This is a genomic window from Pseudoroseicyclus sp. H15, from assembly GCF_054353345.1.
Genome location: NZ_JBTHJE010000003.1, coordinates 165570 through 223240, shown reverse-complemented (window position 1 = coordinate 223240; position 57671 = coordinate 165570). Strand labels below are relative to the sequence as shown.

Here is a 57671-nt window from a genome sequence, read left to right as displayed (position 1 = left end):
CCTGCATGGCTGCCGCGCTGCTGTCACGCCCCCTTTGGGCGCTCAGAGCCGGTAAGCGGCCTTGGCGAGGCCGTAGGTCAGCTCGTAGGCAAGCTCATGCGCCTCGTCCTCGCCCAGCCGGCCAGTGGCAACGAGACCGGCGAGATAGGCGCAATCGACCCGCCGGGCGACATCGTGCCGGGCGGGGATGGAGAGATAGGCGCGCGTGTCGTCGTTGAAGCCGACTGTGTTGTAGAAACCCGCCGTCTCGGTCGTGTTCTGGCGGAAGCGCATCATTCCCTCGGGGCTGTCGTAGAACCACCAGGGCGGCCCGAGCTTGAGCGCGGGATAAACGCCAGCCAGCGGCGCCAGCTCGCGCGACTGGGTGCTCTCGTCCAGCATGAAGACGATGATGGTCAGGCGCGGGTCGAGCCCGTGGGCGTTCAGCAACGGCTTGAGGTCGCCGACGAAGTCGATCCGGCCAGGGATGTCGAAGCCCTTGTCGGTGCCGAAGGTCTGCAGGATCTGTGGCGAGTGGCTGCGGCGGGAGCCGGCGTGGATCTGCAGTACCAGACCATCGTCGAGGCTCATGCGCGCCATTTCGGTGAGCATCTGGCCGCGGAACGCTTCTTTCTCGGCGGCACTCGCCCGTCCTGTACGGACGGTCTCGTAAAGCGCGGCGGACTCGGCCTCGCCAAGGTTCTCGGTATGCGCCGTGGGATGGCCATGGTCGCTGGCCGTCGCGCCGCCGACCTCGATGAAATAGGCGCGGCGGTTGCGATGCGCGGCGAGATAGCCGGCCCAGGTGCCCACATCCTCGCCGGTGATCTCACCGAAGCGGGCAAGGTTGTCGGCGAAGCCCGGCACGTCGGGGTCGACCACCGCATCGGGGCGATAGGCTGTCAGCACCCGCCCGCCCCAGCCGCTTTCGCGGATGGCACGGTGGTGGCGCAGATCATCGAGCGGGCCTTCGGTGGTGGCGATGGCCTCGATATTGAAGCGCTCGAAGAGGGCGCGGGGGCGGAAGCCTTCGGTCTTCAGCGCCGCGTCGATGTGGTCGTAGAAGGCATCGGCGGTGTCCGGGCCGAAGGGCTCCTCCAGCCCGAAGACATTCTCGAACGAGTAATCCAGCCAGAGCCGCGAGGGGGTGCCGCGCAGCAGGTGGTAATGCTGAGAGAAGCATCGCCAGATCTTGCGCCCGTCGGTTTCCACCGCGCCGCCATCGGCGCGTGGCACGCCCAGATCTTCCAGCCGCACGCCCTGGCTGAAGAGCATGCGGAAGACGTAGTGGTCGGGCTTCACGAAGAGCGTCGCCGGGTCGGGGAAAGGTTGGTTCTCGGCGAACCAGGCCGGATCGGTATGGCCATGTGGCGACAGGATCGGCAGGCCGGAGATGCGCTCGTAGAGGGCGCGGGCGATGCGGCGGCTGCGCTCGTCCACCGGGAACAGCCGGTCAGGGTCCAGCTTGGGCATGCGCTCTCCTGCGGCTTCTGGCGGGGCTAAGGTGCGGAACTGATAGGGCAGCACATTTGGCCGGTCAATTCGCGGCCCCCTGGCGGCAGTGCCCGGCTTAACAAAGGTTTGCCCGGCCAGGGCGGGGCTTGAAGCCACACCTGCGCGCTCCATGTGATGCGCCGGTGAGCGGCTCCATTGCACATGCGCGGTGCATTTGCGATGAGGCGCCATCATCAGGGGCGGCGGGCGCCGCCCCGGCGACCGGGCCCCTCTGGCAAGCGCCTCGCGGCACGCTTGTGATGTCGGCGCAGACCCTGAAAACTGCCGCAGGCCAGAGGCCGCCCAAGGCGGGCCCCTGTCCGAAAAGGGGAAGACCATGCCCGCCAGCGGCACGCCCGAGAAATCGCATCTCGCCTATTTCAAATGGGCCTTCATCATCACCGGCATAGGCCTCATCCTTGGGCTTGTCGTCGGTTGGATCTACGGCGGCACCCTCTCTGCCGCCCTGTCATTCTTCTTCATCACCGCCGTGCTGGCCGTGCTGGAGATTTCGCTCTCCTTCGACAATGCAATCGTCAATGCCCGCAAGCTCAAGACGATGGACGAGAAGTGGCGCCGCCGCTTTCTGACCTGGGGCATCATCATCGCAGTCTTCGGGATGCGCATCATCTTTCCGCTGCTCATCATCGTCGTCGCGGCGAAGGTGGGCCCGTGGGAGGCGCTGCGCCTCGCCGCGACGCGGCCCGATGAATATTCGCACCTCATGCACGAGGCGCATCTGCCCATCGCGGCCTTCGGCGGCACCTTCCTGATGATGGTCTCGCTCAACTACTTCTTCGACAGCGAGAAAGAGGTGCACTGGATCCGGCGGATCGAGCGCCGCCTCGCCGGGGCGGCCAACATCCGCGGGCTGGAGGCGGCGGTCGTGCTGCTGCTTGCGGTCATCGCCTCGATCCTGCTGCCGGCCGAAGAGGGGCGGCAGTTCATCATCGCGGCAACTTACGGGCTGCTGACCTTCCTCATCGTCGATGCAGGCGGGGCCATCATGGATGGTGGCCTCAGGAAGGGCCCGAAGACGGCCGCGGCCGGCGGGCTGGGAGCGTTCCTCTACCTTGAGGTGCTCGATGCCTCGTTCTCGTTCGACGGGGTGATCGGGGCCTTCGCACTCAGCCACAACATCTTCATCATCGCCATCGGCCTTGGCATTGGTGCGATGTATGTGCGCTCGATGACCGTCATGCTGGTCGAGCACGGCACGCTCAACCAGTACCGCTTTCTCGAGCATGGCGCGTTCTACGCGATCTTCGTGCTGTCGGTGATCATGTATGCCCAGGCTTTCGTGCAGATCCCCGAGGTCATTACCGGCTTCATTGGCGTGGCGCTGATCGGGGCCGCTCTCTGGTCGTCGATCAAGGGCAGCCGGGCCAAGGGCGACTGAACGCCCTGCCCTCAGGCCGGTGCCCCCGGGTGCCGGCCGAGCGCCGGGCTGATGAGCAGAACGCAAAGGAGGATCGTGCTGGGCGCGACCAGCCGGTTCATCTGCGCGGTCAGATCCGGCCCGATCTCCCACCAGGCCCAGAAGAAGCTCACCAGCCAGATGGCCGTGACGGCCCAGACGGCGCCGATGCGGCCCGTTCTCACGAGCGTGCCTGCCCAGATCAGCGCGAGGCCGGCGGGGGCGTGGTAATAGCTGCCGCCAAGGGCGATCAGCCACACTCCCCCGATCAGAAGCAGGATTCCAAAGGCGGTGATCGCCCAACCGAGGAGAAACAAGCCAGGCACTTGGCGCGACGGGGTAACGTACACGAGAGAATCCTTTAGCCTTTCGTGAACAACTCTGCGGGCGCCCCGTCGTTCCCGTGGCGAGAAACTTTCGGCCCGGCCCGGCGTTGCCTTCGCAATATTCCGCCGAAACGCGGCCGGCGGCCCCGCCGCCCCGCCGCCCAGCAGGAAGGGACGTCATGGCCTCACGCGCGATATGGAAAGGCCAGCTCCGACTGTCGCTCGTAGCGATTCCCGTCGAGCTGCATTCGGCGCGCGACAGTGGCGCCAGCATCTCCTTCCGGCAGATCCACAAACCTTCGGGCAAGCCGGTTCGCTACGAGAAGGTCGTTCAGGGCGTCGGGCCGGTCGAAAGCTCCGACATCATGAAGGGCTACGAGACCGAGAGCGGCGATTACGTGCTGCTCGACCCGGCCGAAATCGACGCCATCAAGCTGGAGACGAAGAAGACGCTGGAGCTTGTGCAATTCGTCGATCAGGGCGAGATCGCCCCCATCTGGTTCGACAAGCCCTATTACGTCGTCCCGACCGAGGAGCTGGCGGAGGATGCCTACCGCGTCGTCCGCGATGCCTTGAGGAAATCAAAAAAGACCGGCCTCGGCCAGCTCACCATGCGCGGCAAGGAATACCTCTGCGCCCTGCGCCCCTGCGGCGACGGGCTGCTGCTGGAGACGCTTCATTACGAGAGCGAGATCCGCAAGGCGGACCCGCTGTTCTCTGGCATCGAAGACGATGCCAGCGATGACGAGCTGCTCGAAGTCGCCACCCAGCTGATCGAGCGCAAGAGCGCGCCCTTTCATGCCGACCATTTCGAAGATCACTACGCCAAGGCCCTTCGCGAGCTGATCGACCGGAAGGTGAAGAACAAGAAGACTCCGCGCGCCAAGGGCGGCGAGGACAAGCCAGAAGAGAGCAACGTCGTCGACCTGATGGATGCCCTGAAGAAGAGCCTGAAGGACAGCGGCGGCAGCAAGGGCGGCAGCAAATCCCCCGGCTCGCGGGCCAAATCCTCTGGCACCCGCAAGAAAGCCTCCTGAGGGTGAGCGGGCGCCATGGGAACGCTTGAGACCTACGCCAAGAAGCGCAACTTCTCGGTGACGCCAGAGCCTAAAGCCGAGCTGGTAGAGGCGGGCGCCGACCAGCCCGCCTTCGTCGTTCAGAAGCACGATGCTACCCGGCTGCACTACGATTTCCGGCTGGAGTGGGGCGGTGTGCTCTGGTCCTGGGCCGTCACGCGCGGCCCGTCCGGCGACCCCAGCGAGAAGCGGCTCGCGGTGCGCACCGAGGATCACCCGGTTGCCTATGGCAGCTTCGAGGGCACGATCCCCGAGGGCGAATACGGCGCTGGCACCGTCATGCTTTGGGACAATGGCTGGTGGGAGCCTCTTCATGACCCGGAGAAGGGCCTGAAGGAGGGCAAGCTGCACTTCTGCCTGCACGGCGCGCGGATGCAGGGCGGCTGGGCGCTGGTAAAGATGCGCGGCAACCGCGCGGGCGACGGCAAGCGCGAGAACTGGCTGCTCATCAAAGAGAAGGACGAGCATGTCAGCCGCACGGCGGACGCGCTGCTCAACAAGCACAAGACCTCAGTTACCACCGGCCGAACGATGCGTGCCATCGCGGCGGGCAAACCCGTGGCCGCGAAGGAGGAGGAGCATTCCAAACCCCTGCCCCGGTTCCGAAAGGTTCAGCTGGCGACGCTGGAGGATGCCCCGCCGGAGGGTGAGGACTGGCAGCACGAGGCCAAGTTCGACGGCTACCGCTGCCTCATGGCCATCGGGAAGGGCGGCGTGAAGCTCTACACCCGCAACGGCAAGGACTGGACGGAGCGTTTCGGCGATCTCTGCGAGCCGGCGGCCGCCATTCCCTGCGGCGCCGCGCTGATCGACGGCGAGGTCATCGCGGGCGGCGGCGGCGGTGATTTCGGCGCCCTGCAGAAGGCGCTGAAAGAGGGCGGGAAGCTCATGTTTTACGCCTTCGACCTGCTTCATCTCGATGGCGACGACCTGACCGACGCCCCCCTCTCGAAACGGCGCGCCGCGCTGGAAGGCCTGCTCAGCCCCCTGCCCCCGCGCGGGCCCATCCGCCTCAGCCCCGTGCTGGAAGGCGACGGTGCGGCGGCGCTGGCCGCGATGTGCGAGGCGGGCGGCGAGGGCATCGTTTCAAAGCGCATCGATGCGCCCTATCGCGGCACCCGCACCAAGGGCTGGATCAAGGCTAAGTGCATCCAGCGCGCCGAGCTGGTCATCGTTGGCTGGGCCCCGTCGGACAAGCGCGGGCGGGCGTTCGCGTCGCTGCTCCTCGGCTCCTACGAGAACGGCGAGCTCGTCTATCGCGGCCGCGTCGGCACCGGGTTCGACGGCGAGACGCAGGAGGCGCTGATGGCCGCCATGCGCCCCCTCTCCGGCAAGACGCCGCCCATCGAAGGCGAGCTGCCGCCCGAGACCAGGGGCGCCAAGTGGATCACGCCCAAGCTCGTCGCCGAGATCGCCTATACCGAATTCACCGAAGAGGGCCGCGTGCGGCACGGCGTGTTCCATGGCCTGCGCGAGGACAAGCCGGCCGCCCAGGTCAGCGCCAGCCGGGAGGCCACGATGAGCGACGACAGCGAAGAGAAAGTTGGCGGCGTGCGCATCTCCTCCGCCGGGCGGCAGGTCTTCCCCGACGCCGGAGTGACCAAGGGCGACATCGCCCGCCATTACGAGAAGGTGGCGGACAGGATGCTGGGCTATGCCGGCGACCGCCCCGTCAGCCTGCTGCGCCTGCCCGACGGGCTGGGCGGCCAGCAGTTCTTCCAGAAGCATGCGGGCAAGGGCTTCCCCAGCGGCGTGAAGGATCTGCCGATCAAGGAGAAGGACGGCAGCACTGAGGACTACATCTATGTCTCCACCGCCGCCGGCCTGATCGGCGCCGCCCAGATGGGCACCGTTGAGTTCCACATCTGGGGCGCAAAGCGCGACAACCTCGAAAAGCCCGACCGGCTGGTCTTCGACCTCGACCCCGACGAGGGACTCGGCTTCGAGGCGGTTAAGGCGGCCAGCTTCGAGCTGCGGGAGGGGCTGAAGGAGATCGGCCTGCCGAGCGTGCCCATGGTCTCCGGCGGCAAGGGCGTGCATGTCATCATCCCGCTTCGCCGCACCGCCACATGGGAAACGGTGAAAGCCTTCAGCCGGGCTTTCGCCACTATCCTCGCCGAGCGGCACCCCGATCGCTACGTCGCCACCATGTCGAAGGCCAAGCGCAAGGGCCGCATCTTCATCGACTGGCTGCGCAACGAGCGTGGCTCGACCGCCATTGCCCCCTATTCGCTGCGCGCCCGGCCCGGCGCGCCGGTCGCCGTGCCGGTGACGTGGGAAGAGCTGGACAAACTCGATGCGCCGAACACCTTCCACCCGAGCGACATGAAGGCGCGGCTCTCGCAGCCCTGCCCCCTGTCAAAGGTGACGGCGAAGAGCATCTCGGCCGAGGTGGTGGAAGCGATGGAGCGCTGGGCGGGCGGAGACAGCGAGGAATGAGAATACCGCCCCGAGGAATGGCGAGTCGAATAGCAAAAGGCCCCCTGCGAAATTGAAACTTTTATCGCGAAATTTCTGCACCAGCGTCTATAAGGCGCGAACCTTGGAAGGCCGCTGTGACTCGGTTGGGTTTACGCGAAGGAGGAGCGCCGCAACTTTATGCCGAAACTGCCGCCGATAGTTGGGATCGGCGCCTCCGCCGGTGGGTTGGAAGCGCTGCAGAATTTCGTGCATGCCGTGCCGAACGATTCCGGCATCGCCTATGTGGTCGTTCAGCACCTCGCGCGCGACCAGCCCTCGATGATGGACAAGCTGCTTGGCGCCCATACGCCCGTGCCGGTCAGCCGGATCGAGGATGGCGGCGCCATCGAGCCCGACCACATATATGTCATTCCGCCGGGCGCCTTCCTGCAGATCGAGGATGGCCACTTCAACCTCACCGACAATTCCGTCGAAGAGGGTGTGCGCACCCCGATCGACAAGTTCTTCACCTCGCTCGCCGAAACGGCGGGCCGTCATGCCTTTGGCATCGTGCTCTCGGGAACCGGCTCTGACGGTACGATGGGCGTGCGGGCGATCAAGTCGGCCGGCGGCGTCGCCATCGTGCAGGAAAGCAAGTCCGCCCGCTTCCCCGGCATGCCCGACAGCGCAGCAGCGACCGGGCTGGTGGATTTCGTGCTGCGACCGGACGACATGCCACAGAAGGTGCTGGAGATCGTCGACCATCGCCGCCAGATCGAGCGCGGCACGGGCCGCGAAGTGATGCTGGAGGAGATTGAGGCGCGCCTGTCCGACATCCTTGAATGCCTCAATTCGGAATCGGGCCATTCCTTCTCGGGCTACAAGCCCGGCACATTGATCCGCCGCGTGGCGCGCCGGATGACGCTGCTGCGGCAAAGCACCGTCGATGGCTATATCGCCACGCTGAAAGACCGGCAGGACGAGCGAAATCACCTGACGCAGGACTTTCTGATCGGGGTGACGCAGTTCTTCCGCGACCCCGAAAGCTACCTGGTCGTGCGGCGCGAGGCCCTGCTCGCCCTGCTGAAGACCGACAGTTCCAGCTTCCGCATCTGGGTGCCCGGCTGCTCGACGGGGGAAGAGGCCTATTCGCTGGCCATCCTCATCAACGAGCTGATGGAGGAGCAGGGCGACACGCGGCCCTGGAAGATCTTCGGCACCGATATCGACCTCGATGCCCTGCGCCACGCCCGCGCCGGCCGCTATGCCGATTCCGCCGTCGAGGTTCTCTCCGAAGAACGGCGCGAGAAGTTTTTCGCGCGAGAAGAATCTCATTGGGTCGTCCGCCAGGGCCTGCGCGAGATGTGCGTGTTCGCCCCGCACAACCTGATACAAGACCCGCCCTTCTCGAAGCTCGATCTGGTCTCGTGCCGGAACGTGATGATCTACCTCAACGCCGACAGCCAGGAATCGCTGCTGCCGCGCTTTCACTATGCGCTTAATCCTGGCGGCTTCCTCTGGCTTGGGCCTTCGGAAACGCTTGGCCGCAACGAGCGCTACTTCAACACGATCGACCGCACCGCCCGGCTCTTCTCGCGCGATGACAGCCACACCCCCAGCTTCTCGGCCCTCTCGGCGCGGCCCGCCAAGATCAGCACCGAGAGTGAGGTGGCCCGTGTCTTCGTCGAATCCGGCGGCCTGCCCCGGTCCAACAACAGCATCGAGCTGCAGGCCGAGCAGGCCTTTCTCGCCACTGCCGCGCCGCCCTTCGCGGCGATCAACCGGCAGAACGAGGTCGTCTACCAATCCGAAGCGATGACGCGCTTCGTGCGCCCCGCCCGCGGCGCCGTCAGCAGCATGATCGACGATTACCTCGCGCCCGAGCTGCGCCTGCCGGTGCATTCCATCGTCTCGCAAACGCGCGAGAGCGGCGAAGGCAGCGAAGTGCAGAACATCGTCGCCGAAGTGGGCGGACACACTAGGCTCTTCGATCTGTCGGTGCAGCCCTTTGGCGATAAGGAGGACCTGATCCTTCTGACGATCCACGAGGTGCGCCAGCGCGACCTCTCACAGATCGAGACGAACGGCATGCGCGGCGCGCAGGTCGAGAATTACGAGCGCGAGCTGCTGCTGACGCGTAAGCGACTCTCCACCGTCCAGCACGAATACGAGAGCGCCGAGCAGGAGCTGCGGGCTACCAACGAAGAGCTGCTGTCGATGAACGAGGAGCTGCAAAGCTCCAACGAAGAGCTGGAGACCAGCCGCGAAGAGCTGCAATCGATCAACGAAGAGCTGGAGACGATCAATGCAGAGCTCAGCGAGAACAACCGCCAGCTCGCCCGCGCCAACAGCGACTTGAAGAACCTGCTGGAAAGCACCGATATCGCGACGCTTTTCATCGATCAGAACGATTGCGTGCGCCTGTTCACGCCCGAGCTGTCGCGCCTGTTCGGCGTGCAGGAGCGCGACATCGGCCGCTCGATCCACGATCTGGCGACCAAGGTGGATTACCCGCAATTGCGCGAGGATGCCGCCCAGGTGCAGCGCAGCCTGCAGCCCACCGAGCGCGAGCTGCGGGTGCCGGCGACGGGTGAGACCTTCCAGAGCCGCGTGCGCCCCTATCGCACGGTCGACAACCGGCTCGACGGCGTCGTCATCACCTTCGTCGACATCACCTCGCGCAAGAAGCACGAACGCCAGCTCGAAGAGAATGCCCGCGTGCTGCGCGAGCAGTATGCCGAGCTTGAGCGGCTGTACGACACCACGCCCGTCGGCCTCTGCCTGCTAGACCGCGACCTGCGCTGGCTGCGGATCAACCCGATGCTGGCCGAAATCAACGGCTTCTCGCCCAACGAGCATATCGGCCGCAAGCAGGAGGATCTGATCCCCGAGGTGCACGCGGGCATCGCCGATATCCAGCGCCAGGTGCTGCAAACCGGCAAGCCGGTGCTTGGCGTGACGGTGCGGGGCGAGACCAAATCGAACCCCGGCGACATGCGCGAGTGGATCGACGATTTCTACCCGGTAATGGCCGACGGAAAGGTCTTCGCCGTGGGCTGCGTCGTGCGCGATGTCACCCAGCAAAGGTCGCTGGAAAGACAGGTCTTCGAGAACGAAGCGCGGATGCGCCGGATCTTCGACCAGGCGCCCATCGCCATCTCGATGCACGAGGGCCCCAACTTCGTGACGACCTATTCCAACGCCCGCAGCGACAAAGAGCTGGGCGGGCGCCAGATCCTCGACCTGCCGCTCGCCGAAGCTCTGCCTGAGCTGGCAGGCGGCTCTCTGCTGAAGCGGATGAAGCATGTCTACGAGACCGGCGAGCCCAGCTCGCTGGATCAGCACGATTCCGTCACGACCGTCCGGGCCAAGAATGGTCAGCGCGTGATCTTCAACAACGTGCTGGAGCCTTGGATCGGCCCGGATGGAAAGGTGATGGGCGTCGTTTCCTTTTCGCTCGACATCACCGACCAGGTGCTCTCGCAGGAGCGTGACGAGGCGCACCGCGCCCGGCTGCAGCGCCTGCAGGACAGCCTCAACGCCTATGTCGCCCTCCTCTCGGCCGATGGCACCCTCTTGGAGGTGAACGCCGCTGCGCTCGAGCGGGGCGGTGTGACCCGCGCCGAGGTCGTCGGCCAGAAGTTCTGGAACACCTTCTGGTGGGCCTACAGCGCAGAGGCCCAGGCGCAGGTGAAGCGTGCCATCGCCCTGGCCGCCACCGGCGAGAATGTACGCCAGGATGCGACAGTCCGGATCGAGGGCGGCGGCAAGATCATCATCGATTTCCAGCTCGTGCCCGTCACCGACGAGACCGGCGAGGTGATCGAGATCGTGGCCTCTGCCATCGACATCACCGAGCGCGAGCGGGCCATCGAGCGCAAGGATGTGCTGCTGGCCGAGCTTGAGCACCGGGTGAAGAACATCCTCGCGACGGTGCAGAGCATCGCCCGCTTCACCGCGCGCATGTCGACAACGAAAGACCAGATGGCGAGCAGCCTGCTGGCGCGGCTGGGTGCGATCTCGCGAACCCACGATTCGCTCACCGCCGGCGACTGGGGCGGCCAGACCCTCAGCGAGCTCGCCACGGCCGAGGTGGCGCCTTACGTGGGCGAAGACGGCAGCCGCTTCCACTATACGGGCGACGACCTGCACCTGCAGCCGAAGATCGCGCTGTCGCTGGGGCTGGCCTTGCATGAGCTGGCCACCAACGCCGCCAAATACGGCGCCTTCTCCACGCCCGAGGGCAGCGTCGAGCTGGCCGTCGAGGCCGAAGATGGCCAGTACCGCCGCATCGAATGGCGCGAAACCAACGGGCCCAGCGTGGCAGAGCCCGACCATCAGGGCTTCGGCTCTTTCCTCATCGGAACGCTATTGAAACGGGAACTCAAAGCCGAGATCCGCGTTCAATACGAAATCGATGGCCTGAGATGCGTCATCCTGAACGAAGAGGGCGCTAAAAATTCCGGCGATCGACAGCGATAATGATGGTGCAGCGGCGGCCGGGAGCGATCTTCCTGCCGCCTCACGTATTTTGGTGGTGGAAGACGAGATCCTCATCGGCATGGATCTTGTCATGACGTTGGAGGAATGGGGCTACGTGGCAGACGGCCCGCATGCCAACCCCAGCGACGCCATCGGCGCCATAGAGAGCTTCGCGCCGGATGTTGCCATTCTCGATGTGAACCTCGGCAATGGCGCCACCTCGATGCCCATCGCCGAGAAGCTGCAAGAGCGCGGCACTCCCTACCTCTTCGTCACCGGCTACAACAGCGCCCGCTACGCAGCCTCATCCAGCATCGAGGCCGCCCCGAACCTGCGCAAGCCGGTGAACGAGGCTCAGCTGCGCGCCAAGCTCAAGGAAATACTGGCCGGCAACAACGAGAGCTGAGGCCAGCCTCACGCCCCCGGCAGGTCGCCATCGCCCCCGTACCAGGGCTGAGGCGTACCGCTGGCTTTGCAGATCTCGCGCAGTGCCGCCTGCAGCCCCTCCTCCAGCGTCGGGTGATAAAACGGCTTCTCCAGCAGCTCCGACGCTGTCTTGCCGTCGGCAATCGCCCAGGCGAGCAGATGGGCGAGGTGCTCGCCCCCCGGCGCGCAGATCGTGGCGCCAGTGAGCCGCCCGCTCTTCGCCTCGGCATGGATATGCACCAGCCCCGCAGCCTGACCCATCGCGCGGGCCCTGCCCTGCGTGCTGTAGTCGGCGCGCCCGGTGACGATGCCGGCCTCGTCCTCCTCCGGGATAACGCCAACCTGCGCCGCCTCGGGCCGCGTATAGGTGACGGCCATCTGAACCTTGCGCTCAGAGCGTTCGATGTTTGGAAAGACAGCCGCATTGTGCCCGGCGATGGTGCCCTCGTCGGAGGCCTCGTGCAGCACCGGGCGGCTGACGGAGGCATCGCCGGCGAGAAAGATCGCGGCCTCGCCGCATTGCATGGTGGCCGGGTCGAAGAGGGGAGTGCCGTGGTCGTCCAGCTCCAGCCCCGTGGTGTCGAGCTGCAGCCTCTCGAGGTTCGGGGGCCGGCCCGCAGCGACGAGCAGCTGGCTGACCTCAACTTCGCCGCCCTCCCAGCTCAGCCGCACACCGGCGTCGCAGGGTTCGGCCTTGGGCGTGGTGCCCAGATGTATGGGAAAGCCCATAGCGGCCTTCAGCACGTCGGTGGCCTCAGGCGGCATGGCGGCGAGCTTGTCCGCCGCGTCGAAGAGCGTCACCGCCACCCCCAGCCGGCTTAGCGCCTGCGCCAGCTCAAGCCCCAGCGGGCCGGCGCCGATGACGCCGAGCGAGGCGGGCAGATCGGGCATGTCGAAGATGGTCTCACTGGTGAGCACCCTCTCCTTCACGGCATCGAAGGCGGAGGGCACGGCGGGCGAGGCCCCCGTCGCGATGACTATCGCGCGGGCCTGCACCCTGTTGCCGTTGTCCAGCGCCAACTCGTTAGGCCCTGTGAAATGCGCGCGAGCGCGGATCTTCGCCTCGTCGGGCAGCTCCGCGATGTTGTCGCGCACGCCACCCGCGAACTCGTCGCGCAGCGCCTGAACCCTCGCCATCACCGCTTTGCCATCCACCTGCGGCACGGCGTTCACGCCGAAGGTCGACGCCCCCCGCACCGCAGCCGCCGCATCCCCCGCCGCGATAAGCAGCTTCGAGGGCATGCAGCCGGCATACGCGCAGGTGGTGCCGCGAAACTCCGGGTCGATCAGCAGGGCCCAGGCACCGGCTGAGCGGGCGGCGCGGAAGGCGGCCAGCCCCGCCGTGCCCGCCCCGATGATCGCCACATCCGCTTCATGCCGTGCCATGCCTGTCTCCCCTGAGCTTGAGTGAAGGCAACGGCGGCCTGGGCGGGGCGGTTCCTCACATCATGGGAATGCCGCCCGTCACCGCGATGGTGGCGCCGATGGTGTAGCTGGCGCGGTCATCGGCCAGCATCACATAGGCGCTCGCCAGCTCCGCCGGCTGGGCCGGGCGCTTCATGGGGCTCTGCTCGCCGAAATGCGCCACGCTGTCCGCCGGCAGGGTCGCGGGGATCAGCGGCGTCCAGACGGGGCCGGGGGCGACGCAATTCACCCGGATGCCGCGCTCGGCCAGCATCTGGGCGAGACCGTTGGTGAAGTTCTGGATCGCGCCCTTGGTGGTCGCATAGGCCAGCAGCCCCGGGTTGGGCTTGTCGGAATTGATCGAGGCGGTGTTGATGATGCTGCCGCCTTTGCCCATCACCGGCGCCGCCGCCTTGGCGAGATAGAACATCGCGTGGATGTTGATGGCGAATGTATTCTCCCACTCCTCGTCCGACAGATCCTCGAACTCCGAGACATGCGCCTGGTGCGCGGCGTTGTTCACCAGGATGTCCAGCCGCCCGAAGGCCTCCATCGTCTCGCGCACGAGGGCGCGGCAATGGTCGGCCTCGGCGATGTTGCCGGGCACGATGTAGCAGCGGCGCCCGGCCTCTTCGACCAGCCGGCGCGTCTCGGCGGCCTCGTCGTCCTCATTGAGGTAGGAGATCAAAACGTCCGCCCCCTCGCGGGCATAGGCCAGCGCCACAGCCCGCCCGATGCCGCTGTCGCCGCCGGTGATGAGCGCGGCCTTGCCTTCGAGCCGGCCCGAGCCGGTGTAGCTCTCTTCGCCGTGGTCTGGGCGCGGCTGCATCTTCTCGGTGGTGCCGGGCATGTCCTGCTTCTGTTCGGGGAAGGGCGGCGTCGGATAATCGGTCATCGGGGCTCTCCTCGTCTGGATGTCGCCAGCAAAACGGCCCCGCCCGGCTGCCCGTTCCCCGCGCGCGCCTAACAATTGAGGGTTTGATTTGCGGGCCCCCGGTGCCACGCTCCCCTCAGGCGGCTGTCGAGGAGGACATATGGCCGCCGGGATTATGGGAGGAGAAATCCATGCTTTCACATGCAAGGCACGGGGCGGCGCTGGCTGTCTCGGCCCTGGCGCTCATGGGCGGCCAGGCTTTCGCGCAGGATCAAAGCGCCGCAGAGGCGCTCATCGCCGAGGTGGCCGCGGCCATGGGCGGTGCCGAGCGCCTGCAATCGCTGGACAATATGGTGATGACGGGCTTCGGCCAGCGCGTCTACCAGAACGGCGGCGGCTTTCTGACCGGCGAAGAGCACGTGCCGCCGAAATGGCAGAGCGTCTCCGACGCACAGCGCAGCTGGGATCTGGCCGGCGGCCGCGCGCTGAACCAGGAGAGGCGGGCCTACCAGTTCCCGTTCGCGGGCGAGTTCGGCCTCAACTGGGCGCGCACCAACGAGCTGCAGACCGGCAACGCGATGCTCGACCACCCGCTCCCCGCCGTGCTCGCCGCGCTGGACGAGGGCACCGAGCTTGGCCCCGTGAGTGTGGAGGACGGCCTCTCCATCGTGCAGTTCACGCCCGAGGGCGGCATGCCGCTCTGGATGGCGGTGAACCCGGCGGACGATCTGCCGGCGTGGCTGCGCTACACCGGCCCGAGCGCGACGCTGGGTGAGGTGGCCCACACCGTCTACTTCACCGGCTACCTGCCAGTCGATGGCGTGCAGCTGCCCACCGGCATCATGGCCGAGATGGACTGGCGCGATCAGGTGGAGCTGATGTTCCAGGTCGACAGCTACCGGCTGGACGTGCCCGAGGCCGAGATGCCCGCCTTCCCCGAGCCGCCCGCCACCGCCTCTGCCGCGCCCGAAGCCCCGCAGGCGGACGTGACCGAGGTCGCACCGGGCGTTTGGGACCTGCGCGTCAACGGGCCCTTCGGCGGCGCGGGCGGCGCAGTGATCGAGTTCGCCGACCACCTCGTCATGTTCGAGGCCTATGGCAGCGAGGCCGACACGTTGGCCCGCATCGACGCCGCCAACGAGCTGGTGGAGGGCAAGGAGGTGACGCATGTCATCGTCAGCCACCACCATTTCGACCATACGGGCGGGCTGCGCGCCGCCGTCTCGCGCGGGCTGATCGTGGTGGCGGAGCGAGGCAACCGCGAGATCTTCGAAGAGATGGTCTCACGCCCTGCCCCCAACTTTCCCGACGCGCAGGCCCGCGAGATGCGACCGCTGGAGTTCATGCCGGTCGACGAGCATCTGGTGCTGGAGGACGAGACGCGCCGGCTCGATGTCTACCACACGATCGGTCACTACCACATGGCCGACGGCGTCTTCGGCTGGCTGCCAGAGGAGCGCATCCTGATGGAGGGCGACTTCGGCGACCTCTCGTGGCAGTACCATTTCTGGGCCAGCGCAGCGATGGCGAACGTCGAGGCCTACGGGCTCGACCCGGCCACCAACATGCCCGTGCATGGCAGCGTGACGAGCTGGGACGAGGCGCAGGCAGCCATCGCCGAGCAGGTCGCCGCGGCGCAGGCCTTCTGCGAGCGCACGCGCAGCGCCGGCGTCTATCAGAACGGCTGTCCCGTGCAGTCAGACAACACGGGCGCTCTGCCCCTGCCCGGCGCCGACTGAAACAGCAGCGGGCGGCCCCTGTGGCCGCCCGCTCGCCTCATTCGAACGCGATCCGCACCGGCGCGTGGCGCTGCGGCTCGGGGGGCCAGAAGCAGCGGGTCTCCTGCACCACCTCTTCCAGCTCCTGCGGCCCGGCATCGATGGCGAGCGCCACTGTCAGCCGCTTGCCGCCGTGCTCGCGCTGATAGGCGCAGATGCCAGGGGGCGCCGGGTGGCGCTTGTATCCGCCGGAGAGGAAGACATCCGGGTGCTCCCGCCGCAGGCAGAGCAGCGCCCGCGTCAGGCTGAGCTTGTCGCGGTCGAGCTTGCGGGGCAGCACCGAGGGGTCGCTCAGCGCCTTCTGCCGCAGCTCGAAATCCACCGCGCGGCGGTTGTCGGGGTCGGTCAGCGCGTGGCTGGCGATCTCGCAGCCCTGGTAGATGTCAGGGATGCCCGGCACGGTGAGCTTCAGCGCCGTCTGCACCAGCGACAGCCTGTCGGCCGAGGTGATGATGGCATCCACCTCCCGCGCGTGATGCGGGAAATGGGCGGCGAGGCGGCGCACGAAGCTCTGCGCGGCCTCTTCGAGCTCGAGGTCAGGCGCTGTCCAGAAGCTTTCGCTCTTGGCCTCGCGGAGGGCCTTCACCACGTGGTCGGCCAGCCGCTGCGCCATGTCGCCATCGCCCGGCTCCATGGCGAGGAAGGTCTGGCTGACATACCAGACGAGGTTCGCGTTCAGCCGCTTCGGCGCGAAGCCCTGGCAGATGCGGAACCAGCCCTCGTAGCATTCCGGCTCGAAGGTGATGGCGGCGATGCGCGTGCGGGCATCCTCGCTACGCTTGGTGTCGTGGCTGGAGGTCAGCGACAGGCCATGCGGCATGTGATCGGCGCGCCGCTCCATCGCGCGGTGAAAGCCCTCGATGCCGAGGGGGTCGTCATCGGGCTCGCCCCCCACCTCGTTGGCCGAGAGCAGGCGCACCTCGCGGAAGAAGGCGGTGTCTTCGGCGCTCTTGGCGACGGCGGCGCCGGTCACCTGCTGCAGCCGCAGCCGCAGCCGCGCCGTCTCGGGCACCGCCCGCGTAAGCACATCGGCGAGGAAGGGCAGCGCGCCGGGGTCGAGCAGCCGCTCGGCGGCGCGCTCGGCGGTGTTGATCACCAGTGCCTTGTCGGCCTCGAAGATGCGCCCCTCGGTCATGTAGCTGCGGTAGCGCGGGAAGGCGGCGATGAACTCCAGCAGGGCGTTGCGCAGCGTTTCGGGGCCAAACTCGCGGCCGCGGGGATCGTTCGCCGCGACTTCGGCGAACATATGCTGCAACGTCCAGAGCTCGGCGCCCAGATCCTGCGTCATCACCTGCTTGCGGGCGCGGTAGATCACCTCGTCGACGGAATCGGTACGCCCCGTCGCCTCGCGGTAATCCTCCTCGATCCGATCCAGCCCCTCGCGGTTGGTCAGCAGGCGCGACAGGGCGCGGGCGACGACGTAGCCCGTCGTCCCCTCAACCGGCCAGCTTTCAGGCAGGCGCTCGGGGCCGGAGAGGATCTTCTCCACCCAGATCGGCGTGTCGGGCACGCGGGCGCGCAGCTTGTCGAGATAGGCGGCGGGGTCGTTGAGCCCGTCGATATGGTCGATGCGGATGCCGGTGACGATGCCCTCCTCCACCAGCTGGAAGAGCAGGCGGTGCACATCCTCGAACACCTCGTCCTCCTCCACCCGCACGCCGACAAGGCCGGTGACGGCGAAGAAGCGGCGATGGCTGAGGATGTCGTTCTCGGTGCGCCAGTGCACGAGCTGCCAGGGCTGCTCGTCGTGCAGGGCGCGGAGGGCATCGGCATCGCCACTGCGGGCGGCCTCCAGCGAGGCGGTCTCGGCCAGCGGCACCTGCAGGCCGCCGGTGTCGAGCACCGGGCCGTCGGGGCTGTCCTGCACCGAGAGCGAGCCCAGCACGTCTTCGAACGGCGCCGGCAACCACGGCAGGCGGATGCGGCCGGCGGCGGGGTCGAGATCGAAATGGCCGGCGTAGCGGCTGCTCGCGCCGTGGCGCAGCACGTCGCGCAGCCAGGGCGTGTCGACGGAAAAGGCCATGTGGTTGGGCACGATGTCCAGCACCAGCCCGAGGCCCTTCTCCTTTAGCGCAGCAGATAGGCGGCGCAGGCCCTCGATGCCGCCAAGATCGGGGTCGATCTCCCCGGGGTCGGTGACGTCATAGCCGTGGGTCGAGCCGGGCGTCGCCGTGAACAGGGGCGAGGCGTAGAGATCCGAGATACCAAGCTCGGCCATGTAGGGCACGAGGCTGGCGGCGCGGTCAAAATCCATTCCCTGACGGAATTGCAGGCGGTAGGTCGCTGTGGGCAGTCTCATTGTGCAATCGCCAGATAATGGGCGGCAGAGCGCGGCGCGCCCGGCTCGCCGGTGCGGTGGATTTCGTCGCCGGTTGCCGGCGGCAGCTGTTGGGCGCTGTCGGAAAAGTTCGCGCGAAGCTGCAGCAGCGCGCCGTCCAGGTGCCAATCGACGGCCAGCACGCCGCCCTCTGCCGCGATAAGCTTGCCGGAATGGCCTGCCGCCCCGGCCAGGCGCGGCACGATATGGCGGGCGCGCAGGTCGAGCAGCGTCTTGAACCGCTCGGCATAGCCCCGGCCCTCCGCCGACTCTCGGCGGGCGGGATCGAGCTTGCAGGCGAGGAAGGTCGCCTCGTCAATCGGGTCGGGGACCGTCTCGCCAGAGAAGGACTGGAAGGCCGCGAATTCCTCTGCCCGGCCCTTGCGCACCATCTCGTCCAGCTCGCCGCCGAAATGGGCGAAGAAGGTGAAGGGCCGCGTCTCGCCGTATTCCTCGCCCATGAAGACCAGCGGGATATGCGGCGAGAGCAGCAGGATCGCTGTGAGCGCGGCCAGCGTGTCTTCATCCGTCAGGCTGATGAGCCGTTCGCCCAGCGCGCGGTTGCCTGTCTGGTCGTGGTTCTGCAGGAAATCGACGAAAGCCGTCGGCGGCAGATGGGCGGAGGGTTTGCCGCGCCCGCCCTCGCCCTGAAAGGCGAAGCCCTCGGCCAGCGCGCGGCCCAGATGGCGCAGCGGGTCATCGGCGAAGTCGCCGTAGTAGCCCTCGCTTTCACCGCTGGCGAGCACATGTGCCGCGTTGTGGAAATCGTCGTTCCATTCGCCGCTGTGATGCGTGATGCGCCCGTCCGCCGCCCGCTCGTGCAGATGGGTGACGTTGCGGTTGTCTTCCGTCGTCAGGTGGATCTGGCGAGTGCCGGTGCTGGCGCGCAGCTCTTCGGCCAGCTCGATCAGCAGCTCGGGCGAGCTGGGATCAACGATCTGGTCGATGGCATCGAGGCGCAGCCCGTCGAAGCCGAACTCGCGCACCCAGTAGAGCGCGTTCTCGATGAAGAAGCGGCGCACGGGCGCCTGCGTGTAATCGATGCCGGCGCCCCAGGGCGTGTGGCGGGATGCGTCGAAGAAGTCAGCGGCATAGGCGTGCAGGTAATTCCCGTCAGGCCCGAAGTGGTTGTAGACGACATCGAGAAGCACCATCAGCCCGCGCTCATGCGCAGCATCGATCAGCGCGGCGAGATCATCGGGCGAGCCGTAGGTGTTGTGCGGGCAATAGGGCAGCACGCCGTCATAGCCCCAGCCGCGATCTCCGCCGAATTGCGCCAGAGGCAGCAGCTCGATGGCGGTGATGCCGAGGGCGGCGAGACGGTCGAGCTCGCCGATGGCAGCGCGGTAGGTGCCGGCCTCGGTGAAGGTGCCGAGATGCAGCTCGTATATCACCGCCTCTTCCCAAGCCCGGCCCGCCCAGGGAGCGGGCGTACGCGGCGCTGTCAGCAGCGAGGGACCGTGGACGTCACCCTTCTGCCGGCGGGCGGCAGGGTCCGGCACGGTGGTGCCATCCGGCAGCACATAAGCGTAGGCATCGCCCTCCACCGCGTCGGCGGTGAGGGTGAACCACCCCTCCCCCTCTGCCGGCATCGGATGATCCGTGTCGTACAGGCGCAGGGCCAGGCGCTCGCAGCCCGGCGCCCAGAGGCGGAAGCGCCACTGGCCGGGGCCTGCGGGGATGGCGCCCCAGCTATAGTCGCTGGCGTCAGCCACGGGTTTCGGTCTCCAGCAGCACGAAGGAGCGGGCGTTGAGATGCAGCGTCTCTCCTACCATCTCCAGCTCTGCATAGGCGTCGGCGAGACCGGTTTCGGTATCCACAAGCCGGCGCCACTGCCGGTCGGAGTCTCCCGGCAGGGTATAGGCGATGTCGGTGTCGGAGGCGTTGAGCGCCATGAAGAGGAAACTGCCGCCCTCGTGCAGCAGCAGCCCCACAGCCCGCGCCTCGCCATTTCCCCAATCGCCGTCGTTCATCTCTTCGCCGTCGGGGCGCATCCATTTGGCGAAGCGCCCCTGGCGGGCATCCTTGCCGGCATGGAGGTATCGCTCCGCCAGGAACAGCCCGCGCGAGGCCCGGATCTCCAGCAGCGAGCGGGTGAATTCCTCGAAGGCGAGGTTGTTCTCGCTCGGCGACCAGTCGAGCCAGTTCATCTCGCCCGGCTGGCAATAGGTGTTGTTGTTGCCGTGCTGCGTGCGGCCGCGCTCGTCGCCCATCAGGATCATCGGCGTGCCCTGGCTGAAAAGCATCGTCGCCATCAGGTTGCGGCGCTGCTTGTCGCGAAGGGCGTTGATCTCGGGGTCGTCCGTCGGCCCCTCGACGCCGCAGTTCCACGAGACGTTGTTGGAATTGCCGTCGCGGCCCTCCTCACCGTTCTCCTCGTTGTGCTTCTCGTTGTACGAGACGAGGTCCATCAGCGTGAAACCGTCATGGGCGGTGACGAAGTTGACGCTGGTCCAGGGCCGCCGGCCGGCCTTCTGGAACGTATCGGCAGAGCCGAGAAGGCTGCTCGCCATGTCCGGCAGCTTGCCGGCATCGCCCTTCCAATAGGCGCGGGTCGTGTCGCGATACTTGTCATTCCACTCCGCCCAGCCGGGGGGGAAGTTGCCCACCTGATAGCCGTTGGGGCCGGTGTCCCACGGCTCGGCGATCAGCTTCACCCCGGCGAGGATGGGGTCTTGCCGCACCGCCTCCAGGAAGATCGCATGTTCGGAGTAATTGTCGCGGTCGCGGCCGAGCGTGGTGGCGAGGTCGAAGCGGAAGCCGTCGACATGGCATTCCTCAACCCAGTAGCGCAGGCTGTCCATCACCATCTGCAGCACGCGGGAGTTGCGCAGGTTCAGCGAGTTGCCGGTGCCGGTGGTGTCGAAGTAATAGCGCGGGTCGTCGGCGAGCGTGTAGTAGCTGGCGTTGTCGATGCCACGGAAGCTCAGCGTCGGGCCCATCTGGTTGCCCTCGGCGGTGTGGTTATAGACCACATCCATGATGACCTCGATTTCCGCCTCATGCAGGCGGCGAACCATCAGCTTGAACTCGTGCAGCGAGCCATTGTCCGTCAGGTAGCGCGGCGCCGGCGCGAAGAAGCCGAGCGTCGAATAACCCCACCAGTTCACCAGCCCTTTGTCGACGAGATGTCCCTCGTCATAAAACGCCTGGATCGGCAGCAGCTCGATGGCGGTGACGCCGAGATTGACGAGGTGGTCGATCACCCGCGGATCGGCCAGCCCTTCGAAGGTACCGCGGAGCTGCGGGTCGATGTCCTGCCGCCCCATGGTGAGGCCGCCGACATGCGCCTCGTAGATCACCGTCTGCGCCCAGGGCACATCGGGGCGGTAGTCGTTGCCCCAGGTATGGGCGTTATCGACGACCACGCATTTCGGCATGACGAAGGCAGAATCCCTGCGGTCGAAGGACAGATCCGCCTGATGGCCGCTCATCCGGTAGCCGAAAAGCGCCGGGTGCCAGCGGATATTGCCGTAATGCTGCAGGGCATACGGGTCCATCAGCAGCTTGTTGGGGTTGAAGCGATGCCCCGCCTCGGGCGCGTAGGGCCCGTGCACCCGGTAGCCGTAAAGCTGGCCGGGCCGCACGTCGGGCAGATAGCCGTGCCAGACCTGGTGGGTGTATTCCGGCAGCTCGATCCGTTCGATCTCGCGCCGCCCACGGCTGTCGAACAGGCAAAGCTCGACCTTTTCGGCATGGGCCGAGAACAGGGCAAAGTTGGTGCCCGTCCCGTCCCATGTGGCGCCAAGCGGCACGTCGGAGCCGGCCAGAACAGGCCGCCCCGTGACCACGGAAGGAGAATTCATGCAGGTTTACTCCGGAGAGAGGAACAGCGTGCCAAGCGGTGGCAGGGTCAGCGACGCCGAAGCCGGCAGCCCGTGCAGCTCTTCTGTAACGGCGGTGACGGCCCCACCGTTCCCTGCGCCCGAACCACCATATGTTGGTGCGTCCGAATTGAGACGCTCCACCCAGCGGCCCGCCTGCGGCATGCCCAGCCGATAGCCCTCGCGGGTGACCGGCGCCATGTTGCAGATGACGACCACAGGCTTGGTGCCGTCTTCGCCGTAGCGGACGAAAGAGAACACGTTGTTCTCGGAATCCCCGCCCTCGATCCAGCGGAAGCCTTCCGGCACGCAGTCGCGCTGATGCAGCGCCGGCTCGTCGCGGTAGAGGTGGTTGAGGTCACGCACCAGCTTGCGCAGGCCGTCGTGGTGGCCGTCTTCCAGCAGGTGCCAGTCGAGGCTCTGGTCGTGGTTCCATTCACGCTCCTGCCCGAACTCGCCGCCCATGAAGAGCAGCTTCTTGCCCGGGTGGCCCCACATGAAGCCGTAATAGGCGCGAAGGTTCGCGAACTTCTGCCAGCGGTCGCCCGGCATCTTGCCCAGCATCGAACCCTTGCCGTGGACGACCTCGTCATGGCTCAGCGGCAGCACGAAGTTCTCGGAGAAGGCATAGACCAGCCCGAAGGTCATCTTGTGGTGGTGATACTTCCGATGGATCGGGTCTTGCTGCATGTACTCCAGCGTGTCGTGCATCCAGCCCATGTTCCACTTGAAGTCGAACCCGAGCCCGCCGTCATTCACGGGGCGCGAGACGCCCGGCCAGGCGGTGCTCTCTTCGGCGATGGTCATCGAACCCGGCGCATAGCTGCGCGCCACCTCGTTGACGCCCTTCAGGAAGTCGATGGCATCGAGGTTTTCGCGCCCGCCGTAGCGGTTGGGCACCCATTCGCCGTCGTTGCGCGAGTAATCGAGGTAGAGCATCGAGGCGACGGCATCGACGCGCAGGGCGTCAACGTGAAGTTCCTTCAGCCAGTAGGTCGCCGACGAGCGCAGGAAGTTCGCCACCTCCTGCCGGCCGAAATTGTAGATCAGCGTGTTCCAGTCCTTGTGGAAGCCCTGCCGCGGGTCGGCATGCTCGTAGAGCGCGGTGCCATCGAAATTGCCGAGGCCGTGGGCATCGGTCGGGAAGTGCGCGGGCACCCAGTCTACGATGACGCCGACGCCGGCATTGTGCAGCTTGTCGACCATCCGCGCGAAATCTTCGGGGTTGCCGAAGCGCGAGGTGGGGGCGAACATGCCGACGGGCTGATACCCCCACGAGCCGGAGAACGGGTGCTCGGAGACGGGCAGGAACTCGACATGGGTAAAGCCCATCTCGCCCACATAGGTGATCAGCTCCTCGGACAGCGCGTCGTAGCTGAGCATCTCGTTCTCGAGCGTGCGCCGCCACGAGCCTAGGTGCACCTCGTAGATACTGATCGGCTCGCGGCTCTGGTTGGCCGGGCGGGCGGCGATCCAGCCGTCATCCGTCCATTCATGGCGCGGCAGGCCGTGCACGACCGAGGCCGTCATCGGCGGCAGCTCGGCGGCGAAGCCCACAGGGTCGGCCTTCAGCGGCTGGGTGTGGCCATAGGCGCCGAGGATCTCGTATTTATAGATCTCCCCCTGCCCCAGCCCCGGGATAAACAGCTCCCAGACGCCGGTGGCGCCGCGGCGGCGCATCGGATGGCGGCGGCCGTCCCAGGCGTTGAAATGGCCGACAACGGAGACGCGGCGCGCATTCGGCGCCCAGACGGCGAAGGTCGTGCCCTCGACGCCGCCATGCGTGGTGGGATGCGCGCCGAGGCGGCGGTATAGCTCCTCGTGGCGGCCCTCACCGAGCAGATACTCGTCCATCTCGCCCAGCACGGGGCCGAAGGAATAGGGGTCGAGCAGCTCCCACTCATGCCCCTGCGCGTTGCGGAACTTGAGGCGATAGTCGAACTCGCGGCGCTTCTTCGGCATCTCGCCGTGAAAGAAGCCGTCCGTCCGCAGCTTCTCCAGCTCGGCCACGGGCTTGCCCTTGCTGTCGAGCACCGTCACCGCCGCCGCGTCGGGCGAGAAGACAGAGACGGTGACAGGGCCCTTCTCTGCCTGGTGCATGCCCAGAATGCGGAAGGGGTCGCCGTGCTGGCCCCGCAGGATCGCCTCTACATCGTTCTGATGCGGGGCATGTTCCGGCCAGCTTGTCTCGTTCGTCGCGTTGGTCGTATCGGTCATGAGTTACCTTCCTGCTCCAGCCTTGTGGCAAGAGCGGCCAGTCCGATGTCGAGCCACGTGGGCCGCATCGCGAGTTCGTAGCCAACCTGATAGGCGGCCTTCTGAATGTAGAGCGCATCGAGCATCGCCGCCGCGAAGGCGGGATTGTCGGGATGCGCGCTGCTTTCGGTGATCGCCGCGGCATAGGCCTCGTGCAGCTCGGCCGAGGCGCGGGCGTGCCAGTCTTCGATCTTGGCGGCGGCCTCGTCCTCATCGCCGGCGGCCTGGCGCGTCCATTTGCGGGCCGAGAAGGCGGCGTAATCCAGCGAATGCACCATGCCGGCCAGATCGCGCAGCGGCGAGGCCTTGGCGCGGCGCTCCGCCACGCTGCGGCGGGGTTCGCCCTCGAAGTCGATGATCATTACGTCGTTCTGCGCCACGAGCACCTGCCCGAGGTGATAATCGCCGTGGATGCGCGTCAGCGCCCCCGACGGCGTCATCTCTTTTAGCGAGGCGACGCGTTTTTTCAGCGCCGCGCCGCCGGCCTGCACGCGGGCGGCCAGTTCTGCCGTCTCATCGGCGAGATCCGTGGTGGCCGCGAGGCTGGCGAGCACATCGTCCAGCTCGGCGATCACCTCGTCGCTGAAGGCGGCCAGGCGTTCGGGCGTCATCGGCTCGGGCGCGAAGTCCGGCTCGGTGCCCTTCGACAGCGCCACGTGCATCTGCGCGGTGCGGGTGCCGATGAGCGGGGCCAGGTCGAGCCCCGGCAGATACGGATCGGGCGAGCCATCGTCGATGGAGCTTTCGGCCACCAGCCGTTCAAGGCCATCGGTCACCGCCGCCCAGGCGTCGCCCTGGTTGCGCACGAAGGCGAAGGCGGCGCCAAGGCTGACCCGCTCACCGTCTTTCGGCTGGAAGGCCAGCTCGCCAAGGAAGGCGGGCGTGCCGTCGAAGCCGCCCGGACCGGTGAGGAAGCGCGACACCTCGATATCGGGCTGCACGCCGGGGCGCAGGCGCCGGTAAAGCTTGAGGATCGCCTTGTCGGAGAAGGCCATCGTGGCGTTCGATTGCTCGACATTGAGCAGCCGCGCCTCACCGGCATCCTCGATGCTGTCCATCGCATCGACGCGGTCGAGCAGCACAGAGCCGCCCTCGGCCGGCAACTCGCCGCCTTTGCGCAGCGCCTCGAAGAGGCCGGTCATGGCCGGCACATCGGCCGTGCCGTCGATCAGCCCGCCCACGGAGGGGCCGCGGCGCAGCTTCGACAGGGTGTAGCCCAGCGTCGGCGAGCCGAAGGAGACGTTATCCTCCCCCCAGAGCGCGGCGAGCGGCAGCAGATATTGCTGCGTCTCGTCGTCGAGATCGACATCGAGCAGCGCCAGCGCGGCGCGCCCATCCTCCAGATCGGCCAGCGGCGCGATCTTGGTGGATTTGATCGTCTTGTCCTTGGCGGCAAACCAGCGCTGGATCGGCAGGTAGCTCGGCAGAACGTCGCTCTGCAGCATCCGCCCCTCGCGGCCCGTCAGCGCACTGCTCACCCGGCCATCGCGCGAGGTTGTCAGCGTCAGGAATTCCGGCAGGATCTCCTGCGGGGCCGTGCGCCAGCTCGGCGCCTCTGCCTCGTCGGCCAGCTCGAACCAGTAAAAGCCATAGGCCGGCAGCGTCACCAGATAGGGCAGTGCGCCGATGGGCGGGAAGGCCGAATGGCCCGTCAGCTCGATCGGCACGCGGCCGGCATAGGCGCCAAGGTCGATCTCGACCGCCTGCGCCTGACGCGACAGGTTGGCGACGCAAAGCACCGCCTTGTCCTCATACTCGCGGATATAGGCCAGCACCTTGCGGTTCTTCGGGTAGAGCAGCCGCATCTCGCCGCGGCCAAACACATCGTGGTTCTGCCGGACGGCGACCATGCGGCGCATCCAGTTGAGATATGACGACGGGTCTTGCGCCTGGCTTTCGACATTGCGCGCCTCGAAGCCGTAGATCGCATCCTGGATCGTTGGCAGGTAGAGGCGCTGCGGATCGGCGCGCGAGAAGCCGGCGTTGCGGTCGGGCGACCATTGCATCGGCGTGCGCACGCCGTCGCGGTCACCGAGATAGATGTTGTCGCCCATGCCGATCTCGTCGCCGTAATAGAGGATGGGTGTCCCCGGCATCGACATCAGCATCGAGTTCAACAGCTCGATCTTGCGGCGGTCGTTCTGCAGAAGCGGCGCGAGGCGGCGGCGGATGCCCATGTTGATCCGCGCGCGCTTGTCGGCGGCATAGGTCTCCCAGAGGTAATCCCGCTCCTTGTCGGTCACCATCTCGAGCGTCAGCTCGTCGTGGTTGCGTAGGAAGATCGCCCATTGGCAATTGTCGGGGATGTCCGGCGTCTGGCGGATGATATCCGTGATCGGGTGCCGGTCTTCCTGCGCGACGGACATGTACATCCGCGGCATCAGCGGGAAGTGGAAGCCCATGTGGCATTCATCGCCCTCGCCGAAATAGGGCCGCGTATCCTCGGGCCACTGGTTGGCCTCGGCCAAGAGCATCTTGTCGTCGTAATGCTTGTCTAGATCGGCGCGGATGGCTTTGAGAATGTCATGCGTCTCGGGCAGGTTCTCGTTGTTCGTGCCGTCCCGCTCGACGAGATAGGGGATCGCGTCGAGCCGCAGCCCGTCGACGCCCTTGTCGAGCCAGAAGTGCATGACGTCGAGCACCGCCTCCATCACCTTCGGATTGTCGAAGTTGAGGTCCGGCTGGTGATCGAAGAAGCGGTGCCAGTAGAATTGCTCGGCGACCGGGTCCCATGTCCAGTTGCTGTCGTGGGTGTCGTTGAAGATCACCCGCGTCTTGTCCATCCACTTGGTCGGATCGTCGGACCAGACGTAGAAGTCCCGCTCCGGGCTGCCCTTGGGGGCGTGCCGGGCGCGCTGGAACCATTCGTGCTGGTCGGAGGTGTGGTTGATGACGAGCTCGGTGATGACCTTCAGGCCACGCCGGTGCGCCTCCGCCACGAAGCCCTCGAAATCCTCCATCGTGCCGTAGGAGGGGTTCACCTCCTTGAACTCGGCGATGTCGTAGCCGTCATCGCGGAGCGGCGAGGGGTAGAAGGGCAGAAGCCAGACGGCGGTCGCCCCCAGCTCCTGCACATGATCGAGACGCGACATGAGGCCGGCGAAGTCGCCCATGCCGTCATTGTTGCTGTCTTGGTACGCCTTCACGTGCAGCTGGTAGATGATCGCGTCCTTGTACCAGTCTGCGGCGACGATCCCGTCCTGCGGGGCGTTTTGCTCATCAAGGCTCATACGGCACCTCCCGGCGGGATCAGTTTCCAGATGGCATAGGGGCGGTTCTGCGGGTCTAGGGTGAGCATGTGGTCCTTGCCGTGCCAGGTGAAGCGATTGCCGTGAATGGCGTCTTCTACCTCGATTGAGCCGTTATCGGGCAGGCCGAATTCCCAAAGCGGCACTTCAAAATCGAACTGAGCCCCGGCCTGCGGGTCGATCAGAACGTGGAAGAGCAGATAATTGCGGCTCGCCTCGTCGAAGCGGCCGTAATAGAGAACCCGGTCGTCATGGGCGGTGAAGAACTTCAGGTTGAGGTAATCCTTCATCGCCGGATTGTCGCGGCGGATCTGGTTGATGAGGCGGATATCGTCCTTGATGTTCCCCTCGGCATCCCAGTCGCGATGGCGGATCTCGTATTTCTCGCTGTCGAGATATTCCTCCTTGCCGGGCAGCGGCGCCGCCTCGCAAAGCTCGAAGCCGGAATACATGCCGTAGGAGCCCGACAGGCTCGCGGCCATGATGAGGCGGCTGCGAAAGCCGGGGCGGCCGGAATATTGCAGGAAGATCGGGTTGATGTCGGGCGTGTTGACGAAGAAATTCGGCCGCATGAAATGGCGGCTTTCCTCGGTCGTCAGCTCGGTCAGATATTCCTGCAATTCGGCCTTGGTGTTGCGCCAGGTGTAATAGGTGTAGCTCTGGTTGTAGCCCACCTTGGCGAGGCGCTTCATCACCTTCGGGCGCGTGAAGGCCTCCGATAGGAACACCGTCCCCGGATATTGGGCCCGCACCTCGGCGATGATCCATTCCCAGAACGGGAAGGGCTTGGTGTGCGGGTTGTCGACGCGGAAGTTCGGCACGCCCTTTTCCGCCCAGAACAGAAAGAGATCGCGGATCGCCTCCCAGAACGGCGCGTTGGGCTGGCCGTCGTCGAGGTAATAGCGGAAATTGACGATATCTTCGTATTTCTTCGGCGGGTTCTCGGCGTATTTGATCGTGCCATCCGGGCGCCGCTCGAACCAGTCGGGATGCTCCTCGATCCACGGATGGTCGGGAGAGGCGTTGAGCGCGATGTCCATCGCCAGCTCGATGCCCTCGGCCTTGGCGGCGGCAACCAGAGCGGCGAAGTCATCAAAGTCGCCCAGCTCGGGGTGCAGCGCATCCATCCCGCCCTCGGGCGAGCCGATCGCATAGGGCGAGCCCACGTCGCCCGGCTCGGCCTTCAGCGAGTTGTTCTTGCCCTTGCGGTTGCTCGTGCCGATCGGGTGGATCGGCGGGAAATAGAGCACATCGAAGCCCAGATCCTTCACATACGGCAGCCGCCCGATCACGTCGCGCAGCGTGCCGTGCTGGCCCTCGGGGCCGGCGGAGCGCGGGAAGAGCTCGTACCAGGCCGAGAAGGCGGCGCCTTCGCGGTCGACCCAAACGGGCAGCTCGGGGCTCTCGGTCACATTGGCGCGGGGCCCGTGCTTCGCCATCAGCGCGTCGGTCTCGTCCGAGAGCAGCACCGAGGTATCTCCGGCCTTGGCGGCGCGGGCGAGCGACGTCATCTCCGGCGCCGCACCGTTCACCCGTTCGATCAGCTGCGCGGCCTCCTGCACCTCGACGGAAACATCCTGGCCGGCGACGACCTTCTTGCGGGTGTCGCGGGCCCAGGTGCCCCAAAGATCGCGCCACGCGATTATGTGAAAGCGCACCGGGCCGACCTTATTAAAGGTCACCTCGGCCGACCAGCGGTCGTTGACGCCCTTGGTCATGGGGTGTTCTGCCCCGCCCGCCACAACGGCGGCGCCGAGCACCTCGTGCCCGTCGGCGAGCACGTCGGCTTCGACGGTCATGGGCCATCCGGCCACGGATTTCGCGGCAAAGCGCCCGGCGTCGATTTCGGGCGAGATTGCCTCGATAGCGAGCCTTTTGGCGGCAAGATTCTGGAGATTCTCGTTGGTCGTGGTGCGGCTAGGCTTGGCCTGCATTGCAGTTTCGCTCCGTCCCGTCCCTGTTGTGCGGCTTGAGAGACCCAAGCCGCTTTGGAAGGTAAACTAGCCTGAATGGCGCGTGGTTCCACCCTGCCCTCGTCCGGGCCCAAATAAGCCCCTCCCCTTCGCGCGCTGCCTATAAGGCGGGACATTTGACCGCAGGACGCCCCAGAAAAGGCAGCCTTGGGGGCGTTGACAACGCCGCGGAGGACTGGTCAGAACATCCCGACTGTTTCACTAGGAGAATGTGATGCTCACCTTCCTGCGGCTCACCGCCCCGGCGCTGGTCGCCGCCCTGCCCGCCGGCTCGGCGCTGGCGCAGGCGGCCTCCGACTATCCCGTGACCATCGAACATGCCCTCGGCACGACCGTGCTGACCGAAAAGCCCGAGCGCATCGCGACAGTGCAATGGGCCAACCACGAGGTGCCGCTGGCGCTCGGCGTCGTGCCCGTGGGCTTCGCGGCCGCCAACTTCGGCGATGACGATGGCGACGGCCTGCTGCCCTGGGTTTCCGAAGCGCTGGAGGAGCTGGGCGCCGAGGTGCCGGTGCTGTTCAACGAGGGCGACGGGATTGACTTCGAGGCGGTGGCCGCGACGAACCCCGACGTGATCCTCGCCGGCTATTCCGGCCTCTCCCAGGAAGACTACGACACGCTCAGCCAGATCGCTCCGACAATCGCCTACCCTGAGGCGCCCTGGGCGACCGACTGGCGCGACACGATCCGCATCAATGCCGCCGGCATGGGCATGGCCGAGGAAGGCCAGGAGCTGATCGCCGAGATCGAAGGCGAGATCGACGAGGCCGTCGCCGCCTACCCGGTGCTGGCCGGCAAGGAGGTGATGTTCATCACCCATCTCGACACCACCGACCTCTCGGTGATCAACTTCTATTCCGACAACGACACGCGGGTGAAGTTCTTCGAGGATCTCGGCCTCGCCATGCCGCAGAGCGTCATCGACGCCTCCGAGGGCGGCTCCTATTCCGGTTCAATCTCGGCCGAGCAGATCGACGCCTTCGACGATGTCGATCTGGTGGTGACCTATGGCGGGCAGGAGCTGATCGATGCGCTGAACGCCGACCCGCTGACCTCTAAGATGCCCGCCGTCGCCAACGGCGCCATCGTCACGCTGGGCAATGACCCGCTCGGCACCGCCGCCAACCCGACGCCGCTGGCGATCTCCTGGGTGCTGGACGATTACGTCGCCCTGCTCGCCGGGGCGCTGGACGGTGCCGAATAGGGCCGCCTTGTCCGAGATGACCATAGGGGCGCCGGCCTATCGGCGCCCCCCGGCCGTAAGAGGGCTGTGGCTGCTGGTGGTGGTCATGGCCCTTCTTGCGCTTTGCGCCCTCTCGGTGGCCATCGGCACGCGCCACGTCGCCCTTGCCGACATCTGGGCGGGGCTGCAGGGCCGGACGGACACAATCGCCGAGGCCGCCGTCGCAAAGCGGATCCCGCGCACCCTTCTGGCGGCGCTGGCGGGCGGCGCGCTGGGGCTGTCCGGCGCGGTGATGCAGGGCATCACGCGCAACCCGCTGGCCGACCCGGGGCTGCTGGGCGTCAACATGGGCGCGGCGCTGGCGGTGGTGCTGGGCCTGGCCTGGTTCGGGCTGGCGAGCCTGACCGCCTATATCTGGGTGGCCATCGGCGGCGCAGCGGTGACGGTGGCCTTCGTCTATGCCATCGCCTCGGTCGGCCCCGGCGGGGCGACACCGCTGAAGCTGGCGCTGTCGGGCGTCGCGACCTCTGTCGCCTTCTCCTCGTTCATCACCGGCATCGTACTGCCGCGCAACGATATCTCCGGCGGCGTGCGCGCCTGGCAGGTCGGCGGCGTCGGCGGCGCGAGCTATGAGGCGATCTGGCAGGCCCTGCCCTTCCTCGCCGTCGGCCTGGTCATCTGCCTGCTCTCTGCCCGCCGGCTGAACTCGCTGGCGCTGGGCGACGAGCTGGCCGCCGGCCTTGGCGAGCGCGTCGCCCTCGCCCGCGCCAGCGCCGCCATTGGCGCGGTGCTGCTTTGCGGGGCCACGACGGCGATCTGCGGCCCCATCGGCTTCGTCGGTCTCGCCGTGCCGCATCTTTGCCGCCTGCTCGTCGGCGTTGATCACCGCTGGCTGCTGCCGTTCTCCGCCCTCACCGGCGCCGGGCTGCTGATCGCCGCCGATGTGCTCGGCCGCATCGTCGCCCGGCCGAGCGAGCTCGACGTGAGCATCATCACCGCCTTCATCGGCGCGCCCATCTTCATCTGGATCGTCCGCCGCCAGAAGGTGCGCGAGCTATGAGCCTCGCGACCCTCAGGACCGGCCCCGCCCCCCTCACCGGCAGCGCCGCCGATACGCTGGCGCTCGGCCGCCGCCGCCGCAACGCCCGGCGCCGCATCGCCATCGGCACGCTTCTCGCGCTGCTCGTCATCCTCTTCGCGCTGACGCTGATGCTGGGGCAAAGCTTCACGCCGCCGGGCGACGTGCTGCGGGTGCTGCTCGGCCAGGACGTGCCCGTCGCCTCGTTCACCGTCGGCACCCTCCGCCTGCCTCGCGCGACGCTCTCCGTCATCGCGGGCCTGAGCTTCGGCATAGGCGGGGCCGCCTTCCAGACGATGCTGCGCAACCCGCTGGCCAGCCCCGACATCATCGGCATTTCCTTCGGCGCCAGCGCCGCCGCTGTTGTGGGCATCGTCTTCTTTGGCCTCACCGGCGGCGCCGTCTCGCTGCTCGCCATCATCGCGGGGCTCGGCGTGGCGCTGCTGATCTACGGGCTGTCGTTCAAGGGCGGCGTCTCGGGCGCCCGGCTGATCCTCATCGGCATCGGCATGGCCGCGATGCTGGAGAGCGTCATCTCCTACGCTCTGCTCAAGGCTACCGCCTGGAACCAGGCCGAGGCGATGCGCTGGCTCGCCGGATCGGTCAACGGCGCCACCCGGGGCGAGATCCTGCCCGCCGCCGCCGCGCTGGCGGTGTTCGGTGGTATCCTCCTCACCCGCGCCCGCGACCTAGAGGCGATGCGCCTTGGCGACGATGCCGCCGCCGCGCTCGGCGTGCGCGTAGGGGCGGCGCGGATCACCGTGCTTGTCGCCGCCGTTGGCCTGGTCGCCTTCGCCACCGCCGCCTCGGGGCCTATCGCCTTCGTTGCCTTCCTTTCGGGCCCCATCGCCGCGCGCCTCACCGGCCCCGGCCGCTCGATGCTGCTGCCTGCCGCGCTGACCGGCGCCGTGCTGGTGCTGCTGGCCGATTACGCCGGCCAGTTCGCGCTGCAAAGCCGCTACCCCGTGGGCGTGGTGACCGGCGCGCTCGGGGCGCCCTATCTCATCTATCTCATCGCCCGCTCGAACCGGGCCGGAGGCACCTCATGAATACGGGCCAGCATCTCAGCACGCATGACCTCTCCGCCGGCTATGCCGAGCGTGCCATTCTCGATGGCATCGACCTGTCGCTGCCGCCCGGGCGCGTCACCGCCATCGTCGGCGCCAATGCCTGCGGCAAGTCCACCCTGCTGCGCGCCATGTCGCGCCTTCTGAGCCCGCGCGCGGGGCAGGTGTTGCTCGACGGGCAATCGGTACACAAGCTGCCAGCGAAGGAGCTGGCCCGCCAGCTCGGCCTGCTGCCACAATCGCCCATCGCGCCGGAAGGCATCACCGTCGCCGATCTGATTGGCCGGGGCCGCCATCCGCATCACGGCGTCTTCACCCGCTGGAGCCGCGCCGATGACGAGGCGGTGGCAGCGGCGATGGAGGCGACCAAGACGCTCGATCTGGCCGACCGCGCCGTCGACGAGCTCTCCGGCGGCCAGCGTCAGCGTGTGTGGGTGGCGATGGCTCTGGCGCAGGAAACCGGCGTGCTGCTGCTCGACGAGCCGACGACCTTTCTCGATGTCAGCCACCAGATCGAGGTGCTCGACCTGCTGGTCGATCTCAACCGGGCGCGCGGCACGACGATCGTTATGGTGCTGCACGATCTCAACCTCGCCGCCCGCTATGCCGACTATCTGATCGCCCTGGCGCAGGGCCGGGTCTACGCCACCGGCGCGCCCGAGCATGTGCTGACCGAGACGATGGTGCGCTCCGTCTTCGGCCTCGACAGCCAGATCATCCGCGACCCGGTCTCGGGCACGCCGCTGATGCTGCCTATCGGACGTCACCGCATGGCAAAGGCAAGCTGAGCCGGGTAACCGGGCCTTAAGACTGCCGGGGCTACCACGGGGGATGGGAGCCATCGGGAGACATTCGTGAGCGACACCCAAGTCTTCCGCGGGCTCGACAGCCGCGCAGCTGCCCTGAGCCGGCGGATCGAGACGGTGCTGGAGACAGCCTCGGCGCGTATCGGCGCCCTGCAGGATGAGATCGCCGCGGCGAGCGAGGCCCTGACCCGCGCGTCGGAATTTGCCGCCCCGACCGGGCGCGAGCGGCTCGCCCGCTCTGCCGCCGGGGCGGGCGCCCATGTCGACCGGGTGCAGGCGCAGTTTCGCCAGCATTCACAGACAGCCTCGGCCCTTCACGGCCCGGCGGAGAAGCTCGGCCGCCTGCTGGAAGATCTGCTGCGCGACATGAAGCTTACGGCCTTCATTGCGACCAACGCCAAGGTCGTCAGCCACACGGTGCCCGGCGCCGACGATACCCTCGGCCAGTTCGCCGAGGATGTGCGCGCCTGCCTCACCGGCGCCGACAGCAGCGTGAAGGGCATTCAGGAGCAGCTGACCCACGCCAACCGGCAGCTCGGCCAGCTGGTCACCGGCCTGCGAGACATGAGCGAGACGGCAGCCGATCTGCAGCAAACCCGCAGCCGGCTGCCCGGCGTGGTGGCGGGCCTCGCCAACACAACCCCGCTGCAGCAATCCGGCAGCACCGCCCGCACAGGGCTGCTGCAGGTGAGCCAGGCGCTGGGCGAACTGTCGGCACCGCTGAAGGCGGCCGCCATGGTGCAGGCGCGGCTATCCCGCGCCCGGCAGATCGCGGCCCGTAGCGGCTCGGCCGGCGGATCTTCCGGCCCAGTGCTGGAGCATCTGGCCGCCGCCCAGATCCATGCAGCCGTTAAGGCGCTGGACGAAAGCCTCGCCAGCGCCCTGCCCGCCCTGTCGCGTGCCGCCGGCCCGTGGCGCAGCGCGCAGGAGGCGATGCGCGATATCTCGATGCCGGACAGTGGCGGGCCGCTGGGGCAGCTGCCAGCGCTTTGCGCCGCCATGTCCGCCGGGCTCGCGGCGCTGGACGCCAGGCACAAGGAGATTGCCCCGAGAATGGGCGAGCTCGCTGCCGCTTACGAGCGCGGGGCGGACTCCGCACGCAAGATCAGCGCGCTAGAGGAGCAGATGAACCTGCTCAGCATCAATGCCATCCTCGTATCGGGCCGCGCCGGTCAGCACGGGCAGGCGATGACAGAGGTCTCTCGTCAGCTGCGCGAGAGCACGGCAGAGATCGGCCGGGCCACCCAAGCCATCGTGCAGCTCGCCCTGCGCCAGCAGAGCGAAGCGCAGGGCTTCGGCGCGGCAGAGGGCGAAGGGGCCGAGGATGAAGTCAGCATCGGCGCCATGCAGGCCGACATCGCCGCCCTGCTAGCGTCGATGGAGGCGCTGGCGGCGACGGCCGGGGCAAGTGGCGACGACCCGCTGGCGGAGCTGAGCGACCTGCTCGGCGGCCTCAAGAGCGAGGCGCAGGCCGATTTGCCCCAGCTCGATGGTCTTCCCGCCATAACCCCGCCGGATGCCGCCCTGAGCGCCCAGCTCCAGCAGATCCGCGCGGGCTATGACACGCGGGCCGAGCGCGATGTGCACGACAGGCTCTTCGCCGCAGCCGGGCGCGAGGCCTCCGCCGGCTGGCGCCAGGTGGCCTGACGCCGCCCTGGCGCCTCTCGCCTCAGGCCCGCTCGATCTGGGGCAGCAGCTCCTCGGCGATCGACCCGGCCATCGGGTCGAAGGCCGGCAAGCCGGTCGCTGCGCTGGCCGCCGCGAGAGCACTCGCCCGCGCGCCAGCCGGCAGGCGGCTGCAGTTGAGCGAGATCGCGGCGACCCGCGCCTTGTGGTTGGTCAGCCGCGCCGCCTCGGTATAGCTGCGCAGAGCCTGCTCCCAATCCGGCAGCGGGTAATCGGTGAGGCCGGCCACTTCTGTCCGCCCGGCCTGATGGCAGAGCACCATCAGATCGGGCTGCGAGCCATGCACCAGCCCCAGCGTGACCGCAGCGAAGGAGGGGTGGAAGAGCGAGCCCTGCCCCTCGATCACGTCCCAATGATCCTCGGGCGCGTCGGGTGACAATGCCTCTGCCGCGCCGGAGACGAAATCGGCCTTCACCGCATCCACCGCGATGCCGCCGCCGGCAATGAGGATGCCCGTCTGCCCCGTGGCGCGGAAGGTGGCGGGCAGGCCCGCCTCCTGCAGGGTGCGCGCGACGGCCAGGGCGGTGTACTTCTTGCCCACGGCGCAATCGGTGCCCACCGTCAGCAGCCGCCGCCCGCTGCGCTTGCGGCCTGTTCCAACGCTGAGAGGCCCGCGGGAATGCCGCACATTGTGCAGCCGCCGGCCCAGCGCCCGGGCGCGCTCGGCGATGGCCGGGTGATCCTCCAGCGCCTCGTGCAGGCCCGAGGCGATGTCGAGCCCGGCCTCCAGCAGGCCCAGCAGCGTCTCCACCCAGGCCGGGGGCAGCGCCCCGCCAGGCACGGCCACGCCGATCACCACCGTCTTGGCACCGCTCGCCGCTGCATCCGCCACAGTCACATCCTGCAGGCCCAGATCGACCGCAGCGTCGGAGAAGCGCATCTGCCCCACGCAATCGCTTCCGCACCAATCGCGCAGGCCGAAGGCTGTCTTGGCGAAGACCGGGTCTCTCTGGTCGCCAACCAGCAGCAGGTAGGGCTTGCGGATCGCGCCGGGCGGCTCGGGAGCATTCATGGCGGGGCCTTCAGTACGAGATGAAATTGAGAGCGCGCAGCGCCTCGAACCAGTCATCGGTCTCGAAGCGCGTCACGCAGGGCCCCGTCTGCACGGCGCCGGGGTACCACGCGGCGCGATAGGCGCTGACCGGGTTGGGATAGGCGAAATCGAGCGTGAAATGCTCCGGCATGGCGGGCAGCCGCGCGGCCAGATCACCGGCCAGCGCCGCCTCGACCCCCGCGCGGATCTCCTGCACAGCCAGGCGCGGCGGCATCGAGATATTGGCCGGCCCGAAGCCTTCGCTCACGGCCAGCGTGGTGATGCCGGGCACGAAAGCCGCTGCCTCGTCGCAGATGCCCGCATCGCCGGAGAGAAAGGCCGAGGGCACGCCCAGCGAGGCCGCCGTCAGGCTGTTCACGGTGAATTCCGAGGCCAGCTCGCCGTTGATCGAAAGGCGCAGCGAGCCGGTGAACGTATGCGCCAAAGGGTTGGTCTGGCTGCCGTTCTTGTTGTGGTAGCCTGTGTAGATGGCGGCATCGAAGCTCTCATCGATACCCCACATCATCTTGTGCGGGTGTCCCGACCAGCCGCGCGCGATGCGCACGTAATCGGGCAGATCGCCGATGATCACGTTGCGCGCCGTCTGATGCGCATCCTTGATGACAACCTCCGTCGCCCCGGCGGCGCGGGCGCCCTCGCAGGCGGCGACGACCTCGTTGGTCATGTACTGGCGGAACTCGGCATAGCCCTTGTCGTCCTTCATGGCCTCCGCCCAGTCGGTAATGCCGGCGGTGCCCTCGATATCGGCGCTGATGAAGACCTTCATGGTGACGTCCTAAAGGTTGGCCCCGATCGCGGCGACGAGCCGGTCGATCTGGTCGGGGCTGTGTGAGGAGAAAACGGCAAGGCGAAGCGTCTCGTGATCGGGCGCGTCTGAATAGCCGGAGGGCGCGACGCGCTTGACGAGGATGTCCTGCTCGGCGAGCGCCGCAGAAAGCTCGGTGAGGTCGCGAGGCGCCGCGACATTGACGATGGGCACGGGGCTGTCGGCGATGTCGAGCCCGAGGCCCCGCAGGCCGCTGCGCAGCTGCTGCACATTGGCGCGCAGGCGCGTCATGAAGGCAGGGTCATTCCGCAGCAGCCGCAGGCCCGCGAGGCCGGCAGCGGCGGAGCCAGGCGGCGGCGGAGAAGCGCCGGCGAGAAAGCGCACCTTCTCGCCCAGCAGGTGCTGCAGCTCACGGCTGCCGGGCACGAAGCCGCCTGCCCCGCCCATCGCCTTGCTGGTGGTACCGGCGAGATAGCGGCCCGGGCCCTCCATCCCCTCATGCTCCAGCGCGCCGCGGCCCCCGGCCCCGATGGCGCCGACGCCATGCGCGTCATCCACGCACAGCAGCGCGCCGTCGTAATCCGCCATGACCTCGCCATAGGCGGCCAGGGGCGCGATGGCGCCCGTGGAGGGAAACACGCCGTCGGTCACGACAATCGCCACCTCGCCGGGCCGCAGGTTGATGGCAAGCTCGGTGGCCAGGCTTTCGGGCGAGCGGTGCGCGAAGCGGTGCGCCGGATGCGGCAGCGTCGAGAGCGCATCGCCGATGCCGTAGTGCGACTTGGCATCCACGAAGATGCGGTCGAACTGGTCGCGCAGGCCCTGAAGCGCGATGAGCGGCGAGACATAGCCAGAGGCGGCGTAGGTGACCGCCTCGACGCCAAAGTACTCGGCCAGCTCCTGAGCGAGGTCGAGATAGGGCGGGAAGTCGGCGCGGGTGCCCGGCCCCATGCCGTAGGCCCGTGTGGCGCTGGTGGCCGCCTCGATCACATCGGGGTGGCCGTGGAGGGCGTGGTAGGAGGTGCCGCAAAAGTAATCCACCTCGCGCCCGTCAATCTTCATCCGGGCGCCGAGGGGCGATTGCATCTGAAAGGGCGCGGCGGCCATCAGGCGTACTCGGTGTAGTCGAGGCTGGCGAGGTAGTCCTCGCCCAGATCGGCACCGATGCCGGGGCCCTCCGGCAGCGTGATGGCGCCGCCATCGCCATAGGTCATGCCGCCGGTGACAGGGTCGTCACGCAGCATGGTGGCGCCGTCGAGATCGGCGAAGCAGATATTGGGCCGGGCGGAGACGAGATGCGCGGCGGCGGTGAGGCCAAGGCGCGTCTCCGTCATGCAGCCGACCATGCAGGGGATGCCGGCGCTCTCGGCGATGGCATTGATCCTGATGGCGGTGTGGATGCCGGCGGATTTGGAGAGCTTGATGTTGAAGTAACGGCACGCGCCGGCGCGCAGCAGGCGCGCGGCGTCGTGGTCATCAAAAAGACTCTCGTCGGCCATCACAGGGATGGCGGAGGACTGGCTCACCTCTGCCAGAGCGTCGATGTCCCACGCCTTCACCGGCTGTTCGCAATACTGGATGCGATCCTCCGCCAGCTCGGCGAGCACGCGCAGGGCGGTGACGCGGTCCCACCCCTGGTTGGCGTCGATGCGCAGGTTGATCTGCGGCCCCACCGCCTGGCGGATGGCGCGGATGCGGGCGACGTCCTCCTCAAAATTCGTGCCGAGCTTGACCTTGATGGCGTCGAAGCCGGCATCGCGCATCTCGGCAGCGAGCTGGGCCATGACCTGCGGGCTGTCGATGCCGATGGTGTTGTCGGTGACGAGGCCGCGCTTCGGCCCGCCGAGCAGGGCGTAAAGCGGCAGGCCAGCCCGCTTGCCGAGCAGGTCGTAGAGCGCCATGTCGAAGCCCGACCGAGCGGTGGCGTTGTTCGGCAGGGCTGCGCGCATCGCGGCGGTGAGAGCGTCGATATTCTCCGCCTCCTGCCCGATCAGCAGCTTGGCATAGACCGCGGCGGCGGCGGCAACGGTGCCCACCGTCTCGCCGCAGATGGGCAGCGAGGGGTTGGCCTCGCCCATGCCGTATAGCCCATCCTCACCATGCAGGCGGATGAACACGGTATCCGCCGTGGTTATGGTGCCCAGCGCGATGCGGAAGGGGCGTTTGAGCGGCAGAGCGGCGCGGAACAGCTCGATGCGGGTGATCTTCACGAAAGATCCTCCCGCCGCTCCAGGAACATCGGTCCGACGCGGATGCCCTTGCGGCCCTGCTCGTCGGTCGCGCCCAGCTCCAGCACTTCGGCCTCGTAGAGCAGGCCGTGCATACGGAAGAGCCCCTGCCCCGCCGGCTCGCAATCATGGGTGCAGAAATACTCAATCAGGCACTTCAGGCCGCCATTGGCCCAGGTGAGATAGGTGAGGTTGAAATCCGGCCCGTAGGTGCCGAGATGTGGCGCGACGGTTTCGGGCACCTCCTCGGTCTTGGGCGCATCGACCTTCGCCCAATCCTCGCCCTTCCAGCGAAGCGTGCCGGCGGCGGGGAAGGAGAGATCGAGATGGGCGTAGTCGGCCTGGGCGCCATAGATGCGCCCGTCCATCACCCAACCCGCGCCAGAGACGGGGCGGATCTGCAGCGGCACGCCCTCGCCCATCAGGTAGAGCCGGTCTTCGCGGCGCACCACCTCCGTCATCTCGCCGGAGGGGGAGCTGTAGAGGCCCGGCAGCGCCTCAAGGTCGGCCGGCGCGATGGCCGGCGGCTTGGCGGGGGCCGGCGGCGCCTTGCCCTGCTTGCGCTCGGCCAGCACGACGCGCAGCAGGTCGTTGGCGATGCGGGTGGAGATCTGGTTGGCGAAGTCGAGCGTGTTGAACACGAGCACCGAAAGCCCCGCCTCCGGCAGCAGCGTCATCTGCGTGGCATAGCCATAGACGGCGCCGCCATGCCCGACGGAGGACCAGCCGTCCATCGTGCCCACGCCGAAGCCGAGCCCGTAGCCCTTCTGGCCGCCAGCATAGCCCTCTGGCCGACGGCCCACGATCTGCCACATCTGGCGCAGCGAGGCGGGGGTGATGATCGTCTCGCCCTCCGGCGTGAAACCGCCGCGCAGGAGCATGGTCGTGTAGCGCGCCATGTCGACGGTGGAGGAAAAGATGTTGCCGGCGGGCGAGCCGCCGAGGTCGAAGACGGGCGCCGGTTCATCGCCGTCGATCGTCCACATCTTGGCGGGGGCCAGCACGTCGCGCACGCCGGGGGCGATGCCGGAATGGCTCTCGCTCATGCCGAGGGGGCGGAAGATATTCTCGGTGACGTAGGACGAGTAATCGGTGCCCGTCACCGCCTCCAGCACCGCGCCAACGACGGCGATGCCGGCGTTGGAATATTGCATCTCGCCGATGGAGGGGTCGACCTTCAGCTCGGTCTCGGCCAGCTCCGCCACCGTCTGGGCGAGCGGTGGTCGCTTGTCATCGAGGTAATGCCCCGACTTCGGCTCGCGGGTGATGCCGGCGGTGTGGCTCATCAGCTTGCGCATGGTCACGTCGGTGCCGAACGGCCCCTGCGGATTGTCGGCCCAAGGGTTACGCGGCGCGAAACCCGGCAGGTATGTCGAGACAGGCGCATCGAGGTCGATCACCCCCTTCTCGACCTGCTGCATCACGGCCACGGCGGTGAAGGTCTTGGTGACGGATCCGATGCGGAAGAGCGAATGCTCGTCGAGCTTTGCGGCTTCGCCGGAGTTCACGACATGCCCCTGCCCAAGCAACCCCTCGGGCCCGCTGAGCGCCCAGGAGAGGGAGGGAAGGGTCTTGTCTTCGACCTCGTGGCGGACAAGGGCGTCGATAGCCGCCTCGGCGGCCGCAGAAAGTGACGACACGATGATGTTCCTTCAGGTGATGTGATGCGGGTCGAGGATGTCGCGCAGGGCGTCGCCCACGAGATTCCACGCCAGAACGAAGAGGAAGATGGCCGCGCCCGGGAAGAAGAGCGTGTACCAGTATTGGAAGGGGTTGCCGGCCTGGCCGACGATCCAGTTGCGCGAATAGGCGATGAACTGGCCCCAGTCGGCATAGCCCGCCTCTGTCCCCACCCCTAGGAAGCTGAGGGCCGAGGCCGCCAGCACCATCGAGCCGGTGGCCATGGTGGCGAGCACCAGCACGGGGAAGAGCGCGTTGGGCAGGATGTGCAGCAGCATCAGGCGCAGGTCGCCGGCGCCGTAGCTTCGCGCGGCGTTCACGTAATCCATCTGCTTGATCAGCAGGATCTCTGATCGCACGACCCGCGCGTATCCCATCCATCCGAAGACGGTGAGCGCGATGATCATCTGCCCGATGCCCTTGCCGAGCAGCGTTGTCAGCACCATCGCCGCGATGAGGAAGGGAATGGCCATGAAGACATCGGCGATGCGCATCAGCACCTCGTCGACCAGCCCGCCGTAATAGGCGGCGATGGCCCCTATGGTGACGCCAACGACGACGGAGATGGAGACGACGCCAAGCCCGATCTTGAAGGCGGTGCGGGTGCCCCAGACCACGGCGTAGAAGATGTCGTACTGGCCTTGGGTGGTGCCGAACCACGCCTCGGAAGAGATCGGCTGCGGGGTGGCCCAGAAGCCGGCGCGCGGCGTGTCGTAGGGGCTGATCTGGTAGGATTCCGGCACCGCGAGATAGGGCGCGAGGATGGCCACGACCACGAAGAACAGCAACAGAAGCAAACCGAAGGCCGAGAGCGGGTTGAGGAAGAGATAACGCAGGATCTTCATTGCAGCCTCACGCGCGGGTCGAGCACCGGGTAGATCAGGTCGACGATGAGGTTCATCAGCACCAGCACGACCGCGAAATAGAGGCCGAAGCCGAGCACGGCGGGAAAGTCGAGCGCCGCGGCGGCGCTGGCGGCGAACTGGCCGAGGCCGTGATAATCGAAGATCGTCTCGGTGATGACGACGCCGCCCATCATGGCCGCCAGTTCCATCCCCGCCATTGTCACCACGGGCAGCAGCGCGTTGCGGCGGGCGTGTTTGCGCTCGACGATATGGCGCGGCAGGCCCTTGGCGCGGGCGGTGCGCACATAATCCTGGCGCAAGGTCTCCAGCATCGAGGTACGCATGACGCGCGTCATCGAGGCGATGGAGACGAAGGTGAGCGTGAGCACCGGCGCGATCAGGTGGCGCAGCGCATCCCAGAAGATCGTGAGGTTGCCGTTCAGCAGCGCGTCGATCGTGTTGAGCCCGGTGTAGCGCACGAAATCTGTCGTGCTGATCTCGGTCAGCGCCCATTGGCTGAGTCGCCCGGGGGGGAACCAGCCCAGCGCGCCGTAGAAGATCAGCAGCAGCACTAGGCCGAAGACATAGGTGGGAAAGGACCAGCCGAGGATGGTGATCACGCGGATCACATGGTCCGGCAGCTTGTTCAGGCTCACGCCCGCCCGTGTGCCCAGCGCCACCGCGAGCAGAAAGCTCAGCGTGAAGGCCAGCAGCACGAGTTCCAGCGTGGCGGGAAAGAGTGAGATCAGCGCCGTGGCGACGGGCTGGCGCGCCGTCTCTGACCAGCCGAGATTGCCCTGCAGCACCCCGCCGATCCAGCGACCGTATTGAATGAAGAAGGGGTCATCTAGGCCGTATTTCTCGATCAGATCGGCGATCTGCTCTTGCCCGCCCTTGATGGCTTCGGGGCCGGAGACATAGGCCGCGAGGCGCTGTGTGGGCGTCAGCAGCATCTGCAGCGAGAAGATCATCAGGCTGAGCGTGAAGAGCACGACGGGCAGCAAAAGCAGCCGGCGCAGAATGTAGGTGAGCATGAGGGTTTGCCTGTTTGGGGCGCATGGCGGCCGGCAAGACCGCCGCCATGCGCCGGAGCCTTATTCGCCCTTGGTGATCGTGTAGAAGTTCCAGGCGCCGTAGAGGATCATGTTGTTCACATACCCATCCACCCAGTCGCGGGTGACGATGTAGGTGTAATCCTCCCACAGGAACTGGCTGGTGGCGTATTCGTAGCTCATTTCCTGCAGTTCGGCGTAGATCGGCTCACGTTCAGCCGGGTCGACAAGGCCCCAGGCTTCATCCAGCAGCGGCTGGAAGTGCTCGTGCATCAGCTCCTGATAGCCGGTGCCCGAGAAGCCGGCGACAAGGCCAGATTCCGCCAGGTAATAGCTGGCCGCGCCAAGCGGGCCGCCCGGGTCGGAATAGTCGGGGCCCCAGCCCATGTAGGTCAGCGGCGAGGTGGGCTCGTCGGCAAAGACCTTGTCCATGATCGAAGCGGCAGGCAGCGCCTGCAGCTCAAGCCGGAACTTGGGATTGATGCGCGCCAGGTTCTGCTGAAGCACCGAGAGCGCGGCGTTGGCGAGCGTGTTGCCCTCCTGCATGTAGGCGGTCAGCTTGAAGCCGTTCTCCCACAGTTGGCCATCGAAGGCGGCGCGGAAGTGCTCTTCCGCCAGCGCCGGGTCGTAGGTGTAGACCGGCGAATCCTCGCGGTAGCCCATGATGCCGCGCACCGTCGGCCCGTGCGACTGAACCGTCTTGCCGAGGTTCACCTGCTCCAGCAGCAGGTCGTAGTTCTGCGCGTAGTTGAAGCCCTTGCGCACATCGATATCGCCGAAGAAGTCGGGCGGGATGCCTTCGCCGTCGAGCTGGCCCGAGCCGATGGCCGGGTTGTCGACGTCTTGCAGCGGCCAGGCGAAGAACAGGGCACGGCCGAAGACGCGCTGCAGGCCGTCAACGACCTTCACGCCCTCGGTCTGCGACAGCTCGTCGAGGAATTCGACGGGGGCGGAGACGACATCGGCATCGCCCGAGAGAAGCTGCAGGCGCTGCGTCGTCCATTCCGGCACGGTGCGCATGACCACGCGCTCCAAGGGTGCCGGCCCGTGCATGTAATTCTCGAAGCGCTTCATCACTATGCGGCGCTCGGAGCGGTCCCATTCTTCCAGCATGAAGGGGCCGGTGCCGTTCTCGTCGGCGAAGAGCGGGGTTTCGGAAGCTTCGGGGCGGTAGTAATCGGCCCAGCTCGTCGAGCCGCCGTCCCAGCCGCCCATGTCGACCGTCCACTCCTTGTCGATGATCGAGGTGCCGAAGGGCAGCGCCATGATGCCGAGCGTGGCGGGGAAGCTCTCGTCGAGATGGATGGTGACCGTGTCGCCATCGACGCTAATCAGCCGGTCGAGCTCGTCATACACCTGCTGCAGCTGCGCCTCGTCGAGCTCGGGCACTTCGGCGCCGGCGAGATCGTTGGCGATGGCGGCGACGTCGGTATAGGCGCCCGAGGTCATCATCTCGGTGATGGCCTTGGCCATCCAGCTTTCGTCCATAAGCATGGCGCGCATGAGCGAGTATTTCACGTCTTCGGCGGTGATCACGCCATAGCCGGGCTCGATATTGGCGCGCTCTTCGTCGGTGAGGTCGTCGTAATATTCCCAGGTGACCGTGCCGTCATCGCCCATGATGCCCACCTTGTGGGCGAAGGCATCGGCCTTGATGGGGAAGGAATAGGAAACACCGCCATCCTCTTCCTCGACGATCAGGCCGTTCTCGAGGCTGGGCACCTCGGAGGAGAGGGCGGGCACGAATTCGGAAATCTGGTCGCCGTCATAATCGATCAGGCGGCTGTAGATGTTGTAGGGGCCGTAGCTCGACGGGGTGTTGCCGATATAGGCCGGGTCGAAGGATTGAACGTCATCGGTCCAGAGAAAGACGAGCGTGTCGGGATTGGTCACCTGGGCCTGGGCGGCACCGCCGGCGATCGCCGCCGCCACGGCGAGTGGAATCGGACGCAATATCTTCATTGAGGTTTCCCCTGTGAAACTGTGAGGCGGCGAGCAGGACACCGCCCAACCACCTTCAAGCCTAGGAAGGCGATGGACGGGCTGTCCAATGCCTGCTAGCGATCCATCATGCAAAAAACGCATGGAGGCGCGTGGTGGAGCTGGTCTGGCTGGAAGATTTCGCAGAACTCGTCGCCACGCGGCACTTTTCGGCTGCGGCCGCCTCGCGCAACATCTCGCAGCCGGCCTTCAGCCGAAGAATCAAGGCTTTAGAGGCGTGGTTGGGCGCCGAACTGGTCGACAGGCGCACCTCTCCCGTGCAGCTGACGCCCACGGGGATTGCCTTTACGTCGCGCTGTCAGGAGCTGGTGAACGAGATCTATCGCATCCGCGTGGAGTGCCAGCAGAACGCCACACCGACGAATGTGGTGATTAATTTCGCGGCACCCCACACGATCGAGATGTTCTTCTTCCCCGAATGGCTGAGCGAGCTCAGCCGTGAGTTCGGAATCGTGCAGTCGCATATGATGGGCGGCGACCACCGCGACTGTATCGAGGCGCTCTCGATCGGCACCTGCGATTTCGCCCTCGTCTGGAACTGCCCCAGCGGCCCTCAGGCCGCCCGCGGCGGGCCGCATCGCACGCTCGTGGTGGGCCATGACCGGCTTGTTCCCGTCTCCGGCTGCCACCCAGATGGCACGCCCATCTACCGGATAGACCCCGAGAATACCGAGCCGATGCCCTTCCTCGCCTATTCGTGGAAGGACGGCTATCTCGGCCGCCTGATCTCGATGATCCAGGCCCGCCAGAAGCACCCGATCCGCCTGCAGACAGTCTACCAATCGTCGCTCGCCGAGGGGATCAAGCGGATGGCGATTGCCGGCATGGGTATCGCCTGGCTGCCTCTTTCCTGTGCGAAGAATGCAATCGACGAGGGCCGGCTGGCCGAAATCGGCGGGCCTGATCTGGCGACGGATATGGAAGTGCTGCTCTGCCGACGTCTTGGGCAGAGTCATCCGGGGATCGAGGCGATCTGGCGGCACCTCGGCGGCTGACGCTTGCCATGCAGCCGCCCTGATGCAAGGCTTGCATGACTCACGCAAGCTTCGAGGCCCCGATGGCTCCATCAGACGCCCCCTCCCCCGCCCCGGATTCCTTCGCCGCCAATCCCGACCTGGTGATCGAGGTCGACAATCTGGCCGTGGATTTTCGCCTGACCCGCAAGACCAGTTTCTCGGCGGTCAAGGGCGTCTCCTTCTCGATCCGCAAGGGCGAGACACTGGCGCTGGTGGGCGAATCCGGCTCGGGCAAGTCGGTGACGGCGATGACGCTAATGCGGCTGACCGAGCATGACGGCGCCACCATCGCCGGCGGCGCCGTGCGGATGCGCCAGAAGGACGGCAAGGTGCTCAACCTGCTGGAGCTGCCAGAGCGCAAGATGGACAATATCCGCGGCTCCGAGGTTTCCATCGTCTTTCAGGACCCGATCTCGTCGCTCAACCCCGTCTTCCGCATCGGCGACCAGATCGCCGAGGCCGTCATCCGCCATCAGAAGAAGAGCGCCGAACAGGCGAGGCAGATCGCGCTCGACGTGCTCAAGCTGGTGCGCGTGCCCGATGCCGAGCGGCGGATGCGCCAGTTCCCGCACCAGCTCTCCGGGGGCATGCGTCAGCGCGTGATGATCGCCATCGCGCTCGCCTGCCGCCCCTCGCTGATGATCCTCGATGAGCCCACCACGGCGCTCGACGTGACCATCCAGGCGCAGATCCTCGATCTGGTTCGCGCCTTGCAGAAAGAAATCGGCATGGCCGTGCTCTTCATCACGCATGACATGGGCGTGGTCGCCGAGATCGCCGACCGCATCTGCGTGATGCTGAAGGGCAAGATCATCGAGACCGGCAGCGTCTACGATGTCTTCGCCAACCCGCGCGAGACCTACACGCGCGCGCTCATTGCCGCCGTGCCGGCGCTCGGCTCGCTCAGCGACAGCCCGGTCCCTCAGAAATTCCCCGAAGCCGCAACGATCGAGGCGACATGACCCAGCCGCTCCTTCAAGTCGACAACCTCGTCACCCGGTTCGACATCAAGGCCGGCCTCTTCGGCCGGGTCGAGGGGCGTGTGCATGCCGTCGAGGGCGTCTCCTTCTCGGTGAATGCAGGCGAGACGCTGGCCATCGTGGGCGAAAGCGGCTGCGGCAAAAGCACCGTAGCCCGCTCGATCCTGCAGCTCGACAAGCCCGTCTCCGGCTCGATCCGCTTCGAGGGGCAGGAGATGCTGGGAGCGCCCAATCGCAAGCTGCAGGACTTTCGCCGCAACGTGACGATGGTGTTTCAAGACCCCTTCGCCTCGCTCAACCCGCGCATGACCATCGCCCGCGCCATCTGCGACCCGCTGCATGTGCACGGCACGCTTCCGAGCCGCGAGATGCGCGCCAAGGCCGAGGAGCTGCTGAAGCTGGTGGAGCTCGACGCCTCTGCGCTCGACCGCTTCCCCCACGCCTTCTCGGGCGGGCAGCGGCAGCGCATCTGCATCGCGCGGGCCTTGGCACTCGACCCCAAGCTCATCATCGCCGACGAGGCGGTCGCCTCGCTCGACGTGACGATCCAGGCGCAGGTGATCAACCTGCTGATGGACCTGCAGGAGCGGCTGAAGATCGCGATGATCTTCATCAGCCACGACATGGCTGTGGTGGAGCGCATCGCGCACCGGGTGGCGGTGATGTATCTCGGCGAGATCGTCGAGATCGGCGACCGCCAGTCGGTCTTCAACAACCCCCAGCACGCCTATACCCGCAAGCTGCTCTCGATGGTCCCCGTCGCAGACCCCACGCGCCGGCCCGAGGGGCGGCAGCTGATGAACGACGAGATCCCCAGCGCCATGCGCCCGGCAGATTACGAGCACCACTCGGCACCGATGCTGCAGGTGTCGGATACGCATTTCGTGCGGGCGGAGACGGCAGAGGCGGCCTGAGGCCGCCCTGCCCCCGGCTCATCCAAAGCAAACGGGCGGCTCCGTCTGGGGCCGCCCTTCGCCTGCCCTGCGGGCAGTCTCAGCCCACCATGCCCAGCGTCACGCTTTCACCATTGCGGCTGAAGGTCACCTGGCCGTCGCCGATGGCCACAACCTCGCCGGCACCCGTCTCATCCCCCGGCTGGACGCGAGAGATGCTGCCGTCGGAGAGGCGCAGCAGCGCAGCACCGCCATCGGCGGCAACGAACGTGCCGATGAGCAGGATGCCGGTTTCGGGCAACTCGGCGGAAACAGTGGCGGCGGCGGCCACCTCGGGCGGGGTCTGGTCGGTCATGTCTGATAGTCCGGTGCTCGTGCCCGCCCCGGCCCCGCCGCCGGGCGGGGCGGTCGGGGCCGGAACGGGCTCTGGGGAAGGGTTGTGTCTTGCCGCGTCCCGAGGTCGCGCGAAAGAGGGGCGCGGGCCCATGCGCGCCGCCTTGCCAGAGGCCGGGGGTACGATGCGCCAGCCGGCGCCGATGCACGATTTTGTGGTTTGCGAAGGCAGAGGTTGGTGCAGACCGGCCCCTGATTCAGCCCCCGAAACGCAAACGGGCGCCACCTTTCGGCAGCGCCCGATATAGCCCAGAAGCCCGCGGACTTATTCGGCGGCGGTCTTCAACTGGAAACCCTGTTCGATCATGTCGGCCGGCTCGATGGGGTACTCGCCCGAGAAGCAGGCGTCGCAATATTGCGGCTGCTTGGGGTCGCGCCCGCCCGCCTCGCCCACGGCGCGGTAGAGCCCGTCGAGCGAGATGAACTTGATCGAATCGACGTTGAGATGCTCGCGCATCTCCTCCTCGCTCATGGTCGCCGCCAGCAGCTTCTCGCGCTGAGGCGTGTCGACGCCGTAGAAGCAGGGCCAGGCCGTGGGCGGGCTGGCGATGCGGAAGTGCACCTCCGCCGCGCCGGCATCGAGGATCATCTCCTTGATCTTGCGCGTCGTGGTGCCGCGCACCACCGAGTCGTCCACCAGGATCACCCGCTTGCCGCGGATGAGCGCCCGGTTGACGTTGAGCTTGAGGCGCACGCCCATGTTGCGGATCTGCTCGGAGGGCTCGATGAACGTGCGCCCCATGTACTGGTTGCGGATGATGCCCATGCCGTAGGGAATGCCGCTCTCCGCCGCATAGCCGATGGCCGCCGGCGTGCCCGAGTCGGGCACAGGGCAGACCAGATCGGCCTCGACCGGCGCCTCGCGGGCCAGCTCGCGGCCGATGGCCTCGCGAGTCTCGTAGACGGAGCGACCGCCGAGGATGGAATCGGGGCGCGAGAAATAGACATTCTCGAAGATGCAGAAGCGCGAGGCCTTCTGGCGGAAGGGGAAGTAGCTCTCGACGCCCGCCTCGGCAGAGATCACCACCATCTCGCCCGGGGCGATGTCGCGGATGAACTCGGCGCCGAGGATGTCGAGTGCACAGGTCTCGCTGGCGAGGATCCAGCCGTCGCCCAGCCGTCCCAGCACCAGCGGTCGCACGCCGCGCGGGTCGCGGCAGCCGATCATCTTGGTGCGGGTCATGGCGACGATGGAGAAAGCGCCTTCGGTTTTGCGCAGGGCCTCTTCCATCCGGTCGGGGATGGTGCGGCCCATCGAGCGGGCCATGAGGTGGATGATGCACTCGCTGTCGGACGAGCTTTGAAAGATTGAGCCGCGCTCGATCAGCTCGCGGCGCAGCGCGGCGGCATTGGTGATGTTGCCGTTATGGGCCAGCGCGGCGCCGCCCATCGAGAACTCGCCGAAGAACGGCTGCACGTCGCGGATCGCGGTCTGCCCTTTCGAGCCGGCGGTGGAATAGCGCACATGCCCGATGCCGATATCGCCCGGCATGGTCGCCATCACCTCCGACGAGGTGAAGTTGTCGCGAACGATCCCCATGCGGCGGGCGGAGTTGAACCCCGTCTCGACGTCATGGGTGACCATGCCGCAGGCTTCCTGGCCGCGATGCTGCAGGGCGTGCAGCCCGAGGGCGACGAAACTGGCGGCATCGGCAACGCCGACGATGCCGAAAACGCCGCATTCCTCCTTGAGCTTGTCATCATCGTCGAACGGATGAGCCGGGAGGGAACGCGGGGGCGCTGGCTGGGACAAACCAAGCTCCGAATCTGTGATGCAGCTTGGGTCACCGCATAGCCCCTCGCGCCGGCGGTGTCACGAAACGATCATGATGCCGCGGCTATGCGGCGCAGGCCCGCCACATCGGGCGGCCCCGTGCCGGTTACTTGTGCGCCCGGGCGGTCAGGGCAGAGAGCGCCAGCGAGCTTAAGATGCAGCCGGTGAACAGCCACAGCCCCCAGGCTGGCTCGACCCGGCCGATGCCGATGCCCTTGGCGATGGCGATGTAGAGCGCGATGAGAAAGACATCCCCCATCGCCAGCCGCCCCAGCCACATCAAAGGGCGATGCACGGTGGCCGAGAGCAGATCGAACTGGATGAGCGCCAGGCCGATCACCTTCAACATCGGCGCGAAGATGGCGAAGAAGGTCACCAGCAGCGCCAGCGCCACATCGCTTTTCCACAGCGATTGCAGGCCCGAGATGACGGAGATCTCCGACAGGCCGAACAGCGGCAGCACCCCGGCCCGCATCAGCGGCGCGAACCACGACAGTGGAAACAGCAATAGAAGCGCGAGATTGGCGGCCTTGAGGATGGGCATGAACTCTCCCTGAGCCGGGCCGGTTTAGGGCCGATATAGGCAGGCCCTGGGCCTGGGGCTAGCGCAGCGTCTCGATCGGCCCCTCGGCGGCGCCGCTGATGAACTGCCCCAGGTAGGGGTCACCCGCCCCGTCCATCTGCCCCACCGGGCCCTTCCAGCGGATCAGGCCGGCATGCAGCATCGCCACCTCGTCGGCGATGACGCGGACAGAGGCCATGTCATGCGTGATGGTGATGGCGGTGGCGCCCATGTCGGTGACGATGCCGCGGATGAGATCGTTGATGACGCCGGCCATGATCGGGTCGAGCCCGGTGGTGGGCTCGTCAAAGAAGATCACCTCGGGGTCGGCGGCGATGGCGCGGGCAAGAGCCACGCGCTTCTGCATGCCGCCCGACAGTTCGGCGGGGTAGCGGTCGGCCACCTCTGGCCCGAGGCCGACGCGGGCGAGCTTCTCGACAGCACGGTCGCGGGCGGCAGACCGGGTGAGATGGCCCGGGCCACGCGTGAGGCGGAAGCAGATGTTCTCCCACACGGGCAGCGAGTCGAAGAGCGCGCCACCCTGGAACAGCATGCCGAAGCGGGAGAGGAAGGCCGTGCGCGCCGCCCTGTCCATCGGCTTGCCGTCGTAGAGGATGCGGCCGGCGTCGGAGCTCTCCAGCCCGAGGACGCATTTCAGCAGCACCGATTTGCCGGTGCCCGAGCCGCCGATCACCACCAGCGACTGGCCCTTCGGCACCTCCAGCGAGATGCCGCGCAGCACCTGATTGGCGCCGAAGCTCTTATGCACATTCTCCAGCGCGATCATGCCGAGAAGAACACCCCCGTCAGCGCGAAATTGGCGGCGAGGATCGCCACGGCGGCGGCCACGACGGCGCCCTTGGTCGCCCGGCCCACGCCCTGGGCGCCGCGAGCGGAGGTCATGCCGTACCAGCAGCCCATCAGAGCGGCGAGAAAGCCGAAGGCCGCGCCCTTGGTGAGCGAGGAGACGATGTCGAGCGTCTCAAGGAAGTTCCAGGTGTTGGCGATATAGGTGCTGGCGTTGAAGCCCAGCCGCTCCACCGCGATCACCTGCCCGCCAAGAATGCCGATGATGTCGCCCACCCCGACCAGCAGCGGCACCGTCAGCGTCGCTGCCAGCAGTCGCGGCGTCACCAGCCAGGCCATCGGCGAGGTGGAGAGCGTGACCAGCGCGTCGATCTGCTCTGTGACCTTCATCGTGGCGATCTCGGCGGCGATGGACGAGGTGACGCGGGCCGCGATCATCAGCCCCACCAGCACCGGCCCCAGCTCGCGCACCATGCCCACGGCGACGATCTGCGGCACGAATTCCTCCGCCGAGAAGCGGGCGCCACCGGAATAGATCTGCAAGGCGAGCGCCCCGCCGGTGAAGAAGGCGGTGATGCCGACCACGGGCAGCGATAGCCAGCCGATCTGCAAGAGGGCGGTGACGAAGGCGCGGGCGTAGAAGGGCGGGCGCACCAGGCGAAGAAGGGCCTCGCCAGTGAAGAGCGTGAGCTGCCCGAGGGTGGCCAGCAGGGCCAGCGTGGCGGCGCCGAGCCCGGCGAGGGCGCGGGTCATGCCCGCCTCACGACCGGGTGTAGCGGCGCTGATAGCGCCCGCCGAGCGAGGTAAGCACCTCGTAGCCGATGGTGCCAGCGGCCTCGGCAATGGTGTCGATCGAGTTCTCGGGGCAGATCAGCGACAGATACTCCGGGTCGCGGCCCAGATCGGTGACATCCACGGTGATCAGATCCATCGAGATGCGGCCGACGGCGGGGCAGATCATGCCATCGTACCATAGCATCAGATCGCCGGCTCCGGCGCTGCGCAGCATCCCGTCGGCATAGCCGCAATTGATGGTGGCCAGCCGCGTCTCGCGCTCGGCCTGCCAGGTGTTGCCGTAGCCCACGACCTCGCCCTCGCTGAGGGTGCGGCATTGCACCACCGGCAGATCGAGCCGCGCCGCCGGCGCCGCATCGGCGAAGGGCATGCCGCCGTAAAGGCCGATGCCGGGGCGGGTGAGATCGAAGTGATACTCCTTGCCCAGCAGGATACCGCCCGTCGCCGCCAGCGAGCGCGGCACATTGGTGCCGTCGGTCATCTGGCGGAAGAGATCGAGCTGGTAGGGGTTCATCGGGTGATCCGGCTCGTCGGCGCAGGCGAGGTGCGACATGAGCAGGCTCGGGCCGGCAGAGAGCGCGATCTCGGCGACGGCCGACCATTCCTCCCATTCCATGCCCAGCCGGTTCATGCCGGTGTCGAGCTGGATGCCGAAGGGATGCCCCGGCAGCGCCTCGACATGCATGGTGAGCTGGTCGATGGAATTGAGAAGCGGCACGAGGTTGAGGTCGCGGATCATCTCGGTGTCGCCGGCCATATGGCCTGAGAAGACATAGATGGTCACGTCGTCGCCCAGCATGGCGCGCAAGGGCGCAGCCTCTTCGGCGACGGCGATGAAAAAGCTGCGGGCGCCGGCGCGGGCGAGTTCGCGCGCCACCTGCTTGGCGCCGAGGCCATAGCCGTCGGCTTTCACGACAGCGCCGGTCTCGCCTGCACTCTTTGCGGCAAGGGCCCGCCAATTATCGGCAATGGCATCGAGGCGGATGGTCAACAGGCCGGTGCTCATGCGCTCCCTTCTGACAGCTCGGGCGGGGCCGTCAAGCCCGGCCAGCGGCCTCTGGCCCATGGCCTCTTGCCGCAGGCGGAGCGCCGCCAGCACGAGGGGGAGGCGCCCGCTTCGGGTCGCCCCGCCCTGCCCGATCCTCTTGACCTTCGCCCCGGCCCGTCGCATCCCGCCGCCATGAAACCCGCACTGATTACCGGCGCCTCGCGCGGCCTTGGCCATGCCCTCGCCCTCGCCCTCGCGCCCACGCATCCCATCGTCGCCGTCGGCCGCACCACCGGCGCGCTGGAAGAGCTCGACGACGCCATCCGCGAGAAGGGCGGCGAGGCGGTGCTCGCGCCGATGGACATCAATGTCGACGCCGCCATGCAGCAGCTCTGCCGCTCGATCTTCGATCGCTGGGGCGGCATCTCGCTGTGGGTGCATACCGCTATCCATGCCGGCCCGCTCGCGCCGGCCCCGCATCTGGCGGAGAAGGATTTCGACAAATCCGTCGCCACCAACATTTCGGCCACGCGCCGGCTCATCACCTATGTCGCCCCGCTGCTGGGCGAGAGCGGCAGGGCGGCGTTCTTCGACGACCCGCAAGGCGGCGAGCGCTTCTTCGGCCATTACGGCGCCACCAAGGCCGCGCAGATCGCCCTGGCCCGCTCGTGGCAGGGTGAGACGGCGCGGATCGGCCCGCGAGTTCTGGTTCTGCAGCCGCGCCCGATGGCCACGGCGACGCGCGCCCGCTTCTATCCGGGCGAAGACCGTGCGCCTCTGGCCACGCCTGCCAGCGAAGCGGCACGCCTGCTGCCTGAAATCCTGGGCTGATCTTGCCGCGCCCTGCCCCCTCGCCTAGACGGGGGCAAAGGGGCCAAAATGCGCATACTTGTAACCAATGACGACGGGATCAACGCGCCGGGCCTGGCGGTGCTGGAGCATATCGCCGAGTCCATCGCCGGCACCGGCGGCGAGGTTTGGGTGGTGGCGCCGGCCTTCGAGCAATCGGGCGTCGGCCACTGCATCTCCTACACCCATCCGATGATGGTGGCCGAGCTTGGCCCCCGCCGCTGGGCGGCCGAGGGCTCCCCGGCAGATTGCGTGCTGGCGGCGCTGCACGACATCATGCCGGACAAGCCCGATCTTATCCTCTCCGGCGTCAACCGGGGCAATAATTCCGGTGAGAACGCGCTTTATTCCGGCACGCTCGGCGGTGCCATGGAGGGCGCCCTGCAGGGCGTGCGCTCCATCGCGCTCAGCCAGTTCTACGGGCCGGGCAATGCGGGGCTGGACGATCCCTTCGAGGCGGCGCGCAACTTCGGCGCCGGCCTCGTGAAGCGGCTGATCGACCAGGCCCCCTGGGACGATGGCGATTACGGCCTCTTCTACAACATCAACTTCCCGCCCGTACCTGCGGCCGAGGTGAAGGGCCGCGCCTCCGTGCGCCAGGGCTTCCGCCCCGATACCGGCTTCTCGGTCGAGCCGCATGTCTCGCCCTCGGGCCGGCGCTTCCTCTGGATCACCGGTGCCAAGCAGGCCGTGCACACCGGGCGCGGCAGCGATGTGACCGCCAATCTCGACGGCTACATCTCGGTCACGCCGATGCGCGCCGACCTGACGGCACATGAGAGCCTCGCCAAACTGGCCGAGGTGCTGCGATGAGCCCCGAGCCCGGCCATCCCGAAGAGCAGGGTGCCGAGCCCGACGGCAGCGCCGTCGCCAAGATGCAGTTCCTCTTTGCCCTGCGCTCGCGCGGCGTGACCGACAAAGCCGTGCTGGAGGCGATGGAGAAGGTCGACCGCGCCCATTTCGTGCGCGGCCTCTTCGCGGGCCGCGCCTATGACGACATGCCACTGCCCATCGCCTGCGGGCAGACCATCTCGCAGCCCTCGATCGTCGGGCTGATGACGCAGGCGCTGGAGATCAACCCGCGTGACAAGATCCTTGAGGTCGGCACCGGCTCTGGCTACCAGGCGGCGATCCTGTCGCTGCTGGCCCGCCGGGTATACACCGTCGACCGGTACCGCCGGCTGGTGATCGAGGCGCGCGGCGTCTTCGAGGATCTGGCGCTGAACAACATCACCGCCCTGATCGGCGACGGCAGTCATGGCCTGCCCGATCAGGCCCCGTTCGACCGCATCCTGCTGACGGCGGCGGCGGAAGACCCGCCGGGCCCGCTGCTGCAGCAGCTGCGCGTCGGCGGCATCATGGTGCTGCCCGTGGGCCAGTCGGACCAGCTGCAAAGCCTGATCCGCGTGCGCCGCAGCGAGGCGGGCTTCGATTACGAAGAGCTTCGGCCCGTGCGCTTCGTGCCGCTGGTCGAAGGGCTGGGACAGGAATGACCGGCCTGCTATAGGCGCCGGACCAACGGCAAGAGACGACAAGACGAGGGGAGCTTCGAGAGCGATGGGGGCAGGTCTGCAACGGACAACGCTGAAGCTGGGCACGGGCGTGGCGCTCGTGGCGCTATTGGCTGGCTGCGAGGACGGCCGGCTCGATTTCGACATGCGCAACCTCACCTCCTCGGGCTTCGATACATCGGCGGCGCTGATGGAGATGCCCGACAGGCCGGCGCCCGACAGCCGCGGCGTGATCTCCTACCCCAGCTTCCAGGTCGTCGTCGCCCAGCGCGGCGAAACGGTGCGCAGCATCGCCGCGCGCCTCGGCCTCGATGCGGTCCAGCTCGCGTCCTACAATGGCGTGGCGCCCGACACCGTTCTGCGCCGCGACGAGATCATCGCCCTGCCCGGCCGCGTGGCCGAGCCTACGGCCGCCACCGGCGCGCCGACTGCGCCCGGCGCCGTCGCGCCCTCCGGCAGCCCGGCCGTCGCCACCACAACCCTGGCGCCGTCCGGCGCCGCCCAGCCCGCCGCCCCCGCCGCTGCGCCTCAGGGTGGCCTCGTGCTGCAGCAATCGGGCGACGAGCCGCTGCAGCACCGCGTCGAAGCCGGCGAGACGATCTACACCATCTCCCGCCTCTACAATGTGCCGCCCGGCGCCATCGCCGCCTGGAACGGGCTCGATGACGATCTCACCGTGCGGCAGGGCCAGGTCCTGCTCATCCCGCAGGGCAGCGCCGCCAACGTGCCCTCCGCCGCCACGCCCGTCGCCGCCCCGGTGGAAAGCGCCAGCGCCACCACTGAACCGGGCCAGGGCTCGCCCACGCCGGTGCCGCCTTCTGCCAGCGCGCCCCTTCCGGCAGAGACGCCCGCGCCGGCCGCCGCCGTGCAGCAGGAAGAGCCGCCCGAGGAAGCGCCCGATCTCGGCGCCGAGCAGGCCGCCCCCGCCAGCGACAGCCGGCTTGCGATGCCCGTCGACGGCGCGATCATCCGTGCCTATGCGCCGGGCCGCAACGACGGCATCGACATCGGCGCCGCCGCGGGCACGCCGGTGCGCGCCGCCGGCAGCGGCACGGTGGCGGCCATCACCACCGACACCGCCGGGGTGAACATCGTCATCATCCGCCATTCCGACGAGCTGCTCAGCGTGTACACCCGCATCGACAGCCTCACGGTGTCGCAGGGGCAGAGCGTCAGCCGCGGCCAGCAGATCGGCGCCGTGGCGCCAGGCGATCCGCCCAACCTGCATTTCGAGGTCCGCCTCGGCCTCGACAGCACCGACCCGGCCAACTACCTGCCCTGACCCCTGCCCCGGGCGGGCCGCGCAGGGCATCCGCCCTCGGTTGACCCGCCCCGCGCGCGCGCCTATTCCTGCCGCAACAGGCCAGCCATGGAGACAGCCCGATGGAATTCCTGCTTCGCGAATACCTTCCGATCATTATCTTCCTCGGCCTGGCCTTCGTCGTGGGCGGCGCGCTGATCCTCGCCGCTGTCGTGCTGGCCGTGCGCAACCCCGACCCCGAAAAGGTCTCGGCCTACGAATGCGGCTTCAACGCCTTCGACGATGCCCGCATGAAGTTCGATGTGCGCTTCTACCTGGTCTCGATCCTCTTCATCATCTTCGATCTCGAAGTGGCCTTCCTCTTCCCCTGGGCCTCGTCCTTCGCGCTGATCAGCGATGCGGCCTTCTGGTCGATGATGGTTTTCCTCGCCGTGCTGACCGCCGGCTTCGCCTACGAATGGAAAAAGGGCGCGCTAGAGTGGGAGTGATCCCCTCGCGCCCCTGACGATCCAGCGCCGGCCCCCGTGGCCGGCGTTTTCATATCCAGCCCGCCCGCCTCGGCGCCCCCTTCCCCTCGCTTTTCTCGAAATATCCTCGGGGGGCGGGGGGGGCAGACAGCCCCCCGCTCAGCCGCCGGCCACAAGCGGCACCATCACAACCCGCCGAGCCGCCGTTGACGCTGCCCCCCGCCAAGGGTAGGTCACAAAAAACCGACACCCCACGAGGTTCCCATGGCCGAGACCCGCGACGAGCTCGTCACCGAGGTACAGTCCGAGGGCTACCAGACGCCCCGCGTCAAGACTGGTCCCTCCAGCCTCGCTGCCTACGATGCCGGCGGCGATAACGAGGCCGCGGCGGCGGCGATCAATCGCGAGCTGCAGGATCGCGGCTTCCTCGTCACATCTACTGCCGATGTCATCAACTGGGCCCGTACCGGCTCGCTGCACTGGATGACCTTTGGCCTGGCCTGCTGCGCCATCGAGATGATGCAAACCTCGATGCCGCGCTACGATATCGAGCGTTTCGGCACGGCGCCGCGCGCCTCTCCGCGCCAGTCCGACCTGATGATCGTGGCCGGCACGCTGACCAACAAGATGGCCCCGGCGCTGCGCAAGGTCTAC

General features: G+C 67.2%; 44 protein-coding genes (1 of these 44 only partly in view). 20 read left to right on the top strand and 24 right to left on the bottom strand.

The annotated features are described in order from the left end of the window. Window positions 1-42: 42 nt before the first annotated feature. Window positions 43-1452, bottom strand: coding sequence for a glucuronate isomerase (gene uxaC / locus ACXN5S_RS08510; protein WP_458604993.1), 1410 nt, complete (start codon window positions 1450-1452; stop codon window positions 43-45). A gap of 358 nt (window positions 1453-1810) precedes the next feature. Between uxaC and ACXN5S_RS08505 the strand changes: the two genes are divergently transcribed. Beyond that, on the top strand, window positions 1811-2872 hold the full coding sequence (locus ACXN5S_RS08505; protein WP_458604992.1) for a DUF475 domain-containing protein: 1062 nt from the start codon (window positions 1811-1813) through the stop codon (window positions 2870-2872). Between the two features lie 11 nt (window positions 2873-2883). Here the strand turns inward: ACXN5S_RS08505 and ACXN5S_RS08500 are convergent, their stop codons facing one another. Next, complete coding sequence (locus tag ACXN5S_RS08500; protein ID WP_458604991.1) at window positions 2884-3207, bottom strand: glucose dehydrogenase; 324 nt, start codon at window positions 3205-3207, stop codon at window positions 2884-2886. A gap of 188 nt (window positions 3208-3395) precedes the next feature. On the opposite strand from ACXN5S_RS08500, the gene ku reads away from it, so the two are divergent. The 4 genes from ku to ACXN5S_RS08480 all read left to right on the top strand — a co-directional run bounded on the left by ku (window position 3396) and on the right by ACXN5S_RS08480 (window position 11580). Then, window positions 3396-4253 carry a non-homologous end joining protein Ku gene (gene ku / locus ACXN5S_RS08495; RefSeq protein ID WP_458604990.1) on the top strand — a complete coding sequence of 286 codons (858 nt, stop codon included), beginning with the start codon at window positions 3396-3398 and terminating at the stop codon, window positions 4251-4253. A gap of 15 nt (window positions 4254-4268) precedes the next feature. Further along, complete coding sequence (gene ligD / locus ACXN5S_RS08490) at window positions 4269-6731, top strand: DNA ligase D (protein WP_458604989.1); 2463 nt, start codon at window positions 4269-4271, stop codon at window positions 6729-6731. A gap of 159 nt (window positions 6732-6890) precedes the next feature. Beyond that, complete coding sequence (locus ACXN5S_RS08485; protein ID WP_458604988.1) at window positions 6891-11174, top strand: chemotaxis protein CheB; 4284 nt, start codon at window positions 6891-6893, stop codon at window positions 11172-11174. Window positions 11175-11229: 55 nt separating this feature from the next. Beyond that, the gene (locus tag ACXN5S_RS08480) at window positions 11230-11580 is read left to right on the top strand and encodes a response regulator (protein ID WP_458604987.1); all 351 of its coding nucleotides are present in this window, start codon (window positions 11230-11232) and stop codon (window positions 11578-11580) included. 8 nt (window positions 11581-11588) lie between these two features. Here ACXN5S_RS08480 and ACXN5S_RS08475 read toward each other — a convergent pair whose 3' ends face one another. Both ACXN5S_RS08475 and ACXN5S_RS08470 read right to left on the bottom strand, forming a co-directional pair. Beyond that, window positions 11589-12986, bottom strand: a complete 1398-nt coding sequence (locus ACXN5S_RS08475) for a dihydrolipoyl dehydrogenase (RefSeq protein WP_458604986.1) — start codon at window positions 12984-12986, stop codon at window positions 11589-11591. A gap of 55 nt (window positions 12987-13041) precedes the next feature. Then, window positions 13042-13899, bottom strand: a complete 858-nt coding sequence (locus ACXN5S_RS08470) for an SDR family oxidoreductase (protein ID WP_458604985.1) — start codon at window positions 13897-13899, stop codon at window positions 13042-13044. A gap of 170 nt (window positions 13900-14069) precedes the next feature. Between ACXN5S_RS08470 and ACXN5S_RS08465 the strand changes: the two genes are divergently transcribed. Beyond that, window positions 14070-15617, top strand: a complete 1548-nt coding sequence (locus ACXN5S_RS08465) for an MBL fold metallo-hydrolase (RefSeq protein ID WP_458604984.1) — start codon at window positions 14070-14072, stop codon at window positions 15615-15617. A 37-nt stretch (window positions 15618-15654) separates the two neighbouring features. Here ACXN5S_RS08465 and treY read toward each other — a convergent pair whose 3' ends face one another. Genes treY through ACXN5S_RS08435 form a run of 6 tightly spaced genes read right to left on the bottom strand, consistent with a single transcriptional unit; the run spans window position 15655 to window position 29236 of the window. Beyond that, window positions 15655-17955 carry a malto-oligosyltrehalose synthase gene (gene treY / locus ACXN5S_RS08460; protein WP_458604983.1) on the bottom strand — a complete coding sequence of 767 codons (2301 nt, stop codon included), beginning with the start codon at window positions 17953-17955 and terminating at the stop codon, window positions 15655-15657. Then, window positions 17952-19688, bottom strand: a complete 1737-nt coding sequence (gene treZ, locus ACXN5S_RS08455; protein WP_458604982.1) for a malto-oligosyltrehalose trehalohydrolase — start codon at window positions 19686-19688, stop codon at window positions 17952-17954. The genes treY and treZ overlap by 4 nt, the downstream gene beginning before the upstream one ends. Next, entirely contained in the window at window positions 19681-21780 is a 2100-nt protein-coding gene (gene glgX, locus ACXN5S_RS08450) for a glycogen debranching protein GlgX (RefSeq protein ID WP_458604981.1), read from the bottom strand. The genes treZ and glgX overlap by 8 nt, the downstream gene beginning before the upstream one ends. Window positions 21781-21786: 6 nt before the next feature. Further along, window positions 21787-24015 (bottom strand): 1,4-alpha-glucan branching protein GlgB, encoded by a 2229-nt coding sequence (gene glgB, locus ACXN5S_RS08445; RefSeq protein ID WP_458604980.1) that lies wholly within the window; start codon window positions 24013-24015, stop codon window positions 21787-21789. Further along, entirely contained in the window at window positions 24012-27284 is a 3273-nt protein-coding gene (treS, locus tag ACXN5S_RS08440) for a maltose alpha-D-glucosyltransferase (protein WP_458604979.1), read from the bottom strand. The genes glgB and treS overlap by 4 nt, the downstream gene beginning before the upstream one ends. Continuing rightward, on the bottom strand, window positions 27281-29236 hold the full coding sequence (locus ACXN5S_RS08435; RefSeq protein WP_458604978.1) for an alpha-1,4-glucan--maltose-1-phosphate maltosyltransferase: 1956 nt from the start codon (window positions 29234-29236) through the stop codon (window positions 27281-27283). The genes treS and ACXN5S_RS08435 overlap by 4 nt, the downstream gene beginning before the upstream one ends. A gap of 253 nt (window positions 29237-29489) precedes the next feature. Here ACXN5S_RS08435 and ACXN5S_RS08430 point away from each other — a divergent pair, with 253 nt between their 5' ends. The 5 genes from ACXN5S_RS08430 (at window position 29490) to ACXN5S_RS08410 (ending at window position 35056) form a co-directional block, all read left to right on the top strand. Beyond that, entirely contained in the window at window positions 29490-30479 is a 990-nt protein-coding gene (locus tag ACXN5S_RS08430; RefSeq protein WP_458604977.1) for an iron-siderophore ABC transporter substrate-binding protein, read from the top strand. An 85-nt stretch (window positions 30480-30564) separates the two neighbouring features. Further along, the gene (locus ACXN5S_RS08425) at window positions 30565-31518 is read left to right on the top strand and encodes a FecCD family ABC transporter permease (protein ID WP_458604976.1); all 954 of its coding nucleotides are present in this window, start codon (window positions 30565-30567) and stop codon (window positions 31516-31518) included. Next, the gene (locus ACXN5S_RS08420; RefSeq protein WP_458604975.1) at window positions 31515-32585 is read left to right on the top strand and encodes a FecCD family ABC transporter permease; all 1071 of its coding nucleotides are present in this window, start codon (window positions 31515-31517) and stop codon (window positions 32583-32585) included. Before ACXN5S_RS08425 ends, ACXN5S_RS08420 begins: the two co-directional genes overlap by 4 nt. Beyond that, a complete protein-coding gene (locus ACXN5S_RS08415) occupies window positions 32582-33391 on the top strand; it encodes an ABC transporter ATP-binding protein (protein WP_458604974.1) in 810 nt (269 codons plus the stop codon). Before ACXN5S_RS08420 ends, ACXN5S_RS08415 begins: the two co-directional genes overlap by 4 nt. A gap of 66 nt (window positions 33392-33457) precedes the next feature. Then, window positions 33458-35056, top strand: coding sequence for a hypothetical protein (locus ACXN5S_RS08410; RefSeq protein ID WP_458604973.1), 1599 nt, complete (start codon window positions 33458-33460; stop codon window positions 35054-35056). Between the two features lie 22 nt (window positions 35057-35078). On the opposite strand, the gene ACXN5S_RS08405 is transcribed toward ACXN5S_RS08410, so the two are convergent. The 8 genes from ACXN5S_RS08405 to ACXN5S_RS08370 are packed head-to-tail and all read right to left on the bottom strand — an operon-like array spanning window position 35079 to window position 44682. Further along, window positions 35079-36107 carry a DUF1611 domain-containing protein gene (locus ACXN5S_RS08405; RefSeq protein ID WP_458604972.1) on the bottom strand — a complete coding sequence of 343 codons (1029 nt, stop codon included), beginning with the start codon at window positions 36105-36107 and terminating at the stop codon, window positions 35079-35081. 10 nt (window positions 36108-36117) lie between these two features. Next, a complete protein-coding gene (locus tag ACXN5S_RS08400) occupies window positions 36118-36915 on the bottom strand; it encodes a M55 family metallopeptidase (RefSeq protein ID WP_458604971.1) in 798 nt (265 codons plus the stop codon). 9 nt (window positions 36916-36924) lie between these two features. After that, window positions 36925-38022, bottom strand: a complete 1098-nt coding sequence (locus ACXN5S_RS08395) for an aminotransferase class I/II-fold pyridoxal phosphate-dependent enzyme (RefSeq protein ID WP_458604970.1) — start codon at window positions 38020-38022, stop codon at window positions 36925-36927. Next, window positions 38022-39125 (bottom strand): mandelate racemase/muconate lactonizing enzyme family protein, encoded by a 1104-nt coding sequence (locus ACXN5S_RS08390; RefSeq protein WP_458604969.1) that lies wholly within the window; start codon window positions 39123-39125, stop codon window positions 38022-38024. Before ACXN5S_RS08390 ends, ACXN5S_RS08395 begins: the two co-directional genes overlap by 1 nt. Beyond that, complete coding sequence (locus ACXN5S_RS08385; RefSeq protein WP_458604968.1) at window positions 39122-40783, bottom strand: serine hydrolase domain-containing protein; 1662 nt, start codon at window positions 40781-40783, stop codon at window positions 39122-39124. Before ACXN5S_RS08385 ends, ACXN5S_RS08390 begins: the two co-directional genes overlap by 4 nt. Before the next feature lie 12 nt (window positions 40784-40795). After that, a complete protein-coding gene (locus ACXN5S_RS08380) occupies window positions 40796-41668 on the bottom strand; it encodes an ABC transporter permease (protein ID WP_458604967.1) in 873 nt (290 codons plus the stop codon). Then, window positions 41665-42702 carry an ABC transporter permease gene (locus ACXN5S_RS08375; RefSeq protein ID WP_458604966.1) on the bottom strand — a complete coding sequence of 346 codons (1038 nt, stop codon included), beginning with the start codon at window positions 42700-42702 and terminating at the stop codon, window positions 41665-41667. The genes ACXN5S_RS08380 and ACXN5S_RS08375 overlap by 4 nt, the downstream gene beginning before the upstream one ends. Before the next feature lie 60 nt (window positions 42703-42762). Then, window positions 42763-44682, bottom strand: a complete 1920-nt coding sequence (locus ACXN5S_RS08370; protein ID WP_458604965.1) for an ABC transporter substrate-binding protein — start codon at window positions 44680-44682, stop codon at window positions 42763-42765. Window positions 44683-44816: 134 nt separating this feature from the next. Here ACXN5S_RS08370 and ACXN5S_RS08365 point away from each other — a divergent pair, with 134 nt between their 5' ends. The 3 genes from ACXN5S_RS08365 to ACXN5S_RS08355 all read left to right on the top strand — a co-directional run bounded on the left by ACXN5S_RS08365 (window position 44817) and on the right by ACXN5S_RS08355 (window position 47631). Beyond that, the gene (locus ACXN5S_RS08365; RefSeq protein WP_458604964.1) at window positions 44817-45716 is read left to right on the top strand and encodes a LysR family transcriptional regulator; all 900 of its coding nucleotides are present in this window, start codon (window positions 44817-44819) and stop codon (window positions 45714-45716) included. Between the two features lie 62 nt (window positions 45717-45778). After that, window positions 45779-46699: an ABC transporter ATP-binding protein gene (locus tag ACXN5S_RS08360; RefSeq protein WP_458604963.1), complete on the top strand. Its 921-nt coding sequence runs from the start codon at window positions 45779-45781 to the stop codon at window positions 46697-46699. Continuing rightward, window positions 46696-47631: an ABC transporter ATP-binding protein gene (locus tag ACXN5S_RS08355; RefSeq protein WP_458604962.1), complete on the top strand. Its 936-nt coding sequence runs from the start codon at window positions 46696-46698 to the stop codon at window positions 47629-47631. The genes ACXN5S_RS08360 and ACXN5S_RS08355 overlap by 4 nt, the downstream gene beginning before the upstream one ends. Before the next feature lie 79 nt (window positions 47632-47710). On the opposite strand, the gene ACXN5S_RS08350 is transcribed toward ACXN5S_RS08355, so the two are convergent. From ACXN5S_RS08350 to alr, 6 genes are all read right to left on the bottom strand, one after another. Continuing rightward, window positions 47711-47965 (bottom strand): hypothetical protein, encoded by a 255-nt coding sequence (locus ACXN5S_RS08350; protein WP_458604961.1) that lies wholly within the window; start codon window positions 47963-47965, stop codon window positions 47711-47713. A gap of 303 nt (window positions 47966-48268) precedes the next feature. Beyond that, window positions 48269-49756: an amidophosphoribosyltransferase gene (gene purF, locus ACXN5S_RS08345; RefSeq protein WP_458604960.1), complete on the bottom strand. Its 1488-nt coding sequence runs from the start codon at window positions 49754-49756 to the stop codon at window positions 48269-48271. Between the two features lie 127 nt (window positions 49757-49883). Then, the gene (locus ACXN5S_RS08340) at window positions 49884-50315 is read right to left on the bottom strand and encodes a paraquat-inducible protein A (RefSeq protein WP_458605165.1); all 432 of its coding nucleotides are present in this window, start codon (window positions 50313-50315) and stop codon (window positions 49884-49886) included. 64 nt (window positions 50316-50379) lie between these two features. Then, window positions 50380-51126 (bottom strand): ABC transporter ATP-binding protein, encoded by a 747-nt coding sequence (locus ACXN5S_RS08335; RefSeq protein ID WP_458604959.1) that lies wholly within the window; start codon window positions 51124-51126, stop codon window positions 50380-50382. Continuing rightward, window positions 51123-51899, bottom strand: coding sequence for an MlaE family ABC transporter permease (locus ACXN5S_RS08330; RefSeq protein WP_458604958.1), 777 nt, complete (start codon window positions 51897-51899; stop codon window positions 51123-51125). The genes ACXN5S_RS08335 and ACXN5S_RS08330 overlap by 4 nt, the downstream gene beginning before the upstream one ends. A 7-nt stretch (window positions 51900-51906) precedes the next feature. After that, window positions 51907-52947: an alanine racemase gene (gene alr, locus ACXN5S_RS08325; RefSeq protein WP_458604957.1), complete on the bottom strand. Its 1041-nt coding sequence runs from the start codon at window positions 52945-52947 to the stop codon at window positions 51907-51909. 174 nt (window positions 52948-53121) lie between these two features. Between alr and ACXN5S_RS08320 the strand changes: the two genes are divergently transcribed. The 6 genes from ACXN5S_RS08320 to ACXN5S_RS08295 form a co-directional block, all read left to right on the top strand. Then, a complete protein-coding gene (locus ACXN5S_RS08320; protein WP_458604956.1) occupies window positions 53122-53760 on the top strand; it encodes an SDR family NAD(P)-dependent oxidoreductase in 639 nt (212 codons plus the stop codon). Window positions 53761-53808: 48 nt separating this feature from the next. Beyond that, on the top strand, window positions 53809-54591 hold the full coding sequence (gene surE / locus ACXN5S_RS08315; protein ID WP_458604955.1) for a 5'/3'-nucleotidase SurE: 783 nt from the start codon (window positions 53809-53811) through the stop codon (window positions 54589-54591). Further along, window positions 54588-55271 (top strand): protein-L-isoaspartate(D-aspartate) O-methyltransferase, encoded by a 684-nt coding sequence (locus ACXN5S_RS08310; RefSeq protein ID WP_458604954.1) that lies wholly within the window; start codon window positions 54588-54590, stop codon window positions 55269-55271. The genes surE and ACXN5S_RS08310 overlap by 4 nt, the downstream gene beginning before the upstream one ends. Window positions 55272-55335: 64 nt before the next feature. Continuing rightward, window positions 55336-56571: a peptidoglycan DD-metalloendopeptidase family protein gene (locus ACXN5S_RS08305; RefSeq protein WP_458604953.1), complete on the top strand. Its 1236-nt coding sequence runs from the start codon at window positions 55336-55338 to the stop codon at window positions 56569-56571. 101 nt (window positions 56572-56672) lie between these two features. Beyond that, on the top strand, window positions 56673-57038 hold the full coding sequence (locus ACXN5S_RS08300; protein WP_458604952.1) for an NADH-quinone oxidoreductase subunit A: 366 nt from the start codon (window positions 56673-56675) through the stop codon (window positions 57036-57038). A 243-nt stretch (window positions 57039-57281) separates the two neighbouring features. Next, on the top strand, window positions 57282-57671 hold the 5' portion of the coding sequence (locus ACXN5S_RS08295) for a NuoB/complex I 20 kDa subunit family protein (protein WP_458604951.1). It continues 216 nt past the right edge of the window; the window shows 390 of its 606 coding nt (coding positions 1-390); its start codon is at window positions 57282-57284; its stop codon lies off the right edge, out of view.

What these genes read in the sequence shown, in the direction of transcription:
- ligD (WP_458604989.1), top strand. Translation starts at nt 4,269, where the DNA reads ATGGGAACGCTTGAGACCTACGCCAAGAAGCGCAACTTCTCGGTGACG.
- surE (WP_458604955.1), top strand. Translation starts at nt 53,809, where the DNA reads ATGCGCATACTTGTAACCAATGACGACGGGATCAACGCGCCGGGCCTG.
- ACXN5S_RS08465 (WP_458604984.1), top strand. Translation starts at nt 14,070, where the DNA reads ATGCTTTCACATGCAAGGCACGGGGCGGCGCTGGCTGTCTCGGCCCTG.
- ACXN5S_RS08380 (WP_458604967.1), bottom strand. Translation starts at nt 41,668, where the DNA reads ATGAAGATCCTGCGTTATCTCTTCCTCAACCCGCTCTCGGCCTTCGGT.
- ACXN5S_RS08425 (WP_458604976.1), top strand. Translation starts at nt 30,565, where the DNA reads ATGGCCCTTCTTGCGCTTTGCGCCCTCTCGGTGGCCATCGGCACGCGC.
- ACXN5S_RS08300 (WP_458604952.1), top strand. Translation starts at nt 56,673, where the DNA reads ATGGAATTCCTGCTTCGCGAATACCTTCCGATCATTATCTTCCTCGGC.
- ACXN5S_RS08350 (WP_458604961.1), bottom strand. Translation starts at nt 47,965, where the DNA reads ATGACCGACCAGACCCCGCCCGAGGTGGCCGCCGCCGCCACTGTTTCC.
- ACXN5S_RS08405 (WP_458604972.1), bottom strand. Translation starts at nt 36,107, where the DNA reads ATGAATGCTCCCGAGCCGCCCGGCGCGATCCGCAAGCCCTACCTGCTG.
- uxaC (WP_458604993.1), bottom strand. Translation starts at nt 1,452, where the DNA reads ATGCCCAAGCTGGACCCTGACCGGCTGTTCCCGGTGGACGAGCGCAGC.
- ACXN5S_RS08370 (WP_458604965.1), bottom strand. Translation starts at nt 44,682, where the DNA reads ATGAAGATATTGCGTCCGATTCCACTCGCCGTGGCGGCGGCGATCGCC.
- ku (WP_458604990.1), top strand. Translation starts at nt 3,396, where the DNA reads ATGGCCTCACGCGCGATATGGAAAGGCCAGCTCCGACTGTCGCTCGTA.
- ACXN5S_RS08330 (WP_458604958.1), bottom strand. Translation starts at nt 51,899, where the DNA reads ATGACCCGCGCCCTCGCCGGGCTCGGCGCCGCCACGCTGGCCCTGCTG.
- ACXN5S_RS08360 (WP_458604963.1), top strand. Translation starts at nt 45,779, where the DNA reads ATGGCTCCATCAGACGCCCCCTCCCCCGCCCCGGATTCCTTCGCCGCC.
- ACXN5S_RS08395 (WP_458604970.1), bottom strand. Translation starts at nt 38,022, where the DNA reads ATGGCCGCCGCGCCCTTTCAGATGCAATCGCCCCTCGGCGCCCGGATG.
- ACXN5S_RS08320 (WP_458604956.1), top strand. Translation starts at nt 53,122, where the DNA reads ATGAAACCCGCACTGATTACCGGCGCCTCGCGCGGCCTTGGCCATGCC.
- ACXN5S_RS08470 (WP_458604985.1), bottom strand. Translation starts at nt 13,899, where the DNA reads ATGACCGATTATCCGACGCCGCCCTTCCCCGAACAGAAGCAGGACATG.
- ACXN5S_RS08430 (WP_458604977.1), top strand. Translation starts at nt 29,490, where the DNA reads ATGCTCACCTTCCTGCGGCTCACCGCCCCGGCGCTGGTCGCCGCCCTG.
- ACXN5S_RS08355 (WP_458604962.1), top strand. Translation starts at nt 46,696, where the DNA reads ATGACCCAGCCGCTCCTTCAAGTCGACAACCTCGTCACCCGGTTCGAC.
- alr (WP_458604957.1), bottom strand. Translation starts at nt 52,947, where the DNA reads ATGAGCACCGGCCTGTTGACCATCCGCCTCGATGCCATTGCCGATAAT.
- ACXN5S_RS08375 (WP_458604966.1), bottom strand. Translation starts at nt 42,702, where the DNA reads ATGCTCACCTACATTCTGCGCCGGCTGCTTTTGCTGCCCGTCGTGCTC.
- ACXN5S_RS08420 (WP_458604975.1), top strand. Translation starts at nt 31,515, where the DNA reads ATGAGCCTCGCGACCCTCAGGACCGGCCCCGCCCCCCTCACCGGCAGC.
- ACXN5S_RS08505 (WP_458604992.1), top strand. Translation starts at nt 1,811, where the DNA reads ATGCCCGCCAGCGGCACGCCCGAGAAATCGCATCTCGCCTATTTCAAA.
- ACXN5S_RS08485 (WP_458604988.1), top strand. Translation starts at nt 6,891, where the DNA reads ATGCCGAAACTGCCGCCGATAGTTGGGATCGGCGCCTCCGCCGGTGGG.
- glgB (WP_458604980.1), bottom strand. Translation starts at nt 24,015, where the DNA reads ATGACCGATACGACCAACGCGACGAACGAGACAAGCTGGCCGGAACAT.
- ACXN5S_RS08415 (WP_458604974.1), top strand. Translation starts at nt 32,582, where the DNA reads ATGAATACGGGCCAGCATCTCAGCACGCATGACCTCTCCGCCGGCTAT.
- ACXN5S_RS08400 (WP_458604971.1), bottom strand. Translation starts at nt 36,915, where the DNA reads ATGAAGGTCTTCATCAGCGCCGATATCGAGGGCACCGCCGGCATTACC.
- glgX (WP_458604981.1), bottom strand. Translation starts at nt 21,780, where the DNA reads ATGAATTCTCCTTCCGTGGTCACGGGGCGGCCTGTTCTGGCCGGCTCC.
- ACXN5S_RS08435 (WP_458604978.1), bottom strand. Translation starts at nt 29,236, where the DNA reads ATGCAGGCCAAGCCTAGCCGCACCACGACCAACGAGAATCTCCAGAAT.
- ACXN5S_RS08310 (WP_458604954.1), top strand. Translation starts at nt 54,588, where the DNA reads ATGAGCCCCGAGCCCGGCCATCCCGAAGAGCAGGGTGCCGAGCCCGAC.
- ACXN5S_RS08475 (WP_458604986.1), bottom strand. Translation starts at nt 12,986, where the DNA reads ATGGCACGGCATGAAGCGGATGTGGCGATCATCGGGGCGGGCACGGCG.
- ACXN5S_RS08305 (WP_458604953.1), top strand. Translation starts at nt 55,336, where the DNA reads ATGGGGGCAGGTCTGCAACGGACAACGCTGAAGCTGGGCACGGGCGTG.
- treY (WP_458604983.1), bottom strand. Translation starts at nt 17,955, where the DNA reads ATGAGACTGCCCACAGCGACCTACCGCCTGCAATTCCGTCAGGGAATG.
- ACXN5S_RS08335 (WP_458604959.1), bottom strand. Translation starts at nt 51,126, where the DNA reads ATGATCGCGCTGGAGAATGTGCATAAGAGCTTCGGCGCCAATCAGGTG.
- treS (WP_458604979.1), bottom strand. Translation starts at nt 27,284, where the DNA reads ATGAGCCTTGATGAGCAAAACGCCCCGCAGGACGGGATCGTCGCCGCA.